46 protein-coding genes, 2 tRNA genes and 1 other RNA gene (1 of these 49 running past the window's edge) are annotated in these 57,671 nt (G+C 58.6%); 20 read left to right on the top strand and 29 right to left on the bottom strand.

Annotated features, from left to right (window positions below):
* From HBO11_RS26715 to HBO11_RS26670, 10 genes are all read left to right on the top strand, one after another.
* On the top strand, positions 1-1,397 hold the 3' portion of the coding sequence (locus HBO11_RS26715) for a sigma-54 dependent transcriptional regulator (protein WP_169955067.1). It extends 31 nt beyond the left edge of the window; only the last 1,397 of its 1,428 coding nucleotides appear in the window; its start codon lies beyond the left edge, outside the window; its stop codon occupies positions 1,395-1,397.
* 711 nt (positions 1,398-2,108) lie between these two features.
* Positions 2,109-3,506: a polynucleotide adenylyltransferase PcnB gene (locus HBO11_RS26710; RefSeq protein ID WP_169955068.1), complete on the top strand. Its 1,398-nt coding sequence runs from the start codon at positions 2,109-2,111 to the stop codon at positions 3,504-3,506.
* A 5-nt stretch (positions 3,507-3,511) separates the two neighbouring features.
* Positions 3,512-4,000, top strand: coding sequence for a 2-amino-4-hydroxy-6-hydroxymethyldihydropteridine diphosphokinase (gene folK, locus HBO11_RS26705; protein WP_169955069.1), 489 nt, complete (start codon positions 3,512-3,514; stop codon positions 3,998-4,000).
* A 350-nt stretch (positions 4,001-4,350) separates the two neighbouring features.
* Entirely contained in the window at positions 4,351-5,151 is an 801-nt protein-coding gene (gene panB / locus HBO11_RS26700) for a 3-methyl-2-oxobutanoate hydroxymethyltransferase (protein WP_169955070.1), read from the top strand.
* Complete coding sequence (panC, locus tag HBO11_RS26695) at positions 5,148-6,002, top strand: pantoate--beta-alanine ligase (protein WP_169955071.1); 855 nt, start codon at positions 5,148-5,150, stop codon at positions 6,000-6,002. The genes panB and panC overlap by 4 nt, the downstream gene beginning before the upstream one ends.
* A 354-nt stretch (positions 6,003-6,356) precedes the next feature.
* Entirely contained in the window at positions 6,357-8,021 is a 1,665-nt protein-coding gene (pgi, locus tag HBO11_RS26690; protein ID WP_169955072.1) for a glucose-6-phosphate isomerase, read from the top strand.
* A 122-nt stretch (positions 8,022-8,143) separates the two neighbouring features.
* Positions 8,144-10,081, top strand: a complete 1,938-nt coding sequence (gene acs / locus HBO11_RS26685) for an acetate--CoA ligase (protein ID WP_169955073.1) — start codon at positions 8,144-8,146, stop codon at positions 10,079-10,081.
* 15 nt (positions 10,082-10,096) lie between these two features.
* Positions 10,097-10,966: an oxygenase MpaB family protein gene (locus tag HBO11_RS26680; protein WP_169955074.1), complete on the top strand. Its 870-nt coding sequence runs from the start codon at positions 10,097-10,099 to the stop codon at positions 10,964-10,966.
* 126 nt (positions 10,967-11,092) lie between these two features.
* Entirely contained in the window at positions 11,093-12,109 is a 1,017-nt protein-coding gene (locus tag HBO11_RS26675) for a class I SAM-dependent methyltransferase (RefSeq protein ID WP_169955075.1), read from the top strand.
* Positions 12,110-12,216: 107 nt separating this feature from the next.
* Positions 12,217-15,150: a DUF748 domain-containing protein gene (locus HBO11_RS26670; protein ID WP_169955076.1), complete on the top strand. Its 2,934-nt coding sequence runs from the start codon at positions 12,217-12,219 to the stop codon at positions 15,148-15,150.
* Positions 15,151-15,439: 289 nt separating this feature from the next.
* Here the strand turns inward: HBO11_RS26670 and HBO11_RS26665 are convergent, their stop codons facing one another.
* The 16 genes from HBO11_RS26665 to rlmE form a co-directional block, all read right to left on the bottom strand.
* Entirely contained in the window at positions 15,440-16,060 is a 621-nt protein-coding gene (locus tag HBO11_RS26665; protein ID WP_029298967.1) for a BON domain-containing protein, read from the bottom strand.
* Positions 16,061-16,356: 296 nt separating this feature from the next.
* The gene (gene pnp, locus HBO11_RS26660; RefSeq protein ID WP_169955077.1) at positions 16,357-18,462 is read right to left on the bottom strand and encodes a polyribonucleotide nucleotidyltransferase; all 2,106 of its coding nucleotides are present in this window, start codon (positions 18,460-18,462) and stop codon (positions 16,357-16,359) included.
* A 194-nt stretch (positions 18,463-18,656) separates the two neighbouring features.
* Positions 18,657-18,926 carry a 30S ribosomal protein S15 gene (rpsO, locus tag HBO11_RS26655; protein ID WP_003177875.1) on the bottom strand — a complete coding sequence of 90 codons (270 nt, stop codon included), beginning with the start codon at positions 18,924-18,926 and terminating at the stop codon, positions 18,657-18,659.
* 159 nt (positions 18,927-19,085) lie between these two features.
* Positions 19,086-20,003 carry a tRNA pseudouridine(55) synthase TruB gene (gene truB / locus HBO11_RS26650; RefSeq protein WP_169955078.1) on the bottom strand — a complete coding sequence of 306 codons (918 nt, stop codon included), beginning with the start codon at positions 20,001-20,003 and terminating at the stop codon, positions 19,086-19,088.
* Between the two features lie 3 nt (positions 20,004-20,006).
* Complete coding sequence (rbfA, locus tag HBO11_RS26645; RefSeq protein WP_029298974.1) at positions 20,007-20,402, bottom strand: 30S ribosome-binding factor RbfA; 396 nt, start codon at positions 20,400-20,402, stop codon at positions 20,007-20,009.
* A 159-nt stretch (positions 20,403-20,561) separates the two neighbouring features.
* The gene (infB, locus tag HBO11_RS26640) at positions 20,562-23,081 is read right to left on the bottom strand and encodes a translation initiation factor IF-2 (RefSeq protein ID WP_169955079.1); all 2,520 of its coding nucleotides are present in this window, start codon (positions 23,079-23,081) and stop codon (positions 20,562-20,564) included.
* Between the two features lie 27 nt (positions 23,082-23,108).
* Entirely contained in the window at positions 23,109-24,590 is a 1,482-nt protein-coding gene (gene nusA / locus HBO11_RS26635; RefSeq protein ID WP_038445977.1) for a transcription termination factor NusA, read from the bottom strand.
* A 59-nt stretch (positions 24,591-24,649) separates the two neighbouring features.
* Positions 24,650-25,108 carry a ribosome maturation factor RimP gene (gene rimP / locus HBO11_RS26630; RefSeq protein WP_032867412.1) on the bottom strand — a complete coding sequence of 153 codons (459 nt, stop codon included), beginning with the start codon at positions 25,106-25,108 and terminating at the stop codon, positions 24,650-24,652.
* 140 nt (positions 25,109-25,248) lie between these two features.
* Positions 25,249-25,325, bottom strand: a tRNA-Met gene (locus tag HBO11_RS26625).
* 96 nt (positions 25,326-25,421) lie between these two features.
* Positions 25,422-25,507 (bottom strand) — tRNA-Leu (locus HBO11_RS26620).
* A 21-nt stretch (positions 25,508-25,528) separates the two neighbouring features.
* Positions 25,529-25,912 (bottom strand): preprotein translocase subunit SecG, encoded by a 384-nt coding sequence (gene secG, locus HBO11_RS26615; RefSeq protein WP_029298979.1) that lies wholly within the window; start codon positions 25,910-25,912, stop codon positions 25,529-25,531.
* Positions 25,913-25,916: 4 nt separating this feature from the next.
* The gene (gene tpiA / locus HBO11_RS26610) at positions 25,917-26,672 is read right to left on the bottom strand and encodes a triose-phosphate isomerase (RefSeq protein ID WP_070994377.1); all 756 of its coding nucleotides are present in this window, start codon (positions 26,670-26,672) and stop codon (positions 25,917-25,919) included.
* 66 nt (positions 26,673-26,738) lie between these two features.
* The gene (gene glmM, locus HBO11_RS26605; RefSeq protein WP_169955080.1) at positions 26,739-28,076 is read right to left on the bottom strand and encodes a phosphoglucosamine mutase; all 1,338 of its coding nucleotides are present in this window, start codon (positions 28,074-28,076) and stop codon (positions 26,739-26,741) included.
* Positions 28,077-28,092: 16 nt separating this feature from the next.
* Positions 28,093-28,944, bottom strand: coding sequence for a dihydropteroate synthase (gene folP, locus HBO11_RS26600; protein WP_169955081.1), 852 nt, complete (start codon positions 28,942-28,944; stop codon positions 28,093-28,095).
* A gap of 8 nt (positions 28,945-28,952) precedes the next feature.
* Positions 28,953-30,863, bottom strand: coding sequence for an ATP-dependent zinc metalloprotease FtsH (gene ftsH, locus HBO11_RS26595; protein ID WP_029298988.1), 1,911 nt, complete (start codon positions 30,861-30,863; stop codon positions 28,953-28,955).
* A 200-nt stretch (positions 30,864-31,063) separates the two neighbouring features.
* A complete protein-coding gene (rlmE, locus tag HBO11_RS26590) occupies positions 31,064-31,714 on the bottom strand; it encodes a 23S rRNA (uridine(2552)-2'-O)-methyltransferase RlmE (protein WP_169955082.1) in 651 nt (216 codons plus the stop codon).
* Positions 31,715-31,819: 105 nt separating this feature from the next.
* On the opposite strand from rlmE, the gene HBO11_RS26585 reads away from it, so the two are divergent.
* Positions 31,820-32,128 (top strand): YhbY family RNA-binding protein, encoded by a 309-nt coding sequence (locus tag HBO11_RS26585; protein ID WP_029298992.1) that lies wholly within the window; start codon positions 31,820-31,822, stop codon positions 32,126-32,128.
* Between the two features lie 8 nt (positions 32,129-32,136).
* Here the strand turns inward: HBO11_RS26585 and HBO11_RS26580 are convergent, their stop codons facing one another.
* From HBO11_RS26580 to grpE, 8 genes are all read right to left on the bottom strand, one after another.
* The gene (locus HBO11_RS26580) at positions 32,137-32,541 is read right to left on the bottom strand and encodes an MFS transporter (protein ID WP_169955083.1); all 405 of its coding nucleotides are present in this window, start codon (positions 32,539-32,541) and stop codon (positions 32,137-32,139) included.
* A gap of 28 nt (positions 32,542-32,569) precedes the next feature.
* On the bottom strand, positions 32,570-33,046 hold the full coding sequence (gene greA / locus HBO11_RS26575; protein ID WP_032862903.1) for a transcription elongation factor GreA: 477 nt from the start codon (positions 33,044-33,046) through the stop codon (positions 32,570-32,572).
* Positions 33,043-36,264 carry a carbamoyl-phosphate synthase large subunit gene (gene carB / locus HBO11_RS26570; protein WP_169955084.1) on the bottom strand — a complete coding sequence of 1,074 codons (3,222 nt, stop codon included), beginning with the start codon at positions 36,262-36,264 and terminating at the stop codon, positions 33,043-33,045. Before carB ends, greA begins: the two co-directional genes overlap by 4 nt.
* Positions 36,265-36,369: 105 nt before the next feature.
* Positions 36,370-37,506, bottom strand: a complete 1,137-nt coding sequence (gene carA / locus HBO11_RS26565; RefSeq protein ID WP_169955085.1) for a glutamine-hydrolyzing carbamoyl-phosphate synthase small subunit — start codon at positions 37,504-37,506, stop codon at positions 36,370-36,372.
* 259 nt (positions 37,507-37,765) lie between these two features.
* On the bottom strand, positions 37,766-38,572 hold the full coding sequence (gene dapB, locus HBO11_RS26560; RefSeq protein WP_169955086.1) for a 4-hydroxy-tetrahydrodipicolinate reductase: 807 nt from the start codon (positions 38,570-38,572) through the stop codon (positions 37,766-37,768).
* Between the two features lie 10 nt (positions 38,573-38,582).
* A complete protein-coding gene (dnaJ, locus tag HBO11_RS26555) occupies positions 38,583-39,707 on the bottom strand; it encodes a molecular chaperone DnaJ (RefSeq protein ID WP_169955087.1) in 1,125 nt (374 codons plus the stop codon).
* A gap of 316 nt (positions 39,708-40,023) precedes the next feature.
* On the bottom strand, positions 40,024-41,943 hold the full coding sequence (gene dnaK / locus HBO11_RS26550; protein WP_169955088.1) for a molecular chaperone DnaK: 1,920 nt from the start codon (positions 41,941-41,943) through the stop codon (positions 40,024-40,026).
* A gap of 103 nt (positions 41,944-42,046) precedes the next feature.
* A complete protein-coding gene (gene grpE, locus HBO11_RS26545; protein ID WP_169955089.1) occupies positions 42,047-42,616 on the bottom strand; it encodes a nucleotide exchange factor GrpE in 570 nt (189 codons plus the stop codon).
* Positions 42,617-42,848: 232 nt separating this feature from the next.
* Here grpE and recN point away from each other — a divergent pair, with 232 nt between their 5' ends.
* Positions 42,849-44,522 carry a DNA repair protein RecN gene (gene recN, locus HBO11_RS26540; RefSeq protein WP_169955090.1) on the top strand — a complete coding sequence of 558 codons (1,674 nt, stop codon included), beginning with the start codon at positions 42,849-42,851 and terminating at the stop codon, positions 44,520-44,522.
* An 85-nt stretch (positions 44,523-44,607) separates the two neighbouring features.
* Here the strand turns inward: recN and fur are convergent, their stop codons facing one another.
* A complete protein-coding gene (fur, locus tag HBO11_RS26535; RefSeq protein ID WP_038448157.1) occupies positions 44,608-45,012 on the bottom strand; it encodes a ferric iron uptake transcriptional regulator in 405 nt (134 codons plus the stop codon).
* A 98-nt stretch (positions 45,013-45,110) separates the two neighbouring features.
* On the opposite strand from fur, the gene HBO11_RS26530 reads away from it, so the two are divergent.
* The gene (locus HBO11_RS26530) at positions 45,111-45,638 is read left to right on the top strand and encodes an outer membrane protein assembly factor BamE (RefSeq protein ID WP_169955091.1); all 528 of its coding nucleotides are present in this window, start codon (positions 45,111-45,113) and stop codon (positions 45,636-45,638) included.
* Between the two features lie 61 nt (positions 45,639-45,699).
* Here the strand turns inward: HBO11_RS26530 and HBO11_RS26525 are convergent, their stop codons facing one another.
* On the bottom strand, positions 45,700-46,014 hold the full coding sequence (locus HBO11_RS26525) for an RnfH family protein (protein ID WP_169955092.1): 315 nt from the start codon (positions 46,012-46,014) through the stop codon (positions 45,700-45,702).
* Complete coding sequence (locus HBO11_RS26520) at positions 46,007-46,441, bottom strand: type II toxin-antitoxin system RatA family toxin (RefSeq protein ID WP_032862891.1); 435 nt, start codon at positions 46,439-46,441, stop codon at positions 46,007-46,009. Before HBO11_RS26520 ends, HBO11_RS26525 begins: the two co-directional genes overlap by 8 nt.
* A 168-nt stretch (positions 46,442-46,609) precedes the next feature.
* Here HBO11_RS26520 and smpB point away from each other — a divergent pair, with 168 nt between their 5' ends.
* Positions 46,610-47,092 carry an SsrA-binding protein SmpB gene (smpB, locus tag HBO11_RS26515; RefSeq protein ID WP_029299012.1) on the top strand — a complete coding sequence of 161 codons (483 nt, stop codon included), beginning with the start codon at positions 46,610-46,612 and terminating at the stop codon, positions 47,090-47,092.
* Between the two features lie 66 nt (positions 47,093-47,158).
* On the opposite strand, the gene HBO11_RS26510 is transcribed toward smpB, so the two are convergent.
* Positions 47,159-47,926, bottom strand: a complete 768-nt coding sequence (locus tag HBO11_RS26510; protein ID WP_070994380.1) for an FCD domain-containing protein — start codon at positions 47,924-47,926, stop codon at positions 47,159-47,161.
* 260 nt (positions 47,927-48,186) lie between these two features.
* Between HBO11_RS26510 and HBO11_RS26505 the strand changes: the two genes are divergently transcribed.
* The 6 genes from HBO11_RS26505 (at position 48,187) to HBO11_RS26480 (ending at position 56,486) form a co-directional block, all read left to right on the top strand.
* Entirely contained in the window at positions 48,187-49,881 is a 1,695-nt protein-coding gene (locus tag HBO11_RS26505) for a lactate permease LctP family transporter (protein ID WP_169955093.1), read from the top strand.
* A 126-nt stretch (positions 49,882-50,007) separates the two neighbouring features.
* Positions 50,008-52,842 (top strand): FAD-binding and (Fe-S)-binding domain-containing protein, encoded by a 2,835-nt coding sequence (locus tag HBO11_RS26500; protein WP_169955094.1) that lies wholly within the window; start codon positions 50,008-50,010, stop codon positions 52,840-52,842.
* A gap of 101 nt (positions 52,843-52,943) precedes the next feature.
* Positions 52,944-53,228, top strand: coding sequence for a hypothetical protein (locus HBO11_RS26495; RefSeq protein WP_169955095.1), 285 nt, complete (start codon positions 52,944-52,946; stop codon positions 53,226-53,228).
* A 102-nt stretch (positions 53,229-53,330) separates the two neighbouring features.
* Positions 53,331-53,724: a transfer-messenger RNA gene (gene ssrA / locus HBO11_RS26490) on the top strand.
* Between the two features lie 482 nt (positions 53,725-54,206).
* Positions 54,207-54,590, top strand: coding sequence for a nucleotide pyrophosphohydrolase (locus HBO11_RS26485; protein WP_169955096.1), 384 nt, complete (start codon positions 54,207-54,209; stop codon positions 54,588-54,590).
* A gap of 24 nt (positions 54,591-54,614) precedes the next feature.
* Positions 54,615-56,486, top strand: coding sequence for a DUF2075 domain-containing protein (locus HBO11_RS26480; RefSeq protein ID WP_169955097.1), 1,872 nt, complete (start codon positions 54,615-54,617; stop codon positions 56,484-56,486).
* A gap of 73 nt (positions 56,487-56,559) precedes the next feature.
* Here HBO11_RS26480 and HBO11_RS26475 read toward each other — a convergent pair whose 3' ends face one another.
* Positions 56,560-57,363 carry an HNH endonuclease gene (locus tag HBO11_RS26475; RefSeq protein ID WP_169955098.1) on the bottom strand — a complete coding sequence of 268 codons (804 nt, stop codon included), beginning with the start codon at positions 57,361-57,363 and terminating at the stop codon, positions 56,560-56,562.
* Between the last annotated feature and the right edge of the window lie 308 nt (positions 57,364-57,671).

The raw sequence follows: 57,671 nt of genomic DNA, 5'->3' as shown, positions 1-57,671 counted from the left end.
CCATTATCCGCTCTGCCTTGCGTCGCCTGCTTGAACGTAATCAGTACCAGGTCAGCGAAGCCGGCTCGGTGCAGGAAGCCCAGGAGCGTTTCAGCATTCCCACATTCGACCTGATCGTCAGTGACCTGCGCCTGCCCGGCGCACCGGGCACCGAGCTGATCAAGCTGGGCCAGGGCACGCCGGTGCTGATCATGACCAGCTATGCCAGCCTGCGCTCGGCCGTCGACTCGATGAAGATGGGCGCGGTGGACTACATCGCCAAGCCTTTCGACCACGACGAGATGCTGCAGGCGGTGGCGCGTATCCTGCGTGACCGCCAGTCGGCCAGCAGCGCACCGGCGGAACGGCCGGCCGGCAAGGCCGCCAGCGACAAACCCGGCGTCGACAACAGCAATGGCGAAATTGGCATCATCGGCTCCTGCCCACCCATGCAGGACCTGTACGTCAAGATCCGCAAGGTGGCGCCCACTGACTCCAATGTCCTGATCCAGGGCGAGTCCGGTACCGGCAAGGAACTGGTGGCCCGCGCCCTGCACAACCTGTCCAAGCGCGCCAAGGCCCCGATGATCTCGGTGAACTGTGCAGCGATCCCCGAATCCTTGATCGAATCCGAACTGTTCGGCCACGAAAAAGGGGCCTTTACCGGCGCCAGCGCCGGACGCGCAGGCTTGGTAGAAGCGGCGGACGGCGGCACGCTGTTCCTCGACGAAATCGGTGAACTGCCCCTGGAAGCCCAGGCCCGCCTGCTGCGTGTGCTGCAGGAAGGCGAGATTCGCCGGGTTGGCTCGGTACAGTCGCAAAAAGTCGACGTGCGCCTGATCGCCGCGACTCACCGTGACCTGAAAAGCCTGGCGAAAATCGGCCAGTTCCGTGAAGACCTCTATTACCGCCTGCACGTGATTGCCCTCAAGTTGCCGGCCCTGCGTGAACGCGGCGCCGACGTCAACGAGATCGCCAATGCGTTCCTGCTGCGCCAGAGCGCGCGGGTCAACCGTACCGACCTGACGTTTGCGGCCGACGCCGAACAGGCCATCCGCCACTATTCGTGGCCAGGTAACGTACGCGAGCTGGAAAACGCCGTGGAACGCGCAGTGATTCTCTCGGAGAGTCCGCAGATCTCCGCTGAGCTGCTGGGCATCGATATCGAACTAAGCGACCTGGACGATGACGACTTCATTGGCCTGGCACCACAACAGGGCGGCAATAACACCAGCCACGAGCCCACAGAAGACTTGTCCCTGGAGGACTACTTCCAGCACTTCGTCCTGGAGCACCAGGACCATATGACCGAGACCGAGCTGGCGCGCAAACTGGGCGTCAGCCGCAAGTGCCTGTGGGAGCGGCGCCAGCGCCTGGGCATTCCGCGGCGCAAGACCGGGGTTGCCAGTGAAAGCTGAGATCAACTCACATTGGGTAACACCCCAAACGTGAAAAAACTGTTACCTCAGATATTCACGTAACAAAAAGCCGGGGCTTACGGTAACGAAGCCCCGGCTTTTTTTCGCCCGCCAAACACCCATGAACCGGTCAAACCCCTGATTTTGCTGGGGCTCGCAAAAGTTGGCACGCACCCTGCTATATGCTTAGTACAAGAACAATAAAAAGCACCGTACACACACAATAAAAATAAGACGAATCGACTCACGCACAATAAAAACAACACGGCGGAGGCGCAGCTAACTGATTCTTTTGGAGAGGCGTTGCATTTGGGGCTTGCCCCGCAACCAGGCCGAGAACAACAAAAACTGCCCTAAGGCAGAGCCTGAACTGGTTGGATCATTGATCATAGCAACACAGCGACCAAAGCAATCCGTTTGCTCTTGACTCCCGATTGGGAGTGTCATGAAGGTGAAAATTCATGGCGAGGGCGATCAACAAAAACAAGAAGCCCGAAATTAATAATAAAAATAGAGCACGCAACTACTTTCTGGGGGAGCTTCGGCTCCCCTTGTAGTTTCTGCGATTTGAGCGCCACGCCGGCTTTTTAAGCATCTGGCTCAACGCTTGCAGCTAGTTCCTACACCATCCCCTGACTAAATGCTAGAATCCCGGCCCATCATGCGGTCATTCTTCGTTATGGCCGAACATTCCTTCAAACAGTGCATCCCATGCTGAAGAAGTTGTTCCAGTCATTCCGTTCCCCCTTGCGTCGTACGCAACACATTCGCAGCACGCCTGAAGTGCTCAACAGCAATCAACATTCGCTGCAGCGCGCCCAGTTCAGCCGTTATGCGGTGAACATCGTCGAACGCCTGCAGAACGCCGGCTACCAGGCCTACCTGGTCGGCGGTTGCGTGCGCGACATGTTGCTCAACATCACCCCCAAGGATTTCGACGTCGCCACCAGCGCCACGCCTGAACAAGTGCGTGCCGAGTTTCGCAACGCGCGGATCATCGGCCGGCGCTTCAAATTGGTGCATATCCACTTTGGTCGCGAAATCATCGAAGTTGCGACATTCCGCGCGGGCCACCCGCAAAACGATGAAGAGGAAGACAGCAACCAGTCTTCCCGCAACGAAAGCGGACGCATCCTACGGGACAATGTGTACGGCACCCTGGAAGAAGACGCGCAACGCCGCGACTTCACTATCAATGCCCTCTATTACGATCCAGTCAGCGAGCGCATCCTCGATTACGCCAACGGCGTGCACGATATTCGCAATCACCTGATTCGCCTGATCGGCGACCCCACGCAGCGCTATCAGGAAGACCCGGTGCGCATGCTGCGGGCCGTGCGTTTTGCCGCCAAGCTGAACTTCGGCATTGAGAAACACACAGCCGCGCCGATTCGCGAACTGGCACCGATGCTGCGGGAAATTCCCTCGGCGCGCCTGTTCGAGGAAGTGCTCAAGCTGTTCCTTTCCGGGCATGCCGCCGACACGTTCGAAATGCTGGTGGACCTGCAGTTGTTCGACCCACTGTTCCCGGCCAGCGCCGATGCACTGGAGCACAACCCGACGTACACCCACACGCTGATCAGTGAAGCGTTGATCAACACCGACCTGCGGATCAAACAGAACAAACCGGTGACCCCGGCGTTCCTGTTTGCCGCCCTGCTCTGGCCGGCGCTGCCCGCCCGGGTACTGCGCCTGCAGAACCGTGGCATGCCGCCGATTCCGGCAATGCAGGAAGCTGCGCACGAATTGATCGCCGAACAGTGCCAGCGCATCGCGATCCCCAAGCGCTTCACCATGCCGATCCGCGAGATCTGGGACATGCAGGAACGCCTGCCACGTCGCAGTGGCAAACGCGCCGACCTGCTGCTGGACAACCCGCGCTTCCGTGCTGGCTACGACTTCCTGCTGCTGCGCGAAAGCGCCGGCGAACAGACCGATGGCCTGGGCGAATGGTGGACCGACTATCAGGACGCCAATGACAGCGAACGTCGCGAGATGATTCGTGAACTGAGCAGCAAAGGCGAAACCACGGGCGAGGGGCCGAAAAAGCGCCGCCGCAGCAGTGGCAGCAAACGCAAGCGCAGTGCCGCCGATACCTCGGGCGAATAAGCACGGTGGAACGGATCTACATCGGCATGGGCAGCAACCTCGCAGCCCCGCAGCAGCAATTGCGCAACGCCATCGAGGCGTTGACGCAGTTGCCAAACACCACCTTCGTCGGTGTTTCTGCCTTCTATCAAAGTGATTCCCTGCTTCCTGGCCAGCCGCGCTACACCAACGCGGTGGCGGAGCTGGACAGCACCCTCACGCCACTGGAGCTGCTGGATGCGCTGCAAGCCATCGAGAACGACCAGGGCCGCGAACGCCTTGAACGCTGGGGCCCTCGCACGCTGGACCTGGATATCCTGCTGTTTGGCGATCGCCTGATTGATGAGCCGCGCCTCAAGGTGCCGCACTATCAAATGCATCTGAGAGCGTTTGTGCTGTATCCACTTACCGAACTGGCACCTGCCACTTTGCAACTGCCTGACGGCCGTCTACTCAGTGATCTGCTCGCCGGATGCCCGTTCGTCGGCCTGGAACGCCTGCCTCAATCCCTGTAGGAGCTGGCTTGCCTGCGATGGCATCACCGCAGTCTGCCTGACACTCCGCGGTGATGCCATCGCAGGCAAGCCAGCTCCTACATTGATCCTCAGCGCCAGCCAAAAAGCATTACAGCCTGCTGAATCGCATCAGTAACAGCGGTAACACCTACCTCGTAACAATGCGGTAACACATCCAATTGACTTCCAGAGTCCTCCTCACGACTATAGGCGTCCCGCTGCCGCCAACCCGGCGCTGAAGGGCGCAATCCAGGCCTTATAAGCACTGCTCTGAAGAAAGTGCGCCTGTATAAACGAAGACTCACGCGCGTTACTCGCTGTTTCCAAGCGCCTGAACGAGGACTCTTTTCATGCCAGACATTACCCTGACCACCTTGCAGAGCCTCAAACTCAAGGGTGAAAAAATCGCCATGCTGACCTGCTATGACGCCACCTTCGCCCAGGCCTGCTGCCAGGCCGGCGTCGAGGTGTTACTGGTGGGCGACTCCCTGGGCATGGTTCTTCAAGGGAATGACAGCACCCTCCCCGTCACCACCGATGAACTCGCCTACCACACCGCCAGCGTCAAGCGCGGCAACGAGGGCGCGTTCATCATCGCCGACCTGCCGTTCATGGCGTACGCAACGCTTGAGCAGACCTTCCAGAATGCCGGCAAGCTGATGCAGGCCGGGGCACATATGATCAAGGTGGAAGGTGCCGTATGGCTCGCCGAGTCGATCCGCCTGCTGGCCGAACGCGGCGTGCCGGTGTGTGCGCACATGGGCCTGACACCGCAGTCGGTGAATATCCTCGGTGGCTACAAGGTCCAGGGTCGCAATGAAGCCCAGGCGCGGCAGATGCGCGCCGATGCCATCGCCCTTGAGCAGGCCGGCGCGGCAATGATCCTGCTCGAATGCGTGCCAAGCGAACTGGCCGCAGAAATCACCCAGGCGGTGAAAATCCCGGTCATCGGTATTGGCGCCGGCAGCGCTACCGACGGCCAGGTCCTGGTGTTGCACGATATGCTCGGCCTGAACCTCACCGGCCGCGCACCTAAGTTCGTGAAGAACTTCATGGCGGGCCAGGACAGCATCCACGCCGCGCTGGGTGCCTATGTCGCCGAAGTCAAAGCCGTCACCTTCCCAGGCACCGAACACGGATTCTCTGCATGAACACCGTAAAAACCCTGCGCGAACTGCGGGCCGCGGTCACTCACGCGCGCAGCGCCGGTAAGCGCATCGGCTTCGTGCCAACCATGGGCAACCTGCATGCGGGCCACGCCACGTTGGTGACCCGCGCCGCCGAGCAAGCCGACTTCGTGGTGGCGAGCATTTTCGTCAACCCGCTGCAGTTTGGCGCCGGCGAAGACCTGGACAAGTACCCGCGCACCCTCGCCGCCGACCAGGAAAAGCTGCTGGTGGCGGGCTGCAACCTGCTGTTCGCACCCACGGTCGACGAAATGTACCCAGGCGGCATGACCGTGCAGACCCGGGTCAGCGTGCCACAACTGTCTGAAGGCCTGTGCGGCGCCAGCCGTCCGGGGCACTTCGAGGGTGTGGCGACGGTGGTGAGCAAGTTGTTCAACATGGTCCAGCCTGACCTGGCGGTGTTCGGGCAAAAGGACTACCAGCAACTGGCGGTGATCCGCGCCATGGTGCGCGACCTGAACATGCCGATCCAGATCATTGGCGAACCCACCGTGCGCGCCGAGGACGGCCTGGCGCTGTCCTCGCGCAACGGTTACCTGACGGAAGAACAGCGCGCCATCGCCCCGGTACTGTTCCGCAGCCTTAGTCATATCGCCACTGCCATTGAGAATGGCGACCGCGACTTCGCCAAGCTGCGTGCCGAGCAGGTCCAACACATCGAGGCCGCCGGCCTGCGCATGGATTACCTGGAAGTTCGCCAGGGCCAGCATCTGCGCCCGGCAACCGCCGAGGATCGTGATGTGGTGATCCTGGTCGCCGCGTACCTGGGCGCGACCCGGTTAATCGACAACCTGCACCTCAACCTCAGCGTTTAAGCCTGGCAATCTCCTCATGTGGGGGCGGGCTTGTCGGGTCGCCGCATCGCCGCGATGGCGGACTGTCAGTCGATGTATTTGTCGCTGACCCACCACCATCGCGGGCAAGCCCGCTCCCACATTCGGTTTGTAGCGCCTCCCAGGCCCCGGTATAAAAAAGTACCGGCCTGTGCGCAGACAAAGCCAAGACATATCGACACGCTAGGTTTAATGTAATCGCCCGACGCTAGTGTTGGCGTTGACGCATTCGACCGGAACCCGCCGTTTCTCAGTGCCTGCTTGATAAAAGTCGGACGTTCCGGACATTCAAGTGTCCCAAAAGTAGTCCCAGTAATAAAAAGGAAACCCGCAGCGATGGCGTATTACCGCACTCCTCATGACGTTACCGCTCTGCCCGCCTGGCAAGCGCTCAATCAACACCGCCAAGCCATGCAGGATTTCAGCATGCGCGAAGCGTTCAATGCCGATCCCCAGCGCTTTGGCCAGTTCACCTTGAGCAGCTGCGGACTGTTCCTCGACTACTCGAAAAACCTGATTACGTCTGAAACCCGCGACCTGCTGGTGGGCCTGGCCAACGAAGTCGACCTCAAGGGCGCAATCAAGGCGCTGTTCGACGGCGAGCCGGTCAACTCTTCGGAAGGGCGCCCGGCGCTGCATACCGCATTGCGCCGTCCGGTGGGCGACAAGCTGTCGGTCAACGGCACCAATATCATGCCCGACGTGCACAAGGTGCTGAACCAGATCACCGACCTGGTAGGCCGCATCCACGACGGCCTGTGGCGCGGCTACACCGAGAAGCCGATCACTGACGTGGTCAACATCGGCATCGGTGGTTCGTTCCTCGGCCCGGAGCTGGTCTCTGAAGCACTGTTGTCCTACGCCCATAAAGGCGTGCGCTGCCACTACCTGGCGAATATCGACGGCAGTGAGTTCCACGAACTGACCCAGAAGCTGCGCGCCGAGACCACGCTGTTTATTGTCTCGTCGAAGTCCTTCAACACCCTGGAAACCCTGAAAAACGCCCAGGCCGCCCGCGCCTGGTACCTGGCCCAGGGTGGCTCCGAAGCCGAGCTGTATCGCCACTTCATCGCCGTGTCGAGCAACAACGCGGCAGCCGTGGCCTTCGGTATCCGTGAAGAGAACATCTTCCCGATGTGGGACTGGGTCGGCGGCCGTTACTCGCTGTGGTCGGCCATCGGCTTGCCGATCGCCCTGGCCATTGGCATGTCCAACTTCAAGGAACTGCTGTCGGGTGCCTACACCATGGACCAGCACTTCCAGACCGCGCCGTTCGAGGCAAACATGCCGGTGCTGCTGGGCCTGCTGGGTGTGTGGTACGGCAACTTCTGGGGCGCACAGAGCCACGCGATCCTGCCGTACGACCACTACCTGCGTAACATCACCAAGCACTTGCAACAGTTGGACATGGAATCCAACGGCAAGAGCGTACGCCAGGACGGCACGCCGGTTTCCACCGATACCGGCCCGGTTATCTGGGGCGGCGTGGGTTGCAACGGCCAGCACGCGTACCACCAGTTGCTGCACCAGGGCACCCAGTTGATCCCGGCCGACTTCATTGTGCCGATCGTCAGCTTCAACCCGGTCTCCGACCATCACCAGTGGCTGTATGCCAACTGCCTGTCCCAGAGCCAGGCTTTGATGCTCGGCAAGACCCGCAGCGAAGCCGAAGCCGAGCTGCGTGACAAAGGCATGGCCGAAGACGAAGTGCAGAAACTGGCCCCGCACAAAGTGATCCCGGGCAACCGCCCGAGCAACACCCTGGTGGTCGAGCGGATCAGCCCGCGTCGCCTGGGCGCACTGGTGGCAATGTATGAACACAAGGTGTTCGTGCAGAGCGTTATCTGGGGCATCAACGCCTTTGACCAATGGGGCGTGGAGCTGGGCAAGGAACTGGGCAAGGGCGTCTACAACCGCCTGACAGGCGCCGAGGAAACCTTGGCCGACGATGCCTCGACCCAGGGCTTGATCAACTACTTCCGTGGTCGTCACCGCGGTTGATGTGATCGGCACTACAATCAGGGATTGAACCTGCACAAGCGCCCCCTGTGGGAGCTGGCTTGCCAGCCCCCACAGGGACCAGCCTTGAACTCTTGTATCTATAACAAGAAGAGGGATCCCTAATGTTCGATATCAGCCAGTTTCCCCATGCCGATGCCGTGCGCCGGGCTGCGCAACTCAGTCAAGAGGACTACCAGCGCCTCTATCGGCAGTCCATCGAACACCCCGATATTTTCTGGGCCGAACAGGCCAAGGCGCTGCTCGACTGGATCACGCCCTGGCAAACCGTCCAACACTGCGATATCCACACCGGCGCCGCACAGTGGTTTGCCGGCGGCCAGTTGAACGTCAGCTACAACTGCATTGACCGGCACCTGGCGCAGCGCGCCGACCAGCCGGCCTTTATCTGGGAAGGCGACGATCCTGCAAAATCGTCCAAAATCACCTACCGCCAACTTCATCAAAACGTCAGCCGCCTGGCCAATGTGCTGAAAAGCCGTGGCGTGAAGAAAGGCGACCGGGTGTGTATCTACATGCCGATGATTCCGCAGGCCGCCTACGCAATGCTGGCCTGCACGCGAATTGGCGCGGTGCACTCGGTGGTGTTTGGCGGGTTCTCACCGGATGCCCTACGCGATCGCATTCTGGATGCCGACTGCCGCACGGTGATCACTGCCGACGAAGGTGTACGCGGCGGTAAGCCGGTGGCGCTGAAACAGAATGTCGACAAGGCCCTGGCCAGTTGTCCGAATGTCACGACGGTGCTGGTGGTAGCGCGTACCGGCGCCGCTGTGGCCTGGACCGAGGGGCGCGACCTCAAGTATCAACAGGCGGTGGACGCGGCCAGCGGCGAATGCCCGCCCGAGCCGATGGGCGCCGAAGACCCGCTGTTTATTCTTTATACCTCCGGCAGTACCGGCAAGCCCAAGGGCGTGCTGCACACCACCGGTGGCTATCTGCTGCAAGCGGCAATGACCTTCAAGTACGTGCTCGACTACCGCGAGGGCGAAGTGTTCTGGTGCACTGCCGACGTCGGCTGGGTCACGGGCCATAGCTATATCGTGTACGGGCCACTGGCCAACGGTGCCACCTCCCTGATGTTCGAGGGCGTGCCGAGTTACCCGGACAGCTCGCGCTTCTGGCAAGTGATCGACAAACATCAGGTGAATATTTTCTACACCGCGCCCACCGCCCTGCGGGCCTTGATGCGTGAGGGCCATGGCCCACTGGAGAACACGTCCAGGGCCAGCCTGAGATTGCTCGGCAGTGTCGGCGAGCCGATCAACCCGGAAGCCTGGGAATGGTATTTCAATGCCGTCGGCGAGCAGCGCTGCCCGATTGTCGATACGTGGTGGCAGACCGAGACCGGCTCCATCATGCTCAGCCCGCTGGTCAGCGCCCAGCGCATCAAGCCTGGCTGCGCGACTCAGCCGATGTTTGGGGTGCAGCCGGTATTGCTCGACGAACAGGGCAAGGAAATCAGCGGCGCCGGCAGTGGCGTCCTGGCGATCAAAGCCAGCTGGCCGGGGCAGATCCGCAGTGTGTATGGCGACCCGCAGCGGATGATCGACACCTATTTCAAGCCTTACCCCGGCTACTACTTTACCGGCGACGGCGCGCGGCGCGATGAGGATGGCGACTACTGGATCACCGGGCGCATCGATGACGTGATCAACGTCTCCGGCCATCGCATCGGCACCGCCGAGGTGGAAAGCGCGCTGGTGCTGCACGACAAAGTGGCCGAAGCCGCCGTCGTCGGCTATCCCCATGACCTCAAGGGCCAGGGCATCTATGCGTTTGTCACGCCGATGAATGGCGTCGAGCCCAGCGACGAACTGAAAAAACACCTGCTGGACCTGGTCAGCAAGGAAATCGGGAGTTTCGCCAAGCCCGAGCTGATCCAATGGGCGCCAGCCTTGCCCAAAACCCGCTCAGGCAAGATCATGCGGCGTATCCTGCGCAAGATCGCCTGCAACGAGCTCGACAGCCTGGGCGATACCTCGACCCTGGCCGATCCGAGCGTGGTCGACGGCTTGATCGACAAGCGCCTGAACCGATAGGAACCCTCAAGCCACATGGAATTTCTGCGCAACCGTATCGAATCCCAGTTGATGAGCCTCACGGGCCTGTCCCTGGGCAACCTGGACCTGGAAAGCCCCAAGGGCGATCCGGGGCTGTTCGGGCCGGACTCGGTGAGTTGGAAGGTCCATGGTGACTTCAGCAGCATGCTGATCGGCGGCATCAGCGCCTTGATGCTGCAAGCGCTACACCCCTTGGCGCTAGCCGGCGTGTGGGACCATTCCAACTTTCGCCAGGACATGCTCGGGCGCTTGCGCCGTACGTCGCAGTTTATTTCCGGCACCACCTTTGGCTCGCGCCGCGATGCCGAGTGGCTGATCGAAAAAGTGCGCACCATCCACCTGCAGGTGGTCGGGCACGCGCCGGATGGGCGTCCCTATGCCGCCAGTGATCCGCAATTGCTGACCTGGGTCCACGTCGCCGAAGTCAGCAGCTTTCTGGCGGCGCACCTGCGCTACAAAAACCCGGGGTTATCACTTCGGGACCAGGACCGCTACTACAGCGAGATAGCCCTGGTCGCCGAACAACTGGGGGCTCGGCATGTGCCGCGTTCAAGGCAGGAAATATCTGATTATCTGCAACGTATTCGCCCACAACTGTTGTGTGACGAACGCAGCCGCGAAGTACTGCGCCTGTTGCTCGATGCCCCGGCTCCCAGCGCGTTGGCCAAGCCGTTCGGGGCGCTGATGATGCAAGCCGGCATCGACCTGCTGCCGGACTGGGCGGGTGACATGCTGGGGCAGCAGCAAAGCCCGCTGCAACGCCAGTTGATCCGCGCCGGGGTCAGGCGTAGCGCGCCGCTGCTACGCTGGGCGATGCGCAATGGCTCGGTGCAACGCGCCCACAGGCGGATGGGCCTGCTGTAACGACACACCCTGTGGGAGCTGGCTTGCCAGCGATAGCGATTCCTGCTCCACCGCCATCGCTGGCAAGCCGGCGCCCACAGGAGCTGTTAAACTTGCGCGCTTCAATTCCCCAGCAAGGCGCGCTCCATGTCGTCCCTGAATCAGGCGCTGCGCGCCGCCCTCGATCACCGCCAAGACCTGCTCGCCGAGCTGCATGCCCAAGGCACCGATTGCTATCGGTTGTTCCATGGCAGCCAGGAAGGTGCCGGTGGCTTGACCATCGACCGCTACGGCCCGCAATTGATGGTGCAGAGCTTTCACCAATCGCTAGATAGCGATGCGCTGCTGCAGTTGCACCTGATGATCAACCAGTACCTGGGGCTGGAACTGCTGCTGGTCTATAACGACCGCTCCCGAGGCAACTCGCGTATCGACCGCGAAGACACGGTGTACCGCGCCGAACCCGCAGCCCTGGAAGATCTGGTCGGCCATGAATGGGGCCTGAACTATCGCGTGCGCGGTCGCCACTCCGGGCAGGATCCGCTGCTGTTCCTGGACCTGCGCAACACCCGCGGCTGGGTCAAGGCGCACAGTGCCGGCAAAAGCGTGTTGAACCTATTTGCCTACACCTGCGGCGTCGGCCTCAGCGCAGCGGCCGGTGGGGCCCGCGAGGTGTGCAACCTGGACTTTGCCGAGGGCAACCTGGCGGTCGGTCGCGAAAACGGCGAGTTGAACCCGCAACTGCCAGCCATGACGTTTGTACAGTCCGATTACTTCCCGGCAATCCGCCAGTTGGCCGGGCTGCCGATCACCCAGCGTCGCGGGCAAAAACTGCCAAGCTACCCACGCCTGGAGCAACGGCAATATGACCTGGTGCTGCTCGACCCACCGGCGTGGGCCAAGAGCGCCTTTGGCACCGTGGACCTGCTGCGCGACTACCAAAGCCTGCTCAAGCCCGCACTGCTGGCCACCGCAGACAATGGCGTGCTGATCTGCTGCAACAACCTGGCAAAAGTCAGCATGGATGATTGGCGCGAGCAGGTCTTGCGTTGCGCTGAAAAGGCCGGCAGGCCGGTACTCGACTGGAAAGTGATGACGCCCGGCGCTGACTTTCCCTCACAAGACCAGCAGCCTCCTCTGAAGACCCTGATCCTGCAGCTGTAGGATTGCCCTGAAAGGCCTGGACTGGCGTAATAAAGGCTCGGTTCTTCGGAACCGTAAACCCGTGCCATACTCCAAGGCACTCTTGATCGACATAGATGGCGTCACCCATGCCCAAAGGATTGATTCGCGCCGCAGGCGCCTTGCTGACCGCCCTTGCACTCTACAGCTTGCTGGGCTTTTTGATTTTGCCCGGTATTGCGCTTCGCGTGGCCAACCAACAGTTGGCCAACTACGCCACCGTGCCGGCCCGTATCGAGCGTATCGAACTCAACCCGTTCAGCCTGGAGCTAACCCTCTGGGGCCTGAAAATCGGTGAGCCGGGCAAGGAACAGGTGGGCTTTGATCGCCTCTACGCCAACCTGCAGATCGACAGCCTCTGGACTCGCGCCCTGCACTTGGCCGATGTGCAGTTGGACAAGCCGAAGACCGAAATCCTCTTCGACAAAGCCGGTACGCTCAACCTGGCGCAACTGTTCAAGTTGCCGCCTAGCGAACCGACGCCCGATGACCCCGAGAGCAAACCGTTCCCGCTGCGTATCGAGCGCATCAAGCTGGCGGGTGGCTACGTGCACTTCGAAGACGTGCGCCCCAGCGAACCTATCGAGTTTCTCTACGACAAACTCGACTTCGAACTGAAAAACCTCAGCACCCTGCCCGAAGACAACGCCGACATGACCCTGGTCGCCGCCGGCCCCGAGGGCGGGCAGATCGACTGGACCGGTAATTTCAGCCTGGTGCCGATCGCCTCCGAGGGTAAGCTCAAGGTCACGGATGGCAAGATGAAAGTCTGGTGGCCCTATGTACGGGACGCCGTGCCCCTGGTCCTGGAAGACGGCATCCTCAACTTCAGCACCGACTACAAGCTGAACCTGGCCAAAGAAACCGAACTGAACCTGACCAACGTCTCCGCGAGCATCGCGCCCTTTGCGATCAAGGCCCCGGATGGCCGGCCACTGGCGCGCCTGGAGCGCCTGGATGTCAGCGAAACCTCGATCGACCTGGCCAAGCAGCAAGTGATCGTGGGCAAGATCCGCAGTAACAAGCTCGAAACCTGGGCCGCCCGCGAAGCCGACGGCCAACTGGACTGGCAGAAACTGTTCGCCAGCCAGCCGAGCAAGCCGGCCACCCAGCCTGAGCCAGCAAGCGCTCCCGCCACGGCCGACTCGCCAAAACCCGAACCGACAGCACCGAGCAAGCCTTGGCAAGTGCTGCTCAAGGATGTGCAACTGCGCAACTACCAGGTGCATCTGGCTGATCGCCAGGTAAAACCTGCGGTAGCACTGGAGCTGGGCCCGCTGAATGTCGATGTACAAGATTTCGACAGCCTCAATCAAAGCCCCTTCACGCTGAAGATCGACAGTGGCCTGGGCAAGCAGGGCAAGATCCAGGCGAGCGGCCAGGTCAACCTGAACCCGGTCAGCGCCAAGCTGAAGGTCGACACCAAGGATATCGACCTGCGGGTTGCCCAGTCCTATATCAGCCCCTTTATCCGCCTGGAACTGCGTAGCGGCATGCTCGGCAGCAACCTGGACGTGAACCTCAAGAGTACCGAGCCCCTTGCGCTGCAGATCACCGGCCGCGCGCAAGTGGACCAACTGCACACCCTCGATACTCTCAAGACCCGTGACTTCCTCAAGTGGCAGCGCCTGGTGGTCGAGGGCTTGAACTACCAGCACGGCAATAGCCTGTCGATCGACAAGATCAACCTGCTGCAACCCTATGCGCGTTTTATGATCAACGATGACCGCACCACCAACGTCGATGACCTGCTGATCCCACAGCCGGCCGACAGCGGTGCCAAATCGACGGCCAAGTCCAGCGCGAGCAACGAGAAGCCCCTGGGCATCCGTATCGGCCAGATCGCGATCAATGATGGCTCGGCCAACTTTGCCGACTTCAGCCTGACACCGAACTTCGCCACGGCGATCCAGCAACTCAATGGCCAGATCGGCACCATCGACAGCCGCCAGGCCAAGCCGGCCAGCGTCGATATCAAGGGCAAGGTCGATCGCTATGCGCCGGTAACCATCAAGGGCAGCGTGAACCCGTTTGACCCGATGGCCGCACTGGATATCGCCACCAGCTTCAAACGCGTCGAACTGACCACCCTGACACCTTACTCGGGCAAGTTTGCCGGGTTCCGTATCCGCAAGGGCCGGCTCAACCTGGACCTGCACTACGTGATCACCAAAGGCCAGCTGAAGGCCGAGAACAAGGTAGTGGTGGAGCAACTGCAACTGGGCGAGAAAGTCGACAGTGCGGACGCGGTGGACCTGCCGATTCGCCTGGCGATTGCCCTGCTCAAGGACACCGACGGCAAGATTTCCATCGAATTGCCGGTGACCGGCGACTTGAACAACCCGCAATTCAGCGTGATGCCGATTGTCTGGCAAACCCTGCGCAACCTGGTGGTACGCGCGGCGACGGCGCCGTTCAAGTTCATTGGCGGGCTGGTGACGGGTGGCGGTTCGCAAGACCTGGGCAATGTGTCGTTCGCCGCAGGCTCCAGCGCCCTGAACAAGGACGCCGAGTCGGCCCTAGACAGCCTCGCCAAGGCCCTCAAGGAGCGCCCTGCCCTGCGCCTGGAGATCGAAGGCACCGCGGCAGCCAGCAGCGACGGCCCGTTCTTGGCTGCCGAGCGGCTTGAGCGCGAGTATCAGTACAACTACTACAAGATACTCCAGCGCCGTGGCGATAAAGTCCCGGCCCAGGCGTCGTTGCTCGAAGTACCGGAAAAGGAAAAAGCCCCGCTGCTCGAAGGCATCTACCGCACTCGCTTGAAGCAACAGCCACCGGCCGAGTGGAAAAACCTGGGTAGCGATGAGCGCTCGTCGAAGCTGCGTGACGGCGTGATCAAGTTCTGGAGCGCCAGTGACGTGCTGCTACGCCAACTGGGCCAGGACCGCGCCAGCACGATCAAAGACTATCTGGTCGACAAGGGCCAGCTGGAAGATGACCGGGTGTACTTCATTGATGCCAACCTTGGGCAGGCAGAGAAAGATGGCCGGGTTGTTACGCCAATGCACCTGGATGCCGAGTAACTACCGGGCACCATAAGTGCAAAGTGTGGGGGCTGGCTTGCCTGCGATGGCGGTGGGTCAGCCAGCCTGCTTACTACTGATACGCCGTCATCGCAGGCAAGCCAGCTCCCACATTTGATCTCCAAAATCGGCAAATATGTATTCCCCGCCACAATAAAACGGGCCCCGACACAAGTGCCGGGGCCCGTAGTGACCACATCCCTGTGGTCGGTCGCATGAACCTGTAAGGTGCATTGAGCGGATATCTGCCTCGCTCGTGGCCGCCTGGGTCCAGTCGAATGGTTACACGTTACTCTGCTTTCAGGCCGTCGGCCGATACAGCTTTAACGCCTTTGATTTTCTTGGTGATATTCACCGCAGTAGTTTTCTGCGCTTCAGTCACAGCGACCGAAGAGGACAGGGAAACCACGCCCTTGTTGGTTTCGACTTTAATGTCGGTACCAGGAATGCCTTTCTCGGTTACCAGGTCAGCTTTCACTTTGGTAGTGATCCAGGTATCCGAAGTGGACTCTTTGGCGCCTGCTGCTGCGCTTTTGGTTTTGTCGATGTTGTCTGCCTTGGTGGCGCCGCCAGCCAGCAGGCCGTCAGCAGAAACCGCGGTTACACCTTTGATTTTCTTGGTGATCGCTACAGCGGTTGCTTTCTGCGAATCCGAAATGGCTACAGTCGACGACAGGGAAACCACACCTTTGTTGGTTTCAACCTTGATGTCCGAACCAGGAATACCTTTTTCAGTCAGCAGATCAGATTTAACTTTGGTGGTGATCCAAGTATCCGAAACGCTTTCTTTCGCTTTGGTGGCTTCACCAGCCGCCAGAGTCATTGGAGCTTGGGAAGTTTGGGCAAAGGCCACGTTAGCACCCATGGCCAGGGTCAGAGCGGTAGCAGTAGCGAGAGCGAACTTCTTCATACGAGTAACTCCTGTTTTATTGAAAGTCTGCAGCGTGTGAACCTTCATACTGCAGCGTTAACAGGAATAGTGCAGACAGTGTGCCAAGTCCAAAAATTTAAATAAACCCTTATAAATCAATAGCTTATATAAATGCTGTTTTTTCGAAATCGTGCAACTTGCATGAAGCCCGTCGTGCCTGCATGCAAGTTGCGGCTTTTGTCCTGGGCTAAACGGCTGATTTACCTTCACTTTCCCGCAGTCCAAAAAAAAGGACTCCGAAGAGTCCTCTTTTTCAGCGTGAAGCCTGGGAGTGATTAAACGCCCGAAGCCTTGGCTGCTGCTACGTCCTTGATGGACAGTTTGATACGGCCGCGGTTGTCCACGTCCAGTACCAGCACTTCCACTTCCTGGCCTTCTTTGAGGATGTCGGTCACTTTCTCAACGCGAGCATCGCTCAGCATGGAGATGTGAACCAGACCGTCCTTGCCAGGCAGGATGTTGACGAATGCGCCGAAGTCGACGATGCGCTCGACCTTACCGACGTAGATCTTGCCGATCTCGGCTTCTGCGGTGATACCCAGGACGCGCTGACGTGCAGCTTCAGCCGCTTCCTTGGTTTCGCCGAAGATCTTGATCGAACCGTCGTCTTCGATATCGATCGAGGCCTTGGTTTCTTCACAGATCGCACGGATGGTCGCGCCGCCTTTACCGATGACATCACGGATTTTGTCGGTGTCGATTTTCATCGCGATCATGGTCGGAGCATTTTCCGACAGTTCGGTGCGGGACTGGCCAATGATCTGGTTCATCTGGCCGAGGATGTTCAGGCGCGCTTCCAGGGCTTGGCCCAGAGCGATTTCCATGATTTCTTCGGTGATGCCCTTGATCTTGATGTCCATCTGCAGCGCGGTAACACCTTTGGCGGTACCGGCTACTTTGAAGTCCATGTCGCCCAGGTGGTCTTCGTCACCCAGGATGTCGGTCAGGATGGCGAACTTCTCGCCTTCTTTAACCAGGCCCATGGCGATACCGGCAACCGGTGCCTTCATCGGAACGCCGGCGTCCATCAGAGCCAGGGAAGCACCGCAGACCGAAGCCATGGAGCTGGAACCGTTGGACTCGGTGATTTCCGACACAACACGAATGGTGTACGGGAACACGTCGGCGGCAGGCAGCATGGCTGCAATCGAACGACGGGCCAGGCGGCCGTGACCGATTTCGCGGCGACCAGCACCACCCATGCGACCACACTCACCTACCGAGAACGGAGGGAAGTTGTAGTGCAGCATGAACGGGTCTTTTTTCTCGCCTTCCAGGGTGTCCAGCAGCTGTGCGTCACGGGCAGTACCCAGAGTCGCGACTACCAGGGCCTGGGTTTCACCACGGGTGAACAGGGCCGAACCGTGGGTCTTCGGCAGAACGCCGACTTCGATGTTCAGCGGACGTACGGTGCGGGTGTCGCGACCGTCAATACGTGGCTTGCCGTTAACGATATTTTCGCGAACGGTGCGGTATTCGATTTCGCCGAAGGCTGCTTTGACTTCGCTGGAAGAAGGCTGGCCTTCTTCACCGGACAGCTTGGCAACAACCTGGTCCTTCAGTTCACCCAGGCGAGCGTAACGGTCGGCCTTGATGGTGATGGTGTAGGCGTCGGAGATCGCAGCACCGAACTCGGAGCGAATAGTGCCCAGCAGTGCGGTGGCTTCAGGCGCAGGAGCCCAGGTCCAGGTTGGCTTGGCAGCTTCAGCAGCCAGTTCTTTAACAGCGTTGATCACAACCTGGAACTCGTCGTGAGCAAACAGTACAGCGCCCAGCATCTGGTCTTCGGTCAGCTCTTTGGCTTCCGATTCAACCATCAACACGGCTTCCGAAGTACCGGCAACGACCATGTCCAGGCTCGAAGCTTTCTGTTGTTCGTAAGTCGGGTTCAGCAGGTAGCCGGTGCTTTCGTGGAACGCAACACGGGCTGCGCCGATCGGGCCATCGAAAGGAATACCGGAGATGGCCAGGGCAGCCGAGGTGCCGATCATCGCAGCGATGTCCGGATCGGTCTTCTTGCTGGTGGAAACGACGGTGCAGACAACCTGCACTTCGTTCATGAAGCCTTCTGGGAACAGCGGACGGATCGGACGGTCGATCAGTCGGGAAGTCAGGGTTTCTTTCTCGGAAGGACGGCCTTCACGCTTGAAGAAACCACCAGGGATCTTACCGGCAGCGTAAGTCTTTTCCTGGTAGTGAACGGAAAGAGGGAAGAAGCCTTTGCTTGGGTCAGCGGTCTTTGCGCCTACAACGGTCACCAGTACGGTAACGTCGTCGTCAACGGTGACCAGCACTGCGCCGGAGGCTTGACGGGCAATACGGCCTGTCTCGAGGGTAACGGTCGACTGACCGAACTGGAATTTTTTGATAACCGGGTTCACGGTGTCCTACCTTCTTTGTGGCTCTTGGGGAACTTGTCTTCTTGCGAAATTCTTGGGCAACGTCGGGAGTCGGCCCAACGCCTGTCCAGGGTAAAACGTGTATCCAGATAAAACTTGAGGCTGGAAGCCTGCCATGGGCCAGCGGGAAACCCACTGACACACGACAGCCAACCAACCTCTAGCGCAATCGCTGATTAGCGACGCAGACCCAGGCGACCGATCAGAGTCTGATAACGACCCAGATCCTTGCCTTTCAGGTAGTCCAGCAGCTTACGACGCTGGTTTACCATGCGGATCAGACCACGACGGGAGTGGTGATCTTTACCGTTGGCCTTGAAGTGACCTTGCAGCTTGTTGATGTTGTGGGTCAGCAGTGCAACTTGCACTTCTGGCGAACCAGTGTCACCAACAGCTTGCTGATAGTCAGCTACGATTTGTGCTTTTTCTTGAACGTCGAGAGCCATGAGGCAATCCTTTTTTCAGGAAACCACCCAAAGGGCAGTTTCAACAGGCCAGGGACAAATCCCTGTATCTAAAAATGAGTAGTGACCGTGCCTGTTAACAGCCACCCTCGTTCCAGCTTGCGTAAAAACTACTGCGCTTTTACCACAAACTGGTTCCGGTCATTCTGACCGAATCAGTCGACGCGGCGCGATGCGCCCGTCTTCGCTCACTTCACCGATACCGATAAAGCGACCGTTGTGATCTTGTACCCGCACCATGCCGAACTTCGGGGCATCCGGTGCACGTACTGGCTGGCCATTGAGCCAGTAGAACGCGCTGTGCTCCGAAAAGTGCAGCAATGGCCAATCCAGCAAGCCGCTGTCCGATGGCATCAGGAAGCGATCAACTGCTTCATTGCCGCCTTCGGCATGCACGGCTTCCAACTCTTCCAGCGTGACCGTCTGGGCCAGGGTAAAAGGGCCAGCCTGGGTACGTCGCAGTTCTGCAACGTACGCGCCGCAACCGAGCTTTTCACCGATATCTTCCACCAGGGTACGGATATAGGTGCCTTTGCTGCAGTCCACGGCCAAGCGGGCAGTCTCGCCTTCACAGGCAAGCAATTCCAAGCGCGCAATAGTAACAGAACGCGGTTCGCGCTCCACTACTTCGCCCGCACGTGCCAGCTTGTAAAGAGGCTGGCCATCACGCTTGAGAGCCGAGTACATCGGCGGTATCTGACTGATTTGCCCACGAAAAGCGGGTAAAGCGGCCTCGATATCTGCACGACCAACGGTCACGTCGCGAACCTGCAGAACATCACCTTCGGCGTCAGCCGTGGTGGTGGTCTTGCCCAGTTGCATCAGGGTTTCATAACCCTTGTCTGAATCGAGCAGGTATTGCGAGAACTTGGTGGCCTCGCCAAAGCATAATGGCAATACGCCAGTAGCCAAGGGGTCGAGGCTGCCGGTGTGCCCGGCCTTCTCGGCATTGAGCAGCCAGCGGACCTTCTGCAAAGCGGCATTGGAGGTAAAGCCAATGGGCTTGTCGAGCAGGATGATGCCACTGACGTTACGACGGATACGCTTGACCTGAGCCACCGCTTACTCCTTGGCGTCTTCAGGTGTGGACGGATGCTGATTGTCTTCAGCCACGGCACGCTCGATCAGGGCCGACAGGTGCGCACCACGCACGACACTTTCGTCGTAGTGGAAGTGCAACTGGGGCACGCTGCGCAGCTTCATCTCACGGGCCAACTGCATGCGCAGGAAGCCTGCGGCAGAGTTGAGCACCTTGATGCTTTGCGCGATCTCTTCGCTGTTGTCCTGGCCCATCACGGTGATGAAGATCTTCGCGTGACCAACGTCACGGCTCACTTCAACAGCGGTAATGGTGACCAGGCCAACGCGCGGGTCTTTGACTTCGCGACGGATCAGTTGGGCCAGCTCGCGCTGCATCTGATCGCCGATACGTTGGGTACGGCTGTATTCTTTTGCCATGTCTTGTTACCTGTTACTGCCACACGGTGAAACCCGTGGGGTCTGAAAGCGGCAAACGCCCGGCCTGACAAAAGCCAGACCGGGCGTTGCGTTTAGAGTCCGGACACTGCGCGGGACATTTGCATGCCCACACGCGGCGTGGCTCCTGAAGTGCGCGAGTTAGAGGCTGCGAGCAACCTGGACCTTCTCGTAGACTTCGATCTTGTCGCCAGGCTTGACGTCGTTGTAGCTCTTGACGCCGATACCGCATTCCATGCCGGCACGTACTTCGGAAGCGTCATCCTTGAAGCGGCGCAGGGATTCCAGCTCGCCTTCGAAGATAACGATGTCTTCACGCAGTACACGGATTGGACGGTTACGGTGCACAGTACCTTCGATAACCATGCAACCGGCGATCGCGCCGAACTTCGGCGAACGGAACACGTCACGCACTTCGGCAACACCCAGGATATTTTCCCGCACGTCACTGCCAAGCATGCCGGTAAGGGCTTTCTTGACGTCTTCGATGATGTCGTAGATGACGTTGTAGTAACGCATGTCCAGGCCTTCCTGCTCGACGATCTTCCGTGCGCCAGCATCGGCACGCACGTTGAAGCCGAACAGTACAGCGTTGGAGGCCAGTGCCAGGTTGGCATCGGATTCGGTGATACCACCGACACCGCCACCGACAACACGCACTTGCACTTCGTCGTTACCCAGGCCGTTCAAGGCGCCGTTCAACGCTTCGAGGGAACCACGGACGTCAGATTTGAGGACGATGTTAAGCGTCTTCTTCTCTTCCTGGCCCATGTTCTCGAAGATGTTTTCCAGCTTGCCGGCGTGAGCACGGGCCAGCTTGACTTCGCGGAACTTGCCTTGACGGAACAGAGCCACTTCACGGGCTTTCTTCTCGTCGGCAACTACGCTCATCTCGTCGCCAGCGTCCGGGGTACCGTCCAGGCCGAGAATCTCGACCGGGATAGCAGGACCTGCTTCCTTGATTGGCTTGCCGTTCTCGTCGAGCATGGCACGTACACGGCCGTAGTTCGAACCGACCAGGACCATGTCGCCTTGGCGCAGGGTACCGTCTTGAACCAGCACGGTCGCAACCGGGCCACGACCCTTGTCGAGGCGCGATTCAACCACGACACCACGGCCAGGAGCCGATGGCGTAGCGGTCAGTTCCAGGACTTCGGCTTGCAACAGGACTGCTTCGAGCAGTTCGTCAACGCCGGTACCCATCTTCGCCGAGACCGGTACGAATGGAGTGTCGCCACCCCACTCTTCGGATGTCACGCCGTGAACCGACAGTTCGCTACGGATGCGATCGAGATCGGCGCCCGGCTTGTCGATTTTGTTCACTGCAACCACCAGCGGCACACCAGCAGCCTTGGCATGCTGAACGGCTTCGATGGTTTGTGGCATTACGCCGTCGTCCGCTGCAACCACCAGGATCACGATGTCGGTCGCCTTGGCACCACGGGCACGCATTGCGGTAAACGCGGCGTGACCTGGGGTATCGAGGAACGTCACCATGCCACGGTCGGTTTCAACGTGGTAGGCACCGATGTGCTGGGTGATGCCGCCGGCTTCGCCCGCTGCAACCTTGGCACGACGGATGTAGTCGAGCAGGGAAGTCTTACCATGGTCAACGTGGCCCATTACGGTCACGACTGGCGCACGGGAAACTGCCTCACCTTCAAACTTCAGGGACTCGGCCAGGGAATCTTCCAGGGCGGTGTCGCTGACCAGGGTCACTTTGTGGCCCAGCTCCTCAGCAACCAGTTGGGCAGTTTCCTGGTCCAGTACCTGGTTGATGGTGGCCGGAGTACCCAGCTTGAACATAAACTTGATGATTTCAGCAGCCTTGACCGACATCTGCTGGGCCAGATCGCCCACAGTGATGGTCTCGCCGATCTTCACTTCACGCACGACAGGGCCGGTTGGGCTCTGGAAACCGTGGGCGTTGCGTTTCTTCAGCTTGGCCTTGCCGCGACCACCACGACGGAAGCCATCGCTTTCTTCGTCGGTAGTACGTGGCGCAACGCGTGGAGCAGGCGCTTTCTCTTTGACCGAAGCACGATGTGGAGCGTTTTTGCGCTCACCATCACCACTGCCGCGACGATTGTTATCGTCTGCGCGTGGCTTGTCCGGACGACGAGGTTCGTCGCGCTTGCGAGCGTCGGCTGCAGGAGCAGGTGCGGCGGCAACAGGAGCGGCCTCACGCACAGCTTCAACAGGCGCGGCAGGAGCGGCGACTGCATCAGTAGCGGATTGCGCAGCAGCAGGCTGGCGACGCGCTTCTTCTTCGGCGCGACGCTTGGCTTCTTCTTCAGCCTTCTGACGTGCAGCATTTTCTACTGCGCGACGTTCGTCCATCTCGCGTTTGCGCTCGGCTTCGATTTCTTCCGGGCTGCGCTGTACGAAGACTTTCTTCTTACGCACTTCAACGCTGATGCTTTTGCTACCAGCCACCCGCAGGGTGCTGGTTGTTTTGCGCTGCAATGTAATCTTGCGCGGTTCTTCCACTTTCGCCTTGTGGCTGCTTTTCAAGTGAGTCAGCAACGATTGCTTCTCACTGTCGCTCACATGTTCCTCGGCGGCGGTGTGCGGCAGACCTGCCTCACGCATCTGCTGCAACAGGCGCTCTACCGGTGTTTTGACCTCATCGGCCAGTTGTTTCACCGTGACTTGCGTCATGCACTTCTCTCCTCAGGCCGCGCCTAATTACTCGAACCAATGGGCTCGGGCGGCCATGATCAACTTGCCGGCACGATCATCGTCAATGCCGTCGATGTCGAGCAGGTCGTCAATAGACTGCTCGGCCAGGTCTTCGCGGGTAATTACGCCGCGCACCGCCAGTTCCATCGCCAAATCCTTGTCCATACCCTCAAGCGAGAGCAGGTCTTCGGCCGGATGGGCGTCTGCCAGCTTTTCCTCAGTAGCGATGGCTTTAGTCAACAAGCGATCCTTGGCCCGAGCGCGAAGCTCGTTGACGGTGTCTTCGTCAAAGCCGTCGATGTTGAGCATTTCCTCCACCGGTACGTAGGCAATCTCTTCCAGGCTGGTAAAGCCTTCATCTACCAGCACCTGTGCCAGGTCTTCGTCGACTTCCAGCTCGTCGATGAAGTTGCGCAGGATGTCGCCGGTTTCTGCTTGCTGCTTAGCCTGGATGTCCGATTCGGTCATGACGTTCAGGGTCCAGCCAGTCAACTGGCTGGCCAGACGCACGTTCTGACCACCGCGACCGATGGCCTGGGCCAGATTGTCTGCGCCAACGGCGATGTCCATTGCATGGGCATCTTCGTCAACAATAATTGCCGCGACTTCGGCCGGGGACATGGCGTTGATCACGAACTGCGCCGGGTTATCGTCCCACAGCACGATATCCACACGCTCACCGCCCAATTCGCCCGACACTGCCTGGACGCGCGAACCGCGCATACCAATGCAAGCGCCCTGCGGGTCGATGCGTTTGTCCTTGGAGCGGACCGCGATCTTGGCGCGCGAACCCGGGTCGCGGGACGCAGCCATCACTTCGATCAGGCCTTCGGCAATTTCCGGCACTTCGATACGGAACAGCTCGATCAACATTTCCGGCGCAGTACGCGACAGGATCAGTTGAGGGCCACGGTTCTCGGTGCGGATTTCCTTGAGCAGCGCACGCAAGCGCACGCCAACACGGAAGGTTTCGCGAGAAATGATGTCTTCACGGGCCAGCAACGCTTCAGCGTTGTTACCCAGGTCGACGATCACGTTGTCGCGGGTCACTTTCTTCACGGTGCCGGAGATGATTTCCCCCAGGCGCTCGCGATAGGCGTCAACGACTTGAGCGCGCTCGGCTTCGCGGACCTTTTGCACGATGACTTGCTTGGCAGTCTGTGCAGCGATGCGGCCGAACTCGATGGACTCGATCTTTTCCTCGACGACGTCACCCACCTGGGCACCAGGATGCGTTTGCGCAACCTTGCTTGGCCAGGTTTCGATGGCCGGATCATCAAGATCGGCTTCTTCGACGACTGTCCAGCGACGGAAAGTCTCATAGGCTCCGGTGTGGCGGTTGATTTCCACACGCAGATCAACTTCGTCTTCAAAACGCTTTTTGGTAGCAGTGGCCAGGGCCAACTCCAGCGCTTCAAAAATCACGTTAGCCGGTACGCCCTTTTCATTGGATACCGACTCAACAACCAGCAGTACTTCTTTGCTCATCGTACGCCTCGCCTTTCGCAAGCCATTGGATCCGCGGGATCCGCAGTTTCTGGCACGTCTCAGTCAAAACTGGGAATAATGTTGGCCTTGTCGATCATATCGATCGGCAACAGGAACTCGTGGTCTTCTACCTGCACCACTACATCCTGTTCTTCTACACCGCGCAGAAGGCCCTGAAAGTTGCGTCGCCCTTCAAAAGGAGATCGCAGCTTGATCTTCACTTGTTCACCGGCATATTTAGCAAACTGCTCAATAGTGAACAGTGGGCGTTCCATGCCTGGCGAGGAAACTTCGAGGGTGTATTCAACGGCGATCGGATCTTCAACATCCAGGACACCGCTGATCTGACGGCTGACGATGGCACAATCGTCCACCAGCACGCCGCCCTCTTTATCGATATAAACGCGCAACATTGAGTGGCGACCTTGAGCCGAAAACTCAATACCCCAGCATTCATAGCCTAGGGCCACGACCACCGGGGCCAGCAAGGCCTGCAACTCTTCTAGCTTGCTCGACACCTGAACCCCCTCGTGCATGTATGTGCATGCTGTGCAAAATAAAAAAATGGGCGAAACGCCCATCCTTGAAACGCCGTCGAACAGCGGCGTTGAAAGTGTCCAGCTAACAAAAAGCCCCTTAAAAGGGGCTCCGCTAAAACTGGTTGCGGGGGCCGGATTTGAACCGACGACCTTCGGGTTATGAGCCCGACGAGCTACCAGACTGCTCCACCCCGCGACAAAGCTGGGGCGGAAGTATACGACCGATCCCTTACAGGGTCAATGTAACCTTCCACCTACAAGAAAGCCCGCAACAGCGGGCTCTCCTGATAATTGGTACCGAGAAGGGGACTCGAACCCCTACACCCTATGGGCACAACCACCTCAAGGTTGCGTGTCTACCAATTCCACCACCTCGGCAATACAGCGTTTACAACCTTATTACTTCTGCTCTTGAGCTGGAGGCACGTCAGTCGCTGGAGTAGCCGACTTTTGCTCTTGAAGCACCGGGACATCATCAGAAGCCGGTTTTGCTTTTGGTACTTCCAACACTGCTGGATCTGGCAAACCTGCTTGAGTCAGCACATGAGCTTTCTCTTTAGCAAAGTAACCTAACCCCAGGCTGGTTATGAAGAAACCGGCGGCAAGTATAGCAGTAAACTTACTAAGAAAGGTAGAGGAACCTTGGCTTCCGAACACAGTATTTGAAGCACCTGCCCCGAAAGACGCACCAGCGTCCGCACCTTTACCCTGTTGCAGCAATACCAGGGCAACAACGCCCAGCGCACCCAACAGATGAAAAACGACTACGACTGTTTCCAGCATTTTCTCAGTTTCCCGCGGCGCGACAAATCGCACCGAACTCATCTGCATTCAGGGAAGCTCCACCAATGAGCCCCCCATCGATATCCGGCATGCCGAACAGTTCGACCGCATTGGCCGCCTTCACGCTGCCGCCGTATAGAAGCCGCACACCTTGTGCGACCTCAGAATTCTCTGCCGCCAACTGCGCGCGGATGGCTGCATGCACATCCTGCGCCTGTTGCGGTGTAGCAGTCAGCCCGGTGCCAATGGCCCAGACCGGCTCGTAAGCAATCACTGCCTTTGCAAATGCACCAACACCCAGCTCCTCGATGATGCTGCCCAGCTGACGCGAGACAACTTCAAGAGTCTTGCCCGATTCACGCTGCTCCAGGGTTTCCCCTATGCACAACACTGGAATCAAGCCACAAGCCTGTGCCGCTGCGAACTTGCGGTTGAGCGTCCCATCCCGCTCGCCCATCATCTGACGGCGCTCGGAGTGCCCAACAAGCACATAGGAACAACCCGCATCAACCAACTGACTCGGTGCAATCTCACCGGTCAACGCACCCTGCATGGCTTCTACTGCGGAATTCTGCGCGCCGACCTGGATCGACTTGCCTTTCAAGCCATCAACCACTTGGTTGATATGCAAGCAAGGCGGGAATACCGCAATATCGACACCGCTTGGCAAAGCCAGGTGACGAAGGCCATTGACCAGCTCAGCGACACTGGCGCGGGTACCGTGCATCTTCCAGTTACCAGCTACCATAGTGCGACGCATGCTGTACCTCGTCGGTCAAAGTGGGCGCAGATGTTACCCAACCACATCATCACTGGCAAGCCGAATTCAGGCGCAAACTTCAGTTACCAGTTTTGCCAGCTCTTCGGCGTAGCCACGAACCTGTGTTTCGTCATCGCCTTCAACCATCACACGCACCAAAGGCTCGGTCCCCGACTTGCGCAACAAGACCCGGCCACGCCCCGCCATGGCGACGGTAACGCGCTCACAGGCTTCCTTGATCGCCGAGTGCTCGATAGGGTTTTCACCACCCGAGAAACGCACATTGAGCAATACTTGAGGGCACTTGCGTAGCGCCTGGCGCGCCTGGGCCAGGCTTTCTTCGCGGCGACGCAGGGCCAATAGTACCTGCAGCGCCGCGATAATCGCATCACCGGTGGTGGTGTGCTGGAAGCACACGACATGGCCCGAATTCTCGCCACCCACCACCCAGTTGCGCTCCAGCAGCTCGGCAATCACGTAGCGGTCGCCAACATTGGCGCGCACGAACGGGATCCCCAGGTCGGCCAGGGCCAACTCCAGCCCCAGGTTACTCATCAAGGTACCGACGACGCCGCCTTGGAGCTTGTTACGCTCATGCAGGTCGCGGGCAATGATGAACAGCAGGTCGTCACCGTCGACGATGGCACCGGTATGATCGACCATCAGCACGCGATCACCGTCACCATCAAAGGCGATACCCAGGTCCGCGTGCTCGGCCAATACCGCTGCCTGCAATTGCCCCATGTGGGTCGAACCGCAGTTGTCGTTGATGTTCAGGCCGTTAGGCTGAGCCGACAGCACGGTGACCTCGGCGCCCAACTCCTTGAATACGCTGGGAGCGACCTTGTAGGTGGCACCGTGGGCACAGTCGATGACCACCTTGAGTCCGGCAAAATTGGTGCTGGTAGGCACGCTGCTTTTGCAAAACTCGATATAACGACCCGACGCGTCGTTGATCCGCGATACCTTGCCCAGCTTGCTCGACTCGACGACGGTCATCGGCGCATCCAGCAGCTCTTCAATCATGTGTTCGATCTCGTCCGGCAGCTTGGTGCCCTGGCCCGAGAAAAACTTGATGCCATTGTCGTCATGGGGATTGTGCGAAGCGCTGATCACAATCCCGGCTTCAGCGTGAAAGGTACGCGTCAGATAAGCGATCGCCGGCGTAGGCATCGGCCCCAGCAACATCACATCAGCCCCGGCAGCGGACAGGCCCGCCTCCAGCGCAGACTCGAACATGTAACCAGAGATCCGCGTGTCCTTGCCGACCAGGATGCGGCATGCGCCCATGCTGCGAAAGGCCATCCCGGCCGCCCAGCCCAGCTTGAGCATGAAATCCGGAGTGATCGGGAATTCGCCGACCCGACCACGAATACCGTCGGTGCCAAAATATTTCTTTGTCATAAGTGCTCCATCATTCTTATTCGGCTGATTCTACCGCTTCGATCATCCGCACTACGTCAACTGTCTCGGCCACATCATGCACCCGCAGAATGCGCGCGCCCTTGGCCACGGCCAGTGCCGCGAGGGCCAGGCCGCCATACAGGCGCTCGCCCACGGGACGATTCAAGGCCATGCCTATCATGCTCTTGCGTGACACCCCAACCAACAGGGGGCGACCAAGGGCATGCAGCGACTCCATATGTTTGAACAGGCTCAAGTTGTGCTGCAGGGTTTTGGCAAAACCAAACCCCGGGTCGAGAATGATCCGCTCAGGTGCAATTCCTGCAACGGCGCATTGGGCAATGCGACTCACCAGAAATTCCGTCACTTCTTCAACCAGGTTGTCGTAGTGCGGGGCGTCCTGCATCGTCCCGGGCTCGCCAAGCATATGCATCAGGCACACAGGCAACCCGGTGGCAGCAGCAGCATCCAGCGCACCATCGCGCTGCAATGAGCGCACATCGTTGATCAGCCCCGCGCCGAGTCGCGCGGTCTCACGCATGACGGCGGGCGTCGAGGTATCTACCGAGATGATGACATCCAGCTCACGATGGATTCGCTCGACAATCGGCGCAACACGCTCCATCTCCTCCAGCGGGGAAACAGCACGTGCTCCAGGCCGAGTCGATTCACCACCGACATCGATAATGGTCGCACCCGCAGCCACCATTGCCTCTGCATGACGCAAAGCCGCGTCCAGCTGGCTGAAGCGACCACCGTCGGAAAAGGAATCAGGGGTTACGTTGAGAATGCCCATAACGTGGGTACGGGCCAAATCAAGAACCCGGTTGCCGCAAGGCAACCGGGTGGAGGACAACACAGAAGTCATTTCAAGCCTTAAAGGTCGGCAGCCGGGCCGCCGATTGGGTTTTCCGGGCGCTCATTCTGTACCACTGGCGGTGTGCCAGAAGTACCCGAACCACCTTCCCAATCACGAGGCTCACGAGGAGTACGGCCAGCCATGATGTCGTCGATCTGCTCGGCATCAATGGTCTCGTACTTCATCAGGGCATCAGCCATGGCGTCGAGCTTGTCACGGTTATCGGTAAGGATCTGCTTGGCCGTGCCGTAGCACTGATCAATGATGCTGCGCACTTCAGAGTCGATCAGCTTGGCAGTCTCGCCGGAGAAGCTGGCACTTTGACCGCCGCCACCACGACCCAGGAATACTTCGCCTTCTTCCTCGGCATACATCAGCGGGCCGAGTTTTTCCGAAAGACCCCACTTGGTGACCATGTTCCGCGCAATCTGGCTGGCACGCATGATGTCGTTGGACGCGCCGGTGGTTACACCGTCGAAGCCCAGAGTCATCTCTTCAGCGATACGGCCGCCGTACAGCGAGCAGATCTGGCTGATCAGGGCACGCTTGGAGAGGCTGTAACGATCCTCTTCCGGCAGGAACATGGTGACACCCAACGCCCGACCACGAGGAATGATCGACACCTTGTAGACCGGGTCATGCTCAGGCACAACGCGACCGACAATGGCATGACCGGCTTCGTGATAAGCGGTGTTCTGTTTCTCTTTTTCGGACATGACCATGGATTTGCGCTCAGCGCCCATCATGATCTTGTCCTTGGCCAGCTCGAACTCTTTCATCTCGACGATGCGCTTGCCGGTACGGGCAGCGAACAACGAGGCCTCGTTCACCAGGTTGGCCAGGTCGGCACCGGAGAAACCAGGAGTACCACGGGCAATCACGCCCGGCGCCACGTCATCGCCCATTGGCACTTTGCGCATATGGACCTTGAGAATCTGCTCGCGGCCACGGATATCCGGCAAGCCAACCACCACCTGGCGGTCGAAACGGCCCGGACGCAGCAGCGCCGGGTCAAGTACGTCAGGACGGTTGGTGGCGGCAATCACGATGATGCCGTCGTTCATTTCAAAGCCGTCCATCTCCACCAGCAACTGGTTGAGGGTCTGCTCACGCTCATCATGACCACCGCCCATGCCAGCACCACGATGGCGACCGACAGCGTCGATTTCATCGATGAAGATAATGCATGGCGCGTGCTTCTTGGCCTGCTCGAACATGTCACGCACACGGCTGGCGCCTACACCGACGAACATCTCGACGAAGTCGGAACCGGAAATGGTGAAGAACGGCACCTTGGCTTCGCCGGCAATCGCCTTGGCGAGCAGGGTTTTACCGGTACCCGGAGGACCAACCATCAGTACGCCGCGAGGAATACGGCCACCCAAGCGCTGGAACTTGCCTGGGTCGCGCAGGAACTCGACCAACTCGCCGACTTCTTCCTTGGCTTCGTCGCAACCGGCAACGTCAGCCAGGGTGGTTTTTACCTGGTCTTCGGAAAGCAGGCGTGCCTTGCTCTTGCCGAAGCTCATCGGCCCGCCCTTGCCCCCTGCACCACCTTGCATCTGGCGCATGAAGAACATGAACACGGCAATAATCACCAGGATCGGGAAGCTGGCTACCAGCAACTGGGTCCAGATGCTCTGCTGCTCAGGCTGCTTGCCCTCGACGACCACCTTGTTGTCCACCAGGTCGCCGATCAGGCCATTGTCCTGGATCGCCGGACGGATGGTCTTGAAGCTGTCGCCATCGTTGCGCTTGCCGGTGATCACGTAGCCATCAACCGCTACGCGCTCGACCTTGCCATCCTTAACTTGCTGGATGAAGTCGGAATAGTTGAGGGTCTGCGGCTCGTTAGGGCTGGAGAAGTTGTTCATCACCGTCACCAGGACAGCCGCGATGATCAACCACAGGATCAGATTCTTTGCCATATCGTTCAATTAACTACCCTCTGAAGCAAGCTCCGCTACTGGCGCGCGCTTCGCATGATATTCACCGGCCTAACTTACTACATTACCTACAACTCTGGCAGGCGCCGTCTGTAACCCTTTGTGAAACTTTGACTACACAATATTCGTAAAGCTTCGTGACGAAAGCGATATAAAAAAACCTATCGACTCCCTTAAAACCTTTAAAGACGCTCATCACTGACAGCGCCTTCGACACCGCGGTAACCGCGGCCCAGCAAATACTGCTCGCGAGACCTGTCCCTCGATGAGTCAGGCTTGCGGGTCTGCACCTTGTCGAACAGCTTGCGCATGTTCTTGTGGTACTCGTCAAAACCTTCCCCAAGGAAGACCTTGACCAGAAAATCACCACCCGGACGCAGAACCCTTCCTGCCAGATCCAGTGCCAATTCGCACAGGAACATGGCGCGTGGCATATCCACGGCTGGTAATCCACTCATATTGGGGGCCATATCCGAAATCACAAGGTCTACCTGCGAATTTCCGACAGCCTCGAGGATCTGTGCCAACACGTCATCGCGGGTAAAGTCGCCATGGACGAAGGTCACATCAGGGATGCTGTCCATCTCCAGGATATCGGAAGCGATCAACCGGCCTTGCCCACCAATCAGACGACTGGTCACCTGGGACCAGCCACCTGGGGCTGCGCCAAGATCGATTACGCTCATGCCTGGACGGATCAACCGGTCCTTTTCCTGGATCTCCAGCAGCTTGTAGCTGGCCCGGGAACGGTAGCCATCCTTTTGCGCCTTTTTGACGTAAGGATCGTTGAAATGCTCTTTAAGCCAGTTAAGGCTAGTTTTGGAACGGGCCACGGGCCACCTCGAAAATAAAACGGGTCGTGATTAACTGGGCGGTCCCGGACTCGCTCGGGTAAACTGGCCGCCGCTTTTTACAAGATCAGACGCAGGGGTCAGATTATGCCGCTCACTCAAGAGCAGAAGAAACAGTACAAATCCATTGGCCACCATCTGAAACCAGTTTTGATCGTGGCTGACAACGGTTTGACTGAAGGTGTGTTAGCCGAACTTGAACGCGCATTAGGCGATCACGAGCTGATCAAGATCAAGGTCAATATCCTCGATCGCGAAGCGCGCCTGGCCGCCATTGCAGAACTGTGCAAGGTGGGCAAGGCGGACCTGGTTCAGGTCATCGGCAAGATGGCGCTGCTGTATCGCAAGAATTTCAGCGCCAACAAGCAATTGTCGAACGTTCACCGCTTCAAATGATACAAGGGTCACGGGCGTGCTTCGCGCGCCCTGCCACTCCATCCCGGCGCAGGTTGTACCACCAGCACCAAGCCAGAAAACCCTAGCACAAGATAGCTGAACAGCTGCCAGCGCAAGGCTTCCGGCAGCAATATGCGCACCACGCAATACATTGCGCACGCATACAGCGCCATCAACAGCAGTTGCCCGCGCATATCCCGCCACAAACTCCCCAAGCCCTCGGCCTTGACCAGCACCAATGCCTGGAGAGTCACGCACGCCGCCGCAAATCCCACCAGCAGCGCACTCAATAATCCGCCGATCTCATCGATCAGCAACGGCGCCAGGCCAATCATGCCCAGAACCGGCAATACACCCAGGTGTAACAGCCACAGGCCGCCAACCCAGAGCATCTGGGCCAACTGCCAAAGCATGGCGCCCGCTGGAAGCGGGCGCCGTCCTTCAGATGTGACGAACTTCGACAATCTCGTACTCGATCACGCCACCAGGCGTCTTGACGGCGACCACGTCACCCTCTTCCTTGGCGATCAAGGCACGGGCCAGCGGCGAACCGACGGAAATCTTGCCGAGTTTGAAGTCAGCCTCGTCCTCACCCACGATATGGTAAGTCACGCTTTCATCCGTCTCGACGTTGGCGATTTCCACAGTCGTGCCAAAAATCACCTTGCCGGTCTTCGGAATGGTCGTGACATCGATGATGACCGCATTCTGCATGCGCCCTTCGATATCACGGATCCGCGCCTCGACCATACCTTGCTGCTCACGAGCAGCGTGGTATTCGGCGTTTTCCTTCAAGTCACCCAACTCACGGGCCGTACCGATGTCCTGGCTCAGCTTTGGACGTACGACCTTGGTCAGATGGGCGTGCTCCTCTTCCAGGGCCTTGGCGCCCTGGACAGTCATAGGGTATTTGATCATGCCTTCAATCCTGCGTGTAGATCCTGCAAGCGACGCACGGTCTTTTCCGGACCGAACTTGAGCGCTTCACAGATAGCTTCGCCAGCAGCAATGGTGGTGGTGCAGTAAATCTTGTGCTGCAAGGCGTTACGACGAATGGAGTAGGAGTCCGCGATCGACTGGCGACCCTCGGTGGTGTTGATGATCAGGGTGACTTCGTCATTCTTGATCATGTCGACCACGTGCGGACGACCTTCCGTTACCTTGTTCACGCGACGTACTTTCAGGCCAGCGGCTTCAATCAGCTTGGCGGTCCCGGCAGTGGCCACGACTTCGAAGCCCAAGTTGATCAGATCACGGGCCACGCCTGCAACCAGTGGTTTGTCATCATCACGCACGCTGATAAACGCAGTACCGCCGGTCGGCAGCACTTCACTGGCGCCCATCTGGGCCTTGGCGAATGCTTCGCCGAAGGTATCGCCCACGCCCATCACTTCACCGGTGGACTTCATCTCTGGGCCCAGGATCGGGTCCACGCCAGGGAATTTGGCGAATGGGAATACCGCCTCTTTCACGCTGTAGAAGTTCGGAATGATTTCCTTGGTGAAGCCGATTTCCTTCAAGGTCTTACCGGCCATCACACGGGCGGCAATCATTGCCAGGGATACGCCAATGCACTTGGAAACAAACGGTACGGTACGCGAGGCACGTGGGTTGACCTCGATGACATAGATGTCTTCGCCCTGCAGCGCCAACTGTACGTTCATCAGGCCGACCACACCCAATTCCAAGGCCATTTTCTTGACCTGTTCGCGCATCTCGTCCTGAATGTGCAGCGGCAGCGAGTACGGCGGCAGGGAGCAGGCGGAGTCACCGGAGTGAACGCCCGCCTGCTCGATGTGCTGCATGATCGCGCCGATCACTACGTCGGTACCGTCGCAGACCGCATCCACGTCCATCTCGATGGCGCAGTTGAGGAAGTGGTCCAGCAGCACCGGGCTGTCATTGGACACTTTCACCGCATCACGCAGGTAGCGCTTGAGTTCGTCTTCTTCGTAGACGATTTCCATCGCCCGGCCGCCCAGCACGTAGGACGGACGCACCACCAGCGGGTAGCCGATCTTGCTGGCGGCGCGGATGGCTTCATCTTCGCTGCGCACAGTAGCGTTTGGCGGCTGACGCAGGTTCAGGCGCTCGACCATTTGCTGGAAGCGCTCACGGTCTTCGGCACGGTCGATGGCGTCTGGGCTGGTACCGATGATCGGCACGCCGGCCGCTTCCAGGGCCCGCGCCAGTTTCAGCGGGGTTTGCCCGCCGTACTGCACGATCACGCCTTTTGGTTTCTCGACGCGACAGATTTCCAGCACGTCTTCCAGCGTTACCGGCTCGAAGTACAGGCGGTCAGAAGTGTCGTAGTCAGTGGAAACAGTTTCCGGGTTGCAGTTGACCATGATGGTCTCGTACCCGTCTTCGCGCAGGGCGAGGGCGGCGTGTACGCAGCAGTAGTCGAACTCGATGCCCTGGCCGATACGGTTTGGACCGCCGCCCAGGATGATGATCTTGTCGCGACCCGACGGCGCGGCTTCGCACTCTTCCTCGTAAGTGGAGTACAGGTACGCGGTGTCGGTGGCGAACTCTGCGGCGCAGGTGTCAACACGCTTGTAGACCGGGAAGATATCCAGCTTGTGGCGGTGGGTGCGCAGGTTTTTCTCGGTCACACCCAGCAGCTTGGCCAGACGCTGGTCGGAGAAGCCTTTGCGCTTGAGGCGGAACATCAGGTCGCGGTCGATAGAGGAAAGACCCAGGGTCTTGACCTTCTCTTCTTCCTTGATCAGATCTTCGATCTGCACCAGGAACCACGGGTCAATCATGTTCATGCCGAAGATGTCTTCGACGGTCATGCCCGCGCGGAAGGCGTCAGCCACGTACCAGATACGCTCGGCGCCCGGGACGGTCAGCTCGCGCTTGAGGATGCTCATGCTTTCCGGGTTGCTCAGGTCGAGCTTCTCGTCCAGACCGCAAACGCCCACTTCCAGGCCACGCAGGGCTTTCTGCAGGGACTCCTGGAATGTCCGGCCAATGGCCATGACTTCACCGACCGACTTCATCTGAGTGGTCAGGCGGGCGTCGGCTTTCGGGAACTTCTCGAAAGCGAAGCGCGGCAGCTTAGTGACGACGTAGTCGATCGACGGCTCGAAGGACGCCGGCGTAGCACCGCCAGTGATTTCGTTTTGCAGCTCGTCCAAGGTGTAACCGATCGCCAGCTTGGCAGCGATGCGTGCAATCGGGAAGCCGGTAGCTTTTGATGCCAGCGCCGAAGAACGCGAAACACGCGGATTCATCTCGATCACGACCATGCGGCCTGTGTCCGGGCAGATACCGAACTGAACGTTGGAACCGCCGGTTTCAACGCCGATCTCACGCAGTACCGCCAACGAGGCGTTACGCATGATCTGGTATTCCTTGTCCGTCAGGGTTTGCGCAGGTGCAACGGTGATCGAGTCACCGGTGTGCACGCCCATCGGGTCGAAGTTTTCGATCGAGCAGACGATGATGCAGTTGTCCTTTTTATCGCGGACAACTTCCATCTCGTACTCTTTCCAGCCGATCAGGGATTCGTCGATCAACAGCTCTTTGGTCGGCGACAGATCCAGGCCGCGGGCGCAGATTTCTTCGAACTCTTCACGGTTGTAAGCGATACCGCCGCCGGTGCCGCCCATAGTGAAGGACGGACGAATAATGCACGGGAAGCCCAGCTTTTCGAGAACCGCGTTGGCCTCTTCCATACTGTGGGCGATACCCGAGCGCGGGCAATCAAGACCGATAGACTTCATGGCCTTGTCGAAACGCGAACGGTCTTCAGCCTTGTCGATGGTGTCGGCATTGGCGCCGATCATTTCTACGCCGAACTTTTCCAGGACGCCTTCGCGCTCCAGGTCCAGGGCACAGTTCAGTGCAGTCTGGCCACCCATGGTCGGCAGCAGTGCGTCCGGACGCTCTTTCTCGATGATCTTGGCAACGGTCTGCCATTTGATCGGTTCGATGTAGGTGGCGTCGGCCATGTCCGGGTCGGTCATGATGGTGGCCGGGTTGGAGTTCACCAGGATGACGCGGTAACCCTCTTCGCGCAGGGCCTTGCAGGCCTGGGCGCCGGAGTAGTCGAATTCACAGGCCTGGCCGATAACGATCGGGCCAGCGCCGAGAATCAGGATGCTTTTTATGTCTGTACGTTTTGGCATGGGTTTGTCACTCAAATCCGCAGGTCAGTCGGCAAGCCGTCTTGAACAATCTTTGAAGAGCCTGCGGAGGCCACCGAAATTCGGGGCCGCCCGCAAGCCACTCAGTCAGCGTCGCTTGGCCATCTCATTGATGAAACGGTCGAACAGCGGCGCTACGTCGTTCGGGCCCGGGCTCGCTTCAGGGTGGCCCTGGAAGCTGAACGCGCTCTTGTCGGTGCGCTCGATACCCTGCAGGGAACCGTCGAACAGCGACTTGTGAATGGCACGCACATTGGCCGGCAAGGTGGCTTCATCCACCGCAAAACCGTGGTTCTGGCTGGTGATCATCACCACGCCCGTATCCAGGTCTTGTACCGGGTGGTTGGCACCGTGATGGCCATGGCCCATTTTCAGGGTCTTGGCGCCGGAGGCCAGGGCCAGCAGTTGGTGACCGAGGCAGATACCGAATACCGGGATCTCGGTGTCCAGCACTTGCTTGATGGCCTTGATGGCGTAGTCGCATGGCTCCGGGTCACCCGGGCCGTTGGACAGGAACACGCCATCCGGTTGCAGGGCCAGTACGTCGGCGGCCGGGGTTTGCGCCGGCACCACGGTTACGCGGCAACCGCGCTCGACCAGCATGCGCAGGATGTTGTACTTGATGCCGTAGTCGTAGGCCACGACGTGGTACGGCAGCTCGCTGGCTTCGATAGTCGCGTGGCTGTCGGTCTTCAAGTCCCAGACAGTGGAGCGCCACTCGTACTTCTCTTTGGTGCTGACAACTTTCGCCAGGTCCATGCCTTTCAGGCCAGGGAAGCCCTGCGCTGCAGCAATCGCAGCTTCTTCGGAAATATTGTCACCGGCCATGATGCAGCCGTTTTGCGAACCTTTTTCACGCAGGATGCGCGTGAGTCGGCGCGTGTCGATACCAGCGATTGCCACCACGTTGTTGGCTTTCAGGTAATCGGACAGAGACATCGTGTTACGCCAGTTGCTCGCAACCAGTGGCAGATCACGAATCACCAGACCGGCCGACCAGACACGATCAGACTCGACGTCTTCCGGTGTGGTACCGGTGTTGCCGATGTGCGGATAGGTCAGGGTAACGATCTGTTGGGCGTAGGAAGGATCGGTAAGGATTTCCTGATAGCCGGTCATGGCGGTGTTGAACACCACCTCTCCAACGGTCTGACCGTCGGCTCCAATGGCTTCGCCGCGAAAAATGCTGCCATCAGCAAGGGCGAGTATGGCTGGCTTAGTCAAGAAGACCTCCCGTAAATAAAGCCTGAAAGGGCGATCGCAGGTTGTAAAAAAGCGGAGTGACGTATGGACACGTCACCCCGCTTCTTCACCGAATTATTCTGCGCGCTTTTAGTGGACACACTAAAGCTGTAGCTTACAGAAAAAGGCTTTTTTGGTCCACCGCTAATGAGCCGAAAAGGCAGGAGAATGCGACAGGACGTCGCTTAGCGGGTAAAAACGGGGCCCTAGAGTAATACCCGGGGCCCGTTTTTGCTACTGATTAACGCAGATCCAGCACATCTTGCATGTCATAGAGGCCCGCTTCGCGCCCCTCCAGCCACAATGCCGCACGCACTGCGCCCTTGGCGAAAGTCATGCGGCTGGAGGCCTTGTGGGTGATTTCCAGGCGCTCACCTTCGGCAGCAAACAGCACCGTGTGATCACCGACCACGTCACCGCCGCGCACAGTGGCAAAGCCAATGGTCTCGCGCTCGCGAACACCGGTATGCCCCTCGCGACCATACACCGCGACTTTCGACAGATCGCGCCCCAACGCATCGGCAATCACTTCACCCATGCGCATGGCGGTCCCCGATGGCGCATCGACCTTGTGCCGGTGATGGGCCTCAATGATCTCGATATCCGCATCATCACCCAGCACCCGTGCAGCCATGTCGAGCAACTTCAGCGACAGGTTGACGCCCACACTGAAGTTGGCGGCAAACACGATAGGAATGTCCTTGCCCGCCGCGACGAGCAACTGCTTCTGCTCGGCATTCAGGCCAGTGGTGCCAATGACCATGGCCTTGCCCGCCTTGCGGCAGAACGCCAGGTTTTTCAGCATCACTTCGGGCAGGGTGAAATCGATCAACACATCGAATTCATCAGCCACTTGCTCCAGGCTGCCGGACAGCGCCACACCGATCCGCCCCAACGCAGCCAACTCGCCAGCATCGGCGCCGATCAGCGTACTGCCGGGGCGTACGATTGCCGCAGTCAGCCCCGACAGAGGCGAGCGCTGCTGCACCGCCTCCACCAGGTTCTTGCCCATGCGCCCGGCGGCGCCCATCACTGCTATACGTCGCATATCCACGTCCTTACAGGTCGCCGAAGAAGCGCTTCACGCCTTCGAACCAGCCAGCAGTCTTGGGCGAATGGGAGCCATCACCGGCCAGCGAGCCGCGCAGCTCTTCGAGCAACTCACGCTGGCGACGATCCAGGTTGACCGGCGTCTCGACAGCCACACGGCACATCAAGTCGCCCGCACCACCGCCGCGCACCGGCGCCACACCCTTGCCACGGATCCGGAACTGCTTGCCGGTCTGCGTCCCCTCGGGGATCTTCAGCTTGACCCGACCTTCGAGGGTCGGAATCTCCAGCTCGCCACCCAGGGCCGCATCGACAAAGCTGATCGGCACTTCGCAGAACAGGTGCTTGCCGTCACGCTGGAAGATCGCGTGCTCGCGCACATTGATCACCACATACAGGTCGCCCGTCGGACCACCCTGTGTACCCGCCTCGCCTTCACCGGACAAGCGGATGCGGTCACCGGTATCAACACCCGCAGGCACTTTCACCGACAGGGTCTTGTACTCTTCGACACGCCCTTCGCCGTGGCAGGAATCGCACGGATCGGAAATGATTTTGCCCTGACCATGGCAGCGCGGGCAGGTTTGCTGCACAGAGAAGAAACCCTGCTGCATGCGCACCTGACCAATACCGCCACAGGTTGGGCAAGTGATCGGCGAAGAGCCCTTCTTGGCGCCCGAACCATCGCACGGCTTGCAGTTGACCAGCGTCGGTACACGGATGTTGACGCTGGTGCCGCGCACGGCTTCTTCCAGGTTCAGCTCCAGGGTGTAGCGCAAGTCGCTGCCGCGCTGAGCACCGCCGCGCTGACCGCCGCGACCGCCACCAAAGAAGTCGCTGAAAACATCACCAAAGATGTCGGAGAAGTTCTGCCCGCCAAAACCGGCACCGCCGCCACCCATGCTTGGATCGACACCAGCATGGCCGTACTGGTCGTAGGCGGCACGCTTGTTCGGATCACACAGGCATTCGTAGGCCTCATTGGCCTCTTTGAACATTTCTTCGGATTCTTTGCTATCCGGATTACGGTCAGGGTGATGCTTCATCGCCAGGCGACGATAGGCCTTCTTCAGGTCCGCCTCGCTGGAGCCGCGCTCCACACCCAACACTTCGTAATAGTCACGCTTTGCCATAAGTCTTTGCACTCTTAAGGACGTTCGGCAAAACCCTCCTGAGCCTGCCAAACTCGTTGAGCCCCAATACAGGCCCGGACCCAACTCACGTCAAATTCAACGATCCTGGTCTTTACTGCTCTCAGCCGAGACCCAGCTAAAAACGCGGTGACTGTTGATCGCAAAGCAGGAGCATTCCCGATCACACCGCCAGCATCCGAACCTTGTCGCATGCTGTAAAAATTCCCGTACCCCAGACACGCCAACGCGGGAGCAAGCTCCCGCGCGGCGACATCCTACCAGTCACCGCTTGATAGCGGTCAACCGGGCGACCAAGTTACTTCTTCTGGTCGTCAACTTCTTCGAAGTCAGCATCGACAATGTCGTCGTGCTTGGCTTCAGGCTCTGCCTGTTGCGCCGCAGCGTCACCTTGCGGGTCCTGCTCGGCGTACATCTTCTGAGCGACCGGCGCGGAGACTTTCGACAGTTCCTCAACCTTGGCGTCGATGGTGGCCTTGTCGTCGCCTTTAACAGCGGCTTCCAGGGCAACCACGGCGGCTTCGATTGCGGTCTTCTCTTCAGCAGTCACTTTTTCGCCAGCATCAGCGATCATTTTGCGAGTCGAGTGAACCAGCGCATCACCCTGGTTACGGGCAGCGGCCAGCTCTTCGAACTTGCGATCTTCCTCGGCGTTCTTTTCAGCATCGTTGATCATCTGCTGAATTTCTTCCTCGGACAGGCCGGAGTTGGCCTTGATCACGATCGACTGAGTCTTGCCAGTAGCCTTGTCCTTGGCGCCTACGTGCAGAATGCCGTTGGCGTCGATGTCGAAGGTCACTTCAATCTGTGGCACGCCACGTGGAGCTGGTGGAATCTCGGCCAGGTCGAACTTGCCCAGGGACTTGTTCTGCGCGGCCTGCTTACGCTCACCTTGCAGCACGTGAATGGTCACTGCGCCCTGGTTGTCATCGGCAGTCGAGAACACTTGCGATTTCTTGGTAGGAATCGTGGTGTTTTTCTCGATCAGCGCGGTCATCACGCCACCCATGGTTTCGATACCCAGGGTCAGCGGGCTGACGTCCAGCAGCAGCACGTCCTTCACGTCACCGGCCAGTACCGCACCTTGGATGGCAGCACCCATGGCAACTGCTTCGTCCGGGTTGACGTCTTTACGCGCTTCTTTACCGAAGAACTCTGTGACCTTCTGCTGCACCAGCGGCATACGGGTCTGACCACCGACCAGGATCACGTCGTTGATCGAGCCTACATCGATACCCGAATCTTTCAGGGCGATGCGGCAAGGCTCGATGGTGCGTTGAACCAGGTCTTCAACCAGCGATTCAAGCTTGGCGCGCGAAATCTTCACGTTCAAGTGCTTAGGACCGGTGGCGTCTGCAGTAATGTACGGCAGGTTCACGTCGGTCGAATTGCTCGAAGACAGTTCGATCTTGGCTTTTTCAGCGGCTTCTTTCAAACGCTGCATCGCCAGCGGGTCACCCTTGAGGTTCATGCCGCTTTCTTTCTTGAATTCGTCAACGAGGTAGTCGATCAGACGAATGTCAAAGTCTTCACCGCCCAGGAACGTGTCACCGTTGGTCGCCAACACTTCGAACTGGTGCTCGCCATCAACTTCAGCGATTTCGATCACGGAAACGTCGAAAGTACCGCCACCCAGGTCATAAACGATCACAGTGTGGTCGCCCTTGGCCTTGTCCATACCGTAGGCCAGAGCGGCCGCGGTAGGTTCGTTGATGATACGTTTTACGTCCAGGCCCGCGATGCGGCCGGCGTCTTTGGTCGCCTGGCGCTGGCTGTCGTTGAAGTAGGCAGGAACGGTGATCACCGCTTCAGTCACTGCTTCACCCAGGTAGTCTTCGGCGGTCTTCTTCATCTTTTTCAAGATTTCAGCCGAGATTTGCGGTGGCGACATTTTCTGGCCGTTCACTTCAACCCAGGCGTCACCGTTGTCGGCCTTGGCGATTTTGTACGGCACCATCTTGATGTCTTTCTGTACGACTTCTTCGTCGAACTTACGACCGATCAAACGCTTTACCGCGTACAGGGTGTTATGCGGATTGGTCACAGCCTGACGCTTGGCGGACTGGCCTACCAGGATCTCGCCGTCGTTGGCATAAGCCACGATGGACGGAGTGGTACGCGCGCCTTCTGCGTTCTCAATAACCTTGGATACGCCGTTTTCCAGCACGGAGACGCAGGAGTTGGTAGTCCCCAGGTCGATACCGATAATTTTGCCCATGATTCACTCTCCCGAAACTTTGGATTTGGTTGCCGCAGCAGTGGTGGCTAACTGCGGTAGCACTTAAACGCTTGACTTATAAATGGGGTCGTTACGAACGATTTCAAGCCTGCTCGTCAATCGATGGCGAAACCGGTGCGGGAGCCTTGCTCACCACCACCATCGCCGGACGCAACAGGCGACCGTTGAGCTGGTAGCCCTTCTGGAACACCTTCAACACGCTATTGGGCTCAAGGTCAGCATTTTCCTGCATGGCCATGGCCTGGTGATGCTCCGCGTTGAACGGCTCGCCGCCTTGTGGATCGATGGCTTCCAACTGATAACGCTTCAGGGTGTCCTGGAACATTTTCAGGGTCAGTTCGATCCCTTCGCGCATGGCTCGGATGTTTTCGTCGTCCGGGCTGGACAGCTCCAGGCCGCGCTCCAGGCTGTCGATGATCGGCAACAGATCACCGGCAAACTTTTCCAGCGCGAACTTGTGGGCTTTCTCTACATCCTGCTCGGCGCGGCGGCGGACGTTCTGCAGATCGGCAGCAACACGCAAAGCCTGATCCTGAGCGCCTGCCAGTTGCTCTTCGAGCACCTGCACACGAGCCACCAGGTCTTCACCCGCTGCCTGCGAGGCCTGGTTGGCGTCTGGGTTTTGCGTATCCAGCGTCTGTTCGTCAGCCATAGTTTTCTCCTTTCAAAATCCTGCGCGAACTCAACTCGCGCTTCTGTTCCGGTATATGGGGCCACAATTTCCAGGTTCAAGGGCCGACATGTCCTGACCGACACTTTCCCGCACATTCCACATCGCGCTAAAAAACATCGCCATCCAAGCAAATTGAGCTAAGCCGCAGGATTGTCAGCGCCAAACAAAACACTGTATAAATAACCAGACCTAAAGCCTGGGAGCAGCCATTATGCTGGTTCACCTGTCCGTACATAACTACGCCATCGTTGAGCATCTGGATCTTGAACTGGATCGCGGGATGAGCGTAATCACAGGCGAAACCGGCGCCGGCAAGTCGATCATGCTCGACGCCCTGGGCCTGACCCTGGGCGATCGCGCCGACAGTGGCGTGGTTCGCCCGGGTGCAGACAAGGCCGATATCCTGGCGACCTTTGACCTGGCAGATATCCCGGAAGCCAGCGCCTGGCTCGCCGAACGTGACCTGGACAACGACGGCCCATGCATCCTGCGCCGCGTGATCACCGCCGAAGGCCGCTCCCGAGGCTACATCAATGGCACGCCCTGCCCCCTCGGCGACCTGAAGGCCCTCGGCGAGTTGTTGATCGACATCCACAGCCAGCACGAGCATCAATCCCTGCTGAAAACCGACACCCACCGCCGCCTGCTGGATGAGTACGCCGGCGCCACCGACCTGGCTCGCCAAGTGCAGTTGGCCGCGCAGCGCTGGCGCCAGACCCGCCTGGAACTGGAGCGCCTGTCCAATTCCGGCGACGAACAACGGGCCCGCCACCAACTCCTCAGCTATCAACTGGAAGAGCTGGAAAGCCTGGGCCTGGGCGAAACCGAACTGGAACAGTTGGAGCAGGAACACAAGAACCTGACCAATGCCGAAACCCTGCTGGGCATCTGCCGCCAGGTTGTCGAGCAATGCAGCGAAAGTGACTCCGGCAATGTGCTGAACGCACTGACGGCAAGCCTTAACCGCCTGTCGAGCGTAAACAGCGGCTCCGGCTCACTAAATGAAGCCACCACACTGCTGACCAGTGCGCAGATCCAGGTAGAAGAGGCGGTTGGCGAGTTGAACCGCTTCCTTGACCACTTCGATGCCGACCCGGCTCGCCTGCAAGAGATCGAAGAACGCCTCGACACTATTTATACCTTGGCGCGCAAACACCGGATCCAACCAACAGAAGTCGCAGCCATGCAGCAAAAACTGCTGGATGAGATCGAAACCCTGAACGCCAACGATGAATCCATTGAGCGCCTGGGTGATGAACTGGCCTCTTTCGCCCGCCACTACCAGGAAAAAGCGCGGGAGCTGAGCGACCTGCGACACCAGGCCGCAACTGCACTGGCCTGCGCGGTGGAACAGGAAATCCAGCGTTTGGGCATGCCCGGCGGGCGCTTCACCATCGAGCTACACGCCAATAGCGGCAATGAACTGCAGCCCAACGGCCTTGAGCAAGTCGAACTGCTGGTCAGCGCCAACCCGGGCCAACCCCTCAAGGCACTGGCCAAGGTGGCGTCTGGTGGCGAGTTGTCACGGATCAGCCTGGCGATCCAAGTCATCACTGCCCAGACCTCTCGCGTACCGACCTTGGTCTTCGACGAAGTGGACGTAGGGATCGGCGGGCCAACCGCGGAAATTGTCGGCCAACTGCTGCGTCGCCTCGGTGAGCGCGGGCAGGTATTGACCGTTACCCACTTGCCCCAGGTGGCAGCCCAGGGGCATCAGCATCTGTTTGTGCATAAGGTGCGGGGCAGTGATGCCACACACACCGCTGTGTCCAAGTTGAACAAGACCGAACGCGTGGAAGAAGTCGCGCGCATGCTCGGCGGCATCGATCTGACCAAGGAGTCCCTGGCCCATGCGAAGAAAATGGTGGTGACGGCGAAGGCCTGATCGCGAGTTTTCCCTCGCTAGAAAGCACGAAGGCGACCCTAAGGTCGCCTTCGATCGTTTCGCAGAGCGAATCTGCGTAGCTTTCTTACTTTTTCTTACGTATGTACAGGACCAGATTATGGTCCACCAAATCGAATCCGTGCTGCTCAGCGATCTCATGCTGGAGCTTCTCGATTGCAGGACTGGTGAACTCGATTACCTCATTGGTATCCAGGTCAACCATATGGTCGTGATGACCACCGTCAGCCAGTTCAAACACTGCATGACCGCCGTCGAAATTATGACGAACCACCAGCCCTGCGGCTTCAAACTGGGTCAGTACACGGTAAACCGTGGCCAGGCCGACGTCCTCGTTAGACTCCATCAGTGCCTTGTAGACATCCTCGGCACTCATGTGGCGCTGCTCGGCGGAATCGAGCATTTGTAGAATCTTGACTCGTGGCAGAGTCACTTTAAGACCGGCTTTGCGTAGTTCGCTATTTTCAACCATGGTTAGCTTTCTCGCGGATGCTGCTTCGCAGCTTCTCTTAATACGGGTATGATCGGCGTTTACGTTGTCCCAGCCAAGATAGTGGAAGTCGCCCACCGATGCAAAACACCAAGCTCTTGCTAACCAGTTTCACCCTTGTGGGACTGCTCGCACTCGCCGGTTGTTCATTCCCCGGGGTTTACAAAATCGACATCCAGCAGGGCAATGTCGTCACGCAGGACATGATAGACCAGTTACGCCCGGGAATGACCCGACGGCAAGTACGGTTTATCATGGGCAATCCCCTGCTGACCGACACATTCCATGCCGATCGCTGGGATTATCTCTATAGCCTGCAGCCTGGAGGCGGGGAACGCCAACAGGAGCGCGTCAGTGTCATCTTTAATGGCAATGACCAACTCGTCAGCCTTTCCGGCGACTTCATGCCTGGCGTAAGCCGCGATGAAGCCCTGTTGGGCAAGGACAGCGGGACCAGCGTCACTGCGCCAGCGCAGAATGCTGAAAAACCCAAGTCCGAAGTGCCGGCCAAGCCTGGCTCCTTGCTGGACACCATCCAGAAAGATATCGACAGCGTCGAAACCGTTCCGGTGCCAACACCAGAACCTCTGGATACAGGCCCGCAATAATTTGCATCGCTCAACAAAAAGCCCGGCATGCCGGGCTTTTTGTTGCCTGCTATTTCGCAGGTTATGGATTTTGCCGTCGCGCTTCGGCTGCTTTAGCCGCTCGCAAGCGCCTTACCTCTTTGGGATCCGCCAACAAAGGGCGATAAATCTCGATGCGATCGCCGAGCTGCACGCTACGCGTTTCAGCATCCGCCACAACCTTGCCGAAAATTCCCAAGGGGCAACTGGCAACATCCAGTTCAGGAAACTGAGCCGCAATACCTGAAACCAGCACCGCCGCCCGCAGGCTCGTCCCCGGCGCAACCGCCAGATTCAACAACAATTGGCGATCCACTGCCGCACAGACCACCTCAATCTCAATCATGGACTCAGCCATGCAGTTGCTTGGCGCGCTGGCAAAACGCATCCACCAGGGTGTTCGCCGCCTGATTGAACAGCGGCCCCAAGGTCGCCCGCACGATGGAGCCTGCGTAATCAAACGTCAGGTCCAGGCTGATCTTGCACGCCTTCTCCCCCAATGGCTTGAATACCCAGACACCATGCAGTTGAGTGAACGGCCCCTCTTCCAGATTCATCTCGATGGATCGACCAGGCACCAGGACGTTGCTCGTCACAAACTTCTGACCAAGCCCGCCCTTGGACACCTCCAGACTCGCACGCATATGCTCATCGCTGCTCTCCAATACCGTGGATGAGGAGCACCAGGGCAGGAAATCCGGGTAGCTCGCCACGTCGTTGACCAGGTCATAGAGCGCTTGCGCCGGATAAGGCAGCAGGGCCGAGCGTTGAATATGCGTCGTCATGGGAACGTTATTTCCGAAGCTGAGCGGCAAACATCGCGAAAAGACTGCCCGATTCGCGAGAGAAAAAAACCAGAAACCTGGCGGTATTGTCCGGGATTCGTCCAACACGCTCAAGCACGCAGGTTGACCGTAGCCGACACGCTCGCAACTCCCTATAATGCCGCCCCTATGGCTAAACAAAAGAAACACCCAACAGGGACCATCGCGCAGAACAAAAAGGCGCGACACGATTACTTCATCGAACATCGGTTCGAGGCTGGTCTGGTCCTGGCCGGCTGGGAAGTAAAAAGTCTGCGCGCCAGCAAGTTGCAGCTGGTCGACAGTTACGTGCTGCTCAAGGATGGCGAGGCCTGGCTGCTCGGCAGTCATATCACGCCGTTGATGACCGCCAGCACCCATGTGATTGCCGACCCGGTGCGTACGCGCAAGCTGCTGCTCAATGCCCGCGAACTGGAAAAGCTCGCCGCTGCCGTACAACAGAAGGGCTACGCCTGCGTCTGCCTGTCGTGGTACTGGAGCAAGCACCTGGTCAAGTGCGAGATCGCACTGGGCAAGGGCAAGAAGGAATACGACAAGCGTGATACCGAGCGCGAGCGCGACTCCAATCGGGAATTGCAGCGCGCCGTACGCAACAAGGGCAAGGAAGACTGATCTTCCCCGGCCCTTGATGCGAGCCCGTGTGGCCAGGGAGCCTGCTCCCTGCGCCGCAACTGCCGGTCACATCCCCTTGCGCCGCTCCGCCCGCGCCATGCGCTGGACTTCCTGACGCACTTCTTCCAACACTTCCTGCACGTACAGCAGGTGACGTGTTGAAACTTCCCGCGCCTGTTCCGCCCGCCCTTCGATAATCGCCAGGTACAAGTCGCGATGCTGATTGATCAGCATGTCGCGGGTTTCGCTGCGTTGCTGGTACATGCCACCGATATTGGTCACCACGTTACGCTTGAGCAGATCAAACAAACCGCGAATAGTGTGCAGCAATACCGCATTGTGGCTCGCTTCGGCGATAGCCAAGTGAAACCTGGCATCGGCCGCGCCCTCTTCAATACGGCTCACCTCATCGTCACGCGTGTAGCAATCCTGCAAGGCATCAAAGGCTGCCGTCAGCCGCTCACGGTCCACTTCCGTGGCGCGCAACGCCGCGTAATAGGCGCAAGACGCCTCGAGCGTCTGACGAAACTCCAACAGATCACGCTGGGCTTCGGGGTTGTTTTCCAGCAGATGCAGCAATGGGTCGCTGAAGGTTGAACCCAGCGTCTCCACCACATAGTTGCCGCCGCCCTGGCGACTGACCAGCAACCCCTTGGCCGCCAGCTTCTGGATCGCCTCGCGCAACGACGGCCGCGACACACCAAACTGTTCAGCCAGTGCGCGCTCGGCTGGCAATCGCTCGCCCGACTTCAACGTGCCCTCAAGGATCATGCCCTCAAGCTGCTCGACAATATCGTCGGACAAACGGCGCTGACGCACCTGATCAAACGCCATAACTGACTCTCCACGATCCCGGCCACTCGCCGGGCCCTCTATTCTGGCCTATTGCCGCGCTGTCGGCACCTATCAGAGCCCCTTTGATTACACCGATCAGACCCCGCGCCCGCCGACATGCGACCAAAGTTTCTCAGGCGGCAAATTGACACATCACCCCGAAGGCTCTTAACCTAGCCATCAGCGATTGTAAATTGGTCTTACCAATTACCCAAATCAGCTGAGCATGCATGACCAACAACAATTAGGGGCCACCCCATATGCAAACCTGGCAACAGCTTTACAGCCCACTCGGCAGCCTTGGCCTGTCCGCACTGGCCGCCGTTATTCCCATCGTATTTTTCTTCCTGGCCCTGGCGGTGTTTCGCCTCAAAGGCCATGTTGCGGGGAGCATCACCCTGGCGTTGTCGATCCTGGTGGCGATCTTCGCTTTCCAGATGCCGGTCGACATGGCATTCGCCGCTGCCGGCTACGGCTTTGCCTACGGCCTGTGGCCAATCGCCTGGATCATCGTCGCCGCAGTGTTCCTCTACAAACTGACGGTAAAGAGCGGCCAGTTCGAAGTGATCCGCAGCTCCGTGCTGTCGATTACCGATGACCAGCGCCTGCAAGTGCTGCTGATCGGCTTCTGCTTCGGTGCATTCCTCGAAGGCGCCGCCGGTTTCGGCGCACCCGTGGCGATTACTGCCGCACTGCTGGTAGGACTGGGCTTCAACCCACTGTACGCCGCCGGCCTGTGCCTGATTGCCAACACCGCGCCAGTGGCGTTCGGCGCCCTGGGGATCCCGATCATCGTGGCTGGCCAGGTCACCGGCATCGACGCCTTCAAGATCGGCGCCATGACCGGCCGCCAACTGCCACTGCTGTCGCTGTTCGTACCGTTCTGGCTGGTGTTCATGATGGACGGTGTGCGCGGCGTCAAGGAAACCTGGCCTGCGGCACTGGTGGCCGGCTTGAGCTTTGCCATTACCCAGTACTTCACCTCCAACTTTATCGGCCCGGAACTGCCGGACATCACCTCGGCCCTGGCCAGCCTGATTTCCCTGACCCTGTTCCTGAAAGTCTGGCAGCCCAAGCGCACTGCGGGCGCACAGATTGCTGGCGCCACCTCCAGCGTTTCGATCACCGGCAGCGTCGGCGGTTTCGGCCAGCCGCGCACTTCCGTGGCATCGCCCTACAGCCTGATGGAAATTTTCAAGGCCTGGTCGCCGTTCCTGATCCTGACCGTGCTGGTGACCATCTGGACCCTCAAGCCGTTCAAGGCGATGTTCGCCGCCGGCGGCTCGATGTACAGCTGGGTGTTCAACTTTGCGATTCCGCACCTGGACCAGATGGTGATCAAGGTTGCGCCGATCGTCACCAACCCGACCGCCATCCCCGCGGTGTTCAAGCTGGATCCGATTTCCGCCACCGGCACGGCGATTTTCTTCTCCGCACTGATCTCCATGCTGGTGCTGAAGATCAATTTCAAAACTGGTCTGACCACTTTGAAAGAGACCTTCTACGAGCTGCGCTGGCCGATCCTGTCCATCGGCATGGTGTTGGCGTTCGCGTTCGTGACCAACTACTCCGGCATGTCTTCGACCATGGCCCTGGTACTGGCCGGCACCGGTGCGGCATTCCCGTTCTTCTCGCCGTTCCTTGGCTGGCTGGGCGTGTTCCTCACCGGTTCCGATACCTCGTCCAACGCCCTGTTCAGCTCCCTGCAAGCCACCACCGCCCACCAGATCGGCGTCAACGACACCCTACTGGTAGCGGCGAATACCAGTGGCGGCGTGACCGGCAAGATGATTTCCCCGCAATCGATCGCCGTGGCCTGCGCCGCGACCGGCCTTGTGGGCAAGGAGTCCGACCTGTTCCGCTTCACCCTCAAGCACAGTCTGTTTTTCGCCACGATTGTCGGCCTGATTACCTACGCCCAGGCGTACTGGTTCACCGGCATGCTGGTGCATTAAGACCACAGGCAATACCGTAAGAACCGACGCCGCAGCCGCCTTGCGGCGTCAGCTATTCACAACCCAGTCTGCTGGACCGTGGCGTCCAGGCTCCCCAGACTGGGTGCTGCTGATCCTGGAGGACCCATGAGTCTGCCCATCGCGTTCCTTGATGCTGTCGCACGACTGATCCCGAAAGATCGGCGCTTCGACGATCCTCTTTCCACCCTGGCTTTCGGCACCGACGCCAGTTTTTACCGACTGATCCCACAGCTGGTGATCCGCGTCGAATCGGAAGATGAGGTGGTCGAACTCCTGCAACTGGCGCAACGCGACCGCGTGCCAGTGACCTTTCGTGCAGCCGGCACCAGCCTCTCCGGCCAGGCCATCAGCGATTCGGTGCTGATCGTACTCGGCGATAACTGGAACGGCCGCGAGATTCGGGGCCAAGGTACGCAAATCCGCCTGCAACCGGGAGTGATCGGGGCCCAGGCCAACGCCTGGCTTGCGCCGTTCGGGCGTAAGATCGGCCCGGATCCGGCGTCGATCAATGCCTGCAAGATCGGCGGAATTGTCGCCAACAATGCCAGCGGCATGTGCTGCGGCACTGCCCAGAACACCTACCACACCCTGGCCGGGATTCGACTGGTGCTGGCCGACGGCAGCCGTCTCGACACCGAGGATGCCGCCAGCGTCGCGGCCTTCCGCGAGCAACACAGCCAGTTGCTTGAGCGCCTGGCCACCCTGGGCCGCGAGACCCGGGCCAATTCTGAATTGGCGGCAAAAATCCGCCATAAATACCGTCTGAAAAATACCACCGGCCTGTCACTCAATGCCCTGGTGGATTTCGACGAGCCGCTGGATATCCTCAGCCATTTGCTGGTGGGCTCCGAAGGCACCCTAGGCTTTATCAGCGCAGTGACCTACGACACGGTGATCGATCACCCCCACAAGGCATCGGCCCTGATCGTGTTCCCCGATGTAGAAACCTGCTGCAACGCCGTGACCGTGCTGAAAACCCAGCCCGTGTCGGCGGTCGAGTTGCTGGACCGACGCAGCATGCGCTCGGTGCAGGACAAACCCGGCATGCCCGCTTTCGTACAACAGCTATCGGAAGGTGCCTGCGCGCTATTGATCGAATCCCGTGCAGCCTCGTCCACATTGCTGCATGAGCAACTGGCGCTGATCATGGCCTCGCTGGCCGACTTCCCGGTCGAGAAGCAAGTCGACTTCACCGAAGACCCGCTGGAAAACGCACGCCTGTGGGCAATCCGCAAGGACACCTTCCCTGCCGTCGGCGCCGTACGCAAGACGGGCACCACGGTGATCATCGAAGATGTGACCTTCCCGGTAGAGCAATTGGCCATTGGCGTGAATCGCTTGATCGAGTTGTTCGACAAGCATCACTACGATGAAGCCATCCTTTTCGGACACGCCCTGGAAGGCAATCTGCACTTTGTGTTCACCCAAGGCTTCAACAGCGCGGAAGAAGTCACACGCTACCAGGCGTTCATGGATGACGTGGCGCAACTGGTGGCCGTGGAGTTCGGCGGTTCGCTGAAAGCCGAGCACGGCACCGGGCGCAATATGGCGCCCTTCGTCGAACTGGAATGGGGCAGCGATGCCTACCAATTGATGTGGCAGCTCAAGCGCCTGCTCGACCCCAACGGCATTCTCAACCCGGACGTGGTGCTCAGCGAAGACCCGCAAATCCACCTCAAAAACCTCAAGCCGCTGCCGGCCGCCGACGAGATTGTGGATAAGTGCATCGAGTGCGGTTTCTGCGAGCCAGTATGCCCCTCCAAGGGCCTGACCCTGAGCCCGCGCCAGCGCATTGTGATCTGGCGCGATATCCAGGCACGCAAACGCGCGGGCATCGACACCACCGAACTGGAAGCGGCGTATCACTATCAAGGCATCGACACGTGTGCCGCCACCGGCTTGTGCGCCCAGCGCTGCCCGGTAGGCATCAATACCGGCGACCTGGTGAAAAAACTGCGCAGCCGTGAAGCAGGCAGTACGAAAACCGCCGAGTGGCTGGCCAGCCATTTCTCCACCGCGCTGCAAGGTGCACGCTTCACCCTGCATGTGGCCAACGGCGCACGCATGCTGCTCGGCGCACCCCGCCTGGCGAAACTCTCAGCCTCCGTGACCAAGCTGTCCAAGGGGCAAATCCCGCAGTGGACCAGCGCTATGCCGCAGCCAGAAAAAGCCATCCGCTTCAGCCCCGCCGTCAACGATGAACGCCCACGGGTGGTCTACCTCGCAGCCTGTGTATCGCGGGCAATGGGCCCGGCAGCCGGCGACAAAGAGCAAATGTCGCTGTACGACAAAACCCGCGGCCTGCTGGAAAAAGCCGGCTACCAGGTAGTCATTCCGGACAATCCCGACAGCCTATGCTGCGGCCAGCCCTTTGCCTCCAAAGGCTACGCCGAACAGGCCGAGCACAAGCGCCAGGAACTGATCGGCGCCCTGCTCCACGCCAGCCGTGGCGGCCTCGACCCGATCTACTGCGACACCAGCCCCTGCACCCTGCGCCTGGTCCAGGACCTGGGGCAAACACGCCTGGACCTCTACGACCCGGTCCGTTTTATCCGCACCCACCTGATGGACCGCCTGGACTTCACCCCCCAGGACGCGCCGATTGCCGTGCATGTCACCTGCAGCACCCAGCACCTGGGCGAAAGCCAGGCCCTGATCGACCTCGCCCGGCGTTGCAGCAACAACGTGGTAATCCCCGAAGGCATCCACTGCTGCGGGTTCGCCGGCGATAAAGGCTTCACCACGCCGGAACTCAACGCCCACTCCCTGCGTTCCCTCAAGGACGCCGTGCAGTACTGCAGCGAAGGCATCTCCACCAGCCGCACCTGTGAGATCGGTCTGACCCAGCACGGTGGGATCGATTACCACGGCCTGGTCTACCTGGTTGACCGGGTGACCCAGGCCCGCGCAATAAAAACGAACCCCTGCGCACTGGCGTAGTCACTTGCTTAAGCCCCGGGCAACCGGGGCCGACCCATGACCTCGCCGGCTGCCCGCACGTACCGCGCAGCATCGAGACCTCTTTGCACAAGGAGATACCCATGAAGCGTTCCGTACTGGCTGGTGTATTCGTTACCGCTGCGATGCTGGCCTCACCCGTGTTTGCCGCAAGTAACGAGGCAGATCTGTGCCAGATCAACCTGGATAAAATCAACAACAGCAAGGCCTTGCTCGCCACTGACAGCACAGGCAAAAGCGGCGAGATCGACACTGCCGTCTCCCAAGCCAAGGCAGCCCACACGGCCGGTGATGAGAAGAAGTGTATCGAGATCACCTCCAAGGCCCTGCAAGACCTGCAGAACCTGGACAAAGGCGGCAACCCATAACCCGCCAACCGCTCAAGGCCAACCTTTCGGGTTGGCCTTCTGTGACCGTTTGACGTACACTGCGCAGGCTTGTCGCTCACGATCACATCGAGCAACAAGCACGGGGCCGTTTAGGATTCGACGCCGGTTGCGAACCTTTAGGTGCATGCCGAGTTGGTAACAGAACTCGTAAATCCACTGTTGCAACTTTCTATAGTTGCCAATGACGAAACCTACGGGGAATACGCTCTCGCTGCGTAAGCAGCCTTAGCCCTTCCCTCCTGGTACCTTCGGGTCCAGCAATCATCAGGGGATGTCTGTAAACCCAAAGTGATTGTCATATAGAACAGAATCGCCGTGCAGTACGTTGTGGACGAAGCGGCTAAAACTTACACAACTCGCCCAAAGCACCCTGCCCTTCGGGTCGCTGAGGGTTAACTTAATAGAAACGGCTACGCATGTAGTACCGACAGCAGAGTACTGGCGGACGGGGGTTCAAATCCCCCCGGCTCCACCAATTGAAACACCAGAGAAGCCCGCCCAGTGCGGGCTTCGCTGTATCTGGAGTACCGAATATTGCTGAAAATCGCTGTGGACCAATGCCGATATTGGCGCGTCTCAGCAGCTTTTCACCAACACCTCCCCCGGCGTCCTGCCGACCGAACACCAATGGGACAGCGTCAGCCCCCTCTGAAAAGTGCTGCTGCTCTATCTGCAAACAAACGAACAGGGTGAAGAAAAGGAAGCTGGTCGGTGGGCATGAGGGTCGCCGCGTCCAACTGAGCTACGCCCGCCGACAAGCACTGGAAGACCTGTTTGTAGCCGGCCCACTTTGCCACGCTCAAAGGACATAGCGAACGCTGGCAAGCAATTCGGCCAGCACACAGCATATGAGAGAAAAACACAAAAAAAACCCGCGCAAACAACAAAAACTCCTACAATCCAAGGTCGATTTTCCTACACATTTTTTGCCCCCACTGATACCCAAGAGATAGCCCCGTGAGTGACTCAGACAGCTCATCCGCGCCATTGGTTGACGTAGTGAAACTTGCCGCATCCCTTCAGCTTTTCGCAGATGATCGTGACTGGCAGCAGTTCCATTCCCCAAAAAATCTCATCCTGGCGCTCACTGGCGAGGTAGGAGAGCTGTGCGAGATTTTCCAATGGATGAGCGATGCCGATTCGCTCTCCGTAGCTAAAGATCCCGAAATCGGTCTAGCCGTGAAAGACGAATTGGCGGACGTACTGATGTATCTGGTTCGCCTGAGCAGCGTGCTCGGCATCGACCTCAATGAGGCGGTGACACGGAAACTTGCCTCGAACGGCCAGAAGTACCCCGTGGATAAAGCCAAAAGCAGCAGCAAAAAGTACGACCGACTCTGAACAACTCGAATCTAAGGACAGCCCGTGATCGTTTACGCTGCGACCAAACAGCAATTTCTAAAAGATAACGATAACGATGACATTGAGGAGGTGATCCTCAGGCATTTCAAGGAAGCCACCGGCAAGACCGTTGGCAGGTCGGAAATCAGGTCGTGGCAAGGATCTCTAACGTATATGGCCAAGGTCCTTAGGGATGAAGGCCTGCCGAGCGACGCGGGCCTGGCCATTGAGCTGCACATTCCGCAGTCGTCGAAGCGCATCGATTTTCTGCTCACCGGTCGCGACGAAAATCAGGCAAAAAAAGCCGTCTTGATCGAATTAAAGCAATGGAGCAAGGCCAGCGCCACTACCAAGGATGCCATCGTCAAAACAGCATTGGGTGGTGGCCTCGTTGAGACCATTCACCCGTCCTATCAAGTATGGTCATACGCCGCGCTGCTGGAGGGCTTCAACGAGGCGGTGTATGACAAAAGCATCGAGATCCGTCCGTGTGCCTACCTTCATAACTACGTCAGCGACGGCATCATCGACTCAGCTCACTACGAGCCCCACATCAGCAAAGCCCCACTGTTCCTGAAAGGGCCGGAGGAGCTCACCAAACTCAGAAGCTTCCTGAAAAAGCATATTGCTCACGGCGACAACAAAGAGGTTCTCTACGAACTGTCCGATGGGAAAATCCGTCCGTCCAAAGCGCTAGCCGAGGCCCTCGAAGGGCTGATGACAGGCAAGCCAGAGTTCGTATTGATTGACGATCAAAAAGCAGTTTTTGAATCAGCGCTTGCGGCAGCAAGCGAAGCCTCGGACCAGGCACCAAAGGTGCTGATCATTGAGGGGGGCCCGGGCACCGGGAAAACTGTTCTGGCTATCAATTTACTGGTGAGGCTCACAGATTTGAGGCTGTTAAGCAAATATGTCTCGAAGAATGCCGCCCCACGCAAGGTCTACGAAAGCAAACTGGTTGGCACCATCAAACGCAGCCATTTCTCGAATTTCTTTTCAGGCTCTGGGGCGTTCATCGACACTCAGCCCAACACATTCGATGCGCTTATCGTGGACGAAGCCCACCGGCTGAATGAGAAAAGCGGGCTTTATGGGAACCTTGGCGAAAACCAGATCAAGGAGCTGATTGAATCAGCGAAATGCTCAATTTTCTTCATCGATGAAGATCAGCGTGTGACCCTGAGCGACATAGGCAGCAAGCAGGCAATACGCGCCTTTGCCAAAGCCAAGGGTGCTGTGGTCGAGGAATATGTGCTGTCTTCACAGTTTCGCTGCAGTGGTTCTGACGGTTACATGGCATGGCTGGATGACGTGCTTGGCATTCGCTCGACAGCAAATCCGACGCTCAACATCTCGGAGTACGAGTTCAAGGTATTCGACTCACCTCAGGCGCTGCATGACGCCATTGACGAGAAAAACCATGGAAACAAGGCTCGTGTGGTCGCGGGCTATTGCTGGCCTTGGCTCAGCAAGAAAGACTCCAAGGCCACTGACATCGTTATCGGCAATGACTACGCACGCCAATGGAATCTGGATCAGGATGGCAGCTTGTGGATCATCGCTGAGAACTCCATTGAACAGGTCGGTTGTATCCACACCTGCCAAGGGCTGGAAGTTGATTATATTGGAGTGATCATCGGACCAGATCTGGTCGTGCGTGATGGGCAGGTGGTAACGTCGCCGCATGAGCGAGATAAGAACGACAAATCGATTCGTGGCTGGAAGAAGTTGATGAAGGAGCAACCTGCTCTGGCGCAGCAAGATACAGACCTGATCATCAAAAACACGTATCGAACATTGATGACTCGTGGGATGAAAGGCTGCTACCTATACTGTACTGATCAGGAGACCGCGCAATACTTTGAGAGCCGACTTGCCAGGCACAGTAACGGCTGATGGGCCCGCCGGTAGGATGTCACTATCCAGGATTCAGCCTCACAAAAAAACGTAGGTTGAACACAGTAGAAAACTAAGGCTCGATTACCCATCGCCCGCGCAACATTCCTTTCAGCTCATCAACGCTCAGAGTCATATGCCGCTTGCGATGGACCATCGCGTGACAGTTCGCGCACAACGTAACGAGGTCAGTCTCAGGATTCACGGCTTTCTCACTACCAAAGTCCGAAATCGGCACTATATGGTGAACGTGAATGAACCCCTTCGCGTGCTCGCCGTACGCCTGTTCGAAATCAAAGCCACATGCCTTGCAGTCAAGGCCGTGGATAGAAATGGCCTTCACCCTCAGATCTTTCCGGCGCTCGTAGCGGGTTCCAAAGTAACTTAATTTGCTGCCTTCATTGGCCGATTCAAAGGTCAATGGATCGCCTTCGAAATTTGGTGCGACCTGGTCAGCCTGGGAAGACAGGAGCTTCGCATGACTTAGGATTGCATCGTAATCCAGTTGGGAAATGGACCGAACCCCGTCACGCCAATAGTTGTTCACTCGAGTAGCGGGAATCGTCTCTAGGTACACTCCGTTAATTTTCGAGGGGATAGCGCCTTCAAACGGAGTGAAGTTTTCGATCAAAGCAAAAAGGTCACCCTTATCACTCCTCCGGTCTGCGTAGACCTTGCCGATGCGTGCCATACCAAAATAATGCGGATCGGCGCTGAGGCGGACAGAAGCAAAGGTTTTGTCCTTGATGCGTCCTTTGTAATAGATCACTTCGGTTCCTTCAGCAAGCCAGGCTTGGTACCGCTTGGGGAAGTGATAGACAGCACCGGTTTCGTCTTGCCATTGCGATGTGTCGTTTTCAACGATGACTGCGGGCATTCCATTTCCTCTAGACTGATGGCAAAAGCCTACCAAAAATGAGGAAGTTTCTTACAAGATATTTAAGATTTACATCCTTGCTTAACGTCAGCTCCGCTCTGGTGAACTCATACCACCGATCGTGATGAGTATCGCCCGGTAGAGCGGTATTCCAATTGGTATTCCAGCAAAAATTTAAGATTTGTAGTGGTCTAATGAAACCGGACACCCATTTAGGCGAGAATGCTCGCCAGTTAGAGGTGTCTGATGACAAAACAACGTCGTTCCTTTTCCGCTGAATTCAAACGCGAGGCCGCAGGCCTCGTGCT

Source organism: Pseudomonas sp. WS 5010, assembly GCF_012985565.1.
Taxonomy (GTDB): domain Bacteria; phylum Pseudomonadota; class Gammaproteobacteria; order Pseudomonadales; family Pseudomonadaceae; genus Aquipseudomonas.
The sequence above is the reverse complement of the archived record's forward strand: the minus strand, read 5'-3'. Positions and strand labels throughout refer to the sequence as shown.

Excerpts from the sequence above, each read along its gene's own strand:
- glmM (WP_169955080.1), bottom strand. The coding sequence starts at position 28,076 with ATGACAAAGAAATATTTTGGCACCGACGGTATTCGTGGTCGGGTCGGC.
- smpB (WP_029299012.1), top strand. The coding sequence starts at position 46,610 with ATGGCTAAACAAAAGAAACACCCAACAGGGACCATCGCGCAGAACAAA.
- panB (WP_169955070.1), top strand. The coding sequence starts at position 4,351 with ATGCCAGACATTACCCTGACCACCTTGCAGAGCCTCAAACTCAAGGGT.
- infB (WP_169955079.1), bottom strand. The coding sequence starts at position 23,081 with ATGACGCAAGTCACGGTGAAACAACTGGCCGATGAGGTCAAAACACCG.
- secG (WP_029298979.1), bottom strand. The coding sequence starts at position 25,912 with ATGCTGGAAACAGTCGTAGTCGTTTTTCATCTGTTGGGTGCGCTGGGC.
- HBO11_RS26505 (WP_169955093.1), top strand. The coding sequence starts at position 48,187 with ATGCAAACCTGGCAACAGCTTTACAGCCCACTCGGCAGCCTTGGCCTG.
- fur (WP_038448157.1), bottom strand. The coding sequence starts at position 45,012 with ATGGTTGAAAATAGCGAACTACGCAAAGCCGGTCTTAAAGTGACTCTG.
- dnaJ (WP_169955087.1), bottom strand. The coding sequence starts at position 39,707 with ATGGCAAAGCGTGACTATTACGAAGTGTTGGGTGTGGAGCGCGGCTCC.
- tpiA (WP_070994377.1), bottom strand. The coding sequence starts at position 26,672 with ATGCGTCGCACTATGGTAGCTGGTAACTGGAAGATGCACGGTACCCGC.
- HBO11_RS26530 (WP_169955091.1), top strand. The coding sequence starts at position 45,111 with ATGCAAAACACCAAGCTCTTGCTAACCAGTTTCACCCTTGTGGGACTG.
- dapB (WP_169955086.1), bottom strand. The coding sequence starts at position 38,572 with ATGCGACGTATAGCAGTGATGGGCGCCGCCGGGCGCATGGGCAAGAAC.
- HBO11_RS26500 (WP_169955094.1), top strand. The coding sequence starts at position 50,008 with ATGAGTCTGCCCATCGCGTTCCTTGATGCTGTCGCACGACTGATCCCG.
- rbfA (WP_029298974.1), bottom strand. The coding sequence starts at position 20,402 with ATGGCAAAAGAATACAGCCGTACCCAACGTATCGGCGATCAGATGCAG.
- recN (WP_169955090.1), top strand. The coding sequence starts at position 42,849 with ATGCTGGTTCACCTGTCCGTACATAACTACGCCATCGTTGAGCATCTG.
- folP (WP_169955081.1), bottom strand. The coding sequence starts at position 28,944 with ATGACTTCTGTGTTGTCCTCCACCCGGTTGCCTTGCGGCAACCGGGTT.
- HBO11_RS26585 (WP_029298992.1), top strand. The coding sequence starts at position 31,820 with ATGCCGCTCACTCAAGAGCAGAAGAAACAGTACAAATCCATTGGCCAC.
- acs (WP_169955073.1), top strand. The coding sequence starts at position 8,144 with ATGTTCGATATCAGCCAGTTTCCCCATGCCGATGCCGTGCGCCGGGCT.
- panC (WP_169955071.1), top strand. The coding sequence starts at position 5,148 with ATGAACACCGTAAAAACCCTGCGCGAACTGCGGGCCGCGGTCACTCAC.
- dnaK (WP_169955088.1), bottom strand. The coding sequence starts at position 41,943 with ATGGGCAAAATTATCGGTATCGACCTGGGGACTACCAACTCCTGCGTC.
- HBO11_RS26670 (WP_169955076.1), top strand. The coding sequence starts at position 12,217 with ATGCCCAAAGGATTGATTCGCGCCGCAGGCGCCTTGCTGACCGCCCTT.
- HBO11_RS26680 (WP_169955074.1), top strand. The coding sequence starts at position 10,097 with ATGGAATTTCTGCGCAACCGTATCGAATCCCAGTTGATGAGCCTCACG.
- HBO11_RS26675 (WP_169955075.1), top strand. The coding sequence starts at position 11,093 with ATGTCGTCCCTGAATCAGGCGCTGCGCGCCGCCCTCGATCACCGCCAA.
- HBO11_RS26665 (WP_029298967.1), bottom strand. The coding sequence starts at position 16,060 with ATGAAGAAGTTCGCTCTCGCTACTGCTACCGCTCTGACCCTGGCCATG.
- grpE (WP_169955089.1), bottom strand. The coding sequence starts at position 42,616 with ATGGCTGACGAACAGACGCTGGATACGCAAAACCCAGACGCCAACCAG.
- carB (WP_169955084.1), bottom strand. The coding sequence starts at position 36,264 with ATGCCAAAACGTACAGACATAAAAAGCATCCTGATTCTCGGCGCTGGC.
- HBO11_RS26525 (WP_169955092.1), bottom strand. The coding sequence starts at position 46,014 with ATGGCTGAGTCCATGATTGAGATTGAGGTGGTCTGTGCGGCAGTGGAT.
- nusA (WP_038445977.1), bottom strand. The coding sequence starts at position 24,590 with ATGAGCAAAGAAGTACTGCTGGTTGTTGAGTCGGTATCCAATGAAAAG.
- HBO11_RS26495 (WP_169955095.1), top strand. The coding sequence starts at position 52,944 with ATGAAGCGTTCCGTACTGGCTGGTGTATTCGTTACCGCTGCGATGCTG.
- HBO11_RS26710 (WP_169955068.1), top strand. The coding sequence starts at position 2,109 with ATGCTGAAGAAGTTGTTCCAGTCATTCCGTTCCCCCTTGCGTCGTACG.
- HBO11_RS26510 (WP_070994380.1), bottom strand. The coding sequence starts at position 47,926 with ATGGCGTTTGATCAGGTGCGTCAGCGCCGTTTGTCCGACGATATTGTC.
- HBO11_RS26475 (WP_169955098.1), bottom strand. The coding sequence starts at position 57,363 with ATGCCCGCAGTCATCGTTGAAAACGACACATCGCAATGGCAAGACGAA.
- greA (WP_032862903.1), bottom strand. The coding sequence starts at position 33,046 with ATGATCAAATACCCTATGACTGTCCAGGGCGCCAAGGCCCTGGAAGAG.
- pgi (WP_169955072.1), top strand. The coding sequence starts at position 6,357 with ATGGCGTATTACCGCACTCCTCATGACGTTACCGCTCTGCCCGCCTGG.
- ftsH (WP_029298988.1), bottom strand. The coding sequence starts at position 30,863 with ATGGCAAAGAATCTGATCCTGTGGTTGATCATCGCGGCTGTCCTGGTG.
- HBO11_RS26580 (WP_169955083.1), bottom strand. The coding sequence starts at position 32,541 with ATGCTTTGGCAGTTGGCCCAGATGCTCTGGGTTGGCGGCCTGTGGCTG.
- HBO11_RS26520 (WP_032862891.1), bottom strand. The coding sequence starts at position 46,441 with ATGACGACGCATATTCAACGCTCGGCCCTGCTGCCTTATCCGGCGCAA.
- rpsO (WP_003177875.1), bottom strand. The coding sequence starts at position 18,926 with ATGGCTCTCGACGTTCAAGAAAAAGCACAAATCGTAGCTGACTATCAG.